This is a genomic window from Mesorhizobium sp. M0618 (assembly GCF_040320765.1).
Classification (GTDB): Bacteria; Pseudomonadota; Alphaproteobacteria; order Rhizobiales; family Rhizobiaceae; genus Mesorhizobium.
Genome location: NZ_JAMYQH010000006.1, coordinates 1 through 55,829, shown reverse-complemented (window position 1 = coordinate 55,829; position 55,829 = coordinate 1). Strand labels below are relative to the sequence as shown.

The 55,829-nt window shown below is 64.1% G+C and carries 53 protein-coding genes, 2 tRNA genes and 2 riboswitches (1 of these 57 running past the window's edge); of the genes, 33 read left to right on the top strand and 22 right to left on the bottom strand.

Annotated features, from left to right (window positions below; genetic code table 11):
• On the top strand, positions 1–36 hold the 3' end of the coding sequence (locus NKJ04_RS08820) for a hypothetical protein (protein ID WP_352674382.1). Its footprint begins 681 nt before the window's first position; 36 of the gene's 717 nt are visible here — the last part of the coding sequence; the start codon falls outside the window, past its left edge; it ends in the stop codon at positions 34–36.
• On the opposite strand, the gene NKJ04_RS08815 is transcribed toward NKJ04_RS08820, so the two are convergent.
• The 4 genes from NKJ04_RS08815 to NKJ04_RS08800 all read right to left on the bottom strand — a co-directional run bounded on the left by NKJ04_RS08815 (position 33) and on the right by NKJ04_RS08800 (position 3,630).
• Positions 33–275, bottom strand: coding sequence for a hypothetical protein (locus NKJ04_RS08815; protein WP_352674381.1), 243 nt, complete (start codon positions 273–275; stop codon positions 33–35). The genes NKJ04_RS08820 and NKJ04_RS08815 overlap by 4 nt on opposite strands.
• A 133-nt stretch (positions 276–408) precedes the next feature.
• Positions 409–1,626: an ABC transporter permease gene (locus tag NKJ04_RS08810; protein ID WP_352674379.1), complete on the bottom strand. Its 1,218-nt coding sequence runs from the start codon at positions 1,624–1,626 to the stop codon at positions 409–411.
• Entirely contained in the window at positions 1,623–2,333 is a 711-nt protein-coding gene (locus NKJ04_RS08805; RefSeq protein WP_352674377.1) for an ABC transporter ATP-binding protein, read from the bottom strand. The genes NKJ04_RS08810 and NKJ04_RS08805 overlap by 4 nt, the downstream gene beginning before the upstream one ends.
• Before the next feature lie 4 nt (positions 2,334–2,337).
• Entirely contained in the window at positions 2,338–3,630 is a 1,293-nt protein-coding gene (locus tag NKJ04_RS08800; RefSeq protein ID WP_352612404.1) for an efflux RND transporter periplasmic adaptor subunit, read from the bottom strand.
• A gap of 101 nt (positions 3,631–3,731) precedes the next feature.
• Between NKJ04_RS08800 and NKJ04_RS08795 the strand changes: the two genes are divergently transcribed.
• Positions 3,732–4,640, top strand: coding sequence for a PhzF family phenazine biosynthesis protein (locus NKJ04_RS08795; protein ID WP_128304436.1), 909 nt, complete (start codon positions 3,732–3,734; stop codon positions 4,638–4,640).
• Positions 4,641–4,746: 106 nt separating this feature from the next.
• A tRNA-Lys gene (locus NKJ04_RS08790) sits at positions 4,747–4,822 on the top strand.
• 253 nt (positions 4,823–5,075) lie between these two features.
• On the opposite strand, the gene cobT is transcribed toward NKJ04_RS08790, so the two are convergent.
• Genes cobT through cbiE form a run of 7 tightly spaced genes read right to left on the bottom strand, consistent with a single transcriptional unit; the run spans position 5,076 to position 11,414 of the window.
• Positions 5,076–6,086 carry a nicotinate-nucleotide--dimethylbenzimidazole phosphoribosyltransferase gene (gene cobT / locus NKJ04_RS08785; RefSeq protein ID WP_128304435.1) on the bottom strand — a complete coding sequence of 337 codons (1,011 nt, stop codon included), beginning with the start codon at positions 6,084–6,086 and terminating at the stop codon, positions 5,076–5,078.
• 49 nt (positions 6,087–6,135) lie between these two features.
• Complete coding sequence (locus NKJ04_RS08780; protein ID WP_128304434.1) at positions 6,136–6,912, bottom strand: adenosylcobinamide-GDP ribazoletransferase; 777 nt, start codon at positions 6,910–6,912, stop codon at positions 6,136–6,138.
• Positions 6,913–6,915: 3 nt separating this feature from the next.
• Positions 6,916–8,229: a cobyrinic acid a,c-diamide synthase CobB gene (locus NKJ04_RS08775; protein ID WP_128304433.1), complete on the bottom strand. Its 1,314-nt coding sequence runs from the start codon at positions 8,227–8,229 to the stop codon at positions 6,916–6,918.
• Positions 8,226–9,044 (bottom strand): uroporphyrinogen-III C-methyltransferase, encoded by an 819-nt coding sequence (cobA, locus tag NKJ04_RS08770; protein ID WP_128304432.1) that lies wholly within the window; start codon positions 9,042–9,044, stop codon positions 8,226–8,228. Before cobA ends, NKJ04_RS08775 begins: the two co-directional genes overlap by 4 nt.
• Entirely contained in the window at positions 9,041–9,805 is a 765-nt protein-coding gene (cobM, locus tag NKJ04_RS08765; RefSeq protein ID WP_128304431.1) for a precorrin-4 C(11)-methyltransferase, read from the bottom strand. The genes cobA and cobM overlap by 4 nt, the downstream gene beginning before the upstream one ends.
• On the bottom strand, positions 9,802–10,188 hold the full coding sequence (locus NKJ04_RS08760) for a cobalamin biosynthesis protein (RefSeq protein WP_128304430.1): 387 nt from the start codon (positions 10,186–10,188) through the stop codon (positions 9,802–9,804). Before NKJ04_RS08760 ends, cobM begins: the two co-directional genes overlap by 4 nt.
• The gene (cbiE, locus tag NKJ04_RS08755) at positions 10,185–11,414 is read right to left on the bottom strand and encodes a precorrin-6y C5,15-methyltransferase (decarboxylating) subunit CbiE (protein WP_128304429.1); all 1,230 of its coding nucleotides are present in this window, start codon (positions 11,412–11,414) and stop codon (positions 10,185–10,187) included. The genes NKJ04_RS08760 and cbiE overlap by 4 nt, the downstream gene beginning before the upstream one ends.
• 1 nt (position 11,415) lies before the next feature.
• Between cbiE and NKJ04_RS08750 the strand changes: the two genes are divergently transcribed.
• Complete coding sequence (locus NKJ04_RS08750; RefSeq protein WP_023812399.1) at positions 11,416–12,177, top strand: cobalt-precorrin-6A reductase; 762 nt, start codon at positions 11,416–11,418, stop codon at positions 12,175–12,177.
• On the opposite strand, the gene NKJ04_RS08745 is transcribed toward NKJ04_RS08750, so the two are convergent.
• The 8 genes from NKJ04_RS08745 to NKJ04_RS08710 form a co-directional block, all read right to left on the bottom strand.
• Positions 12,141–12,905 carry a precorrin-3B C(17)-methyltransferase gene (locus tag NKJ04_RS08745; protein WP_352674375.1) on the bottom strand — a complete coding sequence of 255 codons (765 nt, stop codon included), beginning with the start codon at positions 12,903–12,905 and terminating at the stop codon, positions 12,141–12,143. The two genes, NKJ04_RS08750 and NKJ04_RS08745, sit on opposite strands and share 37 nt — an antisense overlap.
• Positions 12,902–13,660 carry a precorrin-2 C(20)-methyltransferase gene (locus tag NKJ04_RS08740; RefSeq protein ID WP_352674373.1) on the bottom strand — a complete coding sequence of 253 codons (759 nt, stop codon included), beginning with the start codon at positions 13,658–13,660 and terminating at the stop codon, positions 12,902–12,904. The genes NKJ04_RS08745 and NKJ04_RS08740 overlap by 4 nt, the downstream gene beginning before the upstream one ends.
• Positions 13,657–14,289, bottom strand: coding sequence for a precorrin-8X methylmutase (locus NKJ04_RS08735; RefSeq protein WP_352674371.1), 633 nt, complete (start codon positions 14,287–14,289; stop codon positions 13,657–13,659). Before NKJ04_RS08735 ends, NKJ04_RS08740 begins: the two co-directional genes overlap by 4 nt.
• 2 nt (positions 14,290–14,291) lie before the next feature.
• A complete protein-coding gene (gene cobG / locus NKJ04_RS08730) occupies positions 14,292–15,806 on the bottom strand; it encodes a precorrin-3B synthase (RefSeq protein ID WP_352674370.1) in 1,515 nt (504 codons plus the stop codon).
• A complete protein-coding gene (locus NKJ04_RS08725; protein WP_352674368.1) occupies positions 15,803–19,525 on the bottom strand; it encodes a cobaltochelatase subunit CobN in 3,723 nt (1,240 codons plus the stop codon). The genes cobG and NKJ04_RS08725 overlap by 4 nt, the downstream gene beginning before the upstream one ends.
• An 18-nt stretch (positions 19,526–19,543) precedes the next feature.
• The gene (cobW, locus tag NKJ04_RS08720) at positions 19,544–20,581 is read right to left on the bottom strand and encodes a cobalamin biosynthesis protein CobW (RefSeq protein ID WP_352674366.1); all 1,038 of its coding nucleotides are present in this window, start codon (positions 20,579–20,581) and stop codon (positions 19,544–19,546) included.
• Between the two features lie 2 nt (positions 20,582–20,583).
• Entirely contained in the window at positions 20,584–21,012 is a 429-nt protein-coding gene (locus NKJ04_RS08715; protein WP_352674364.1) for a DUF1636 family protein, read from the bottom strand.
• A 38-nt stretch (positions 21,013–21,050) separates the two neighbouring features.
• Positions 21,051–21,254: riboswitch (cobalamin riboswitch) on the bottom strand.
• Between the two features lie 29 nt (positions 21,255–21,283).
• Entirely contained in the window at positions 21,284–22,483 is a 1,200-nt protein-coding gene (locus tag NKJ04_RS08710) for a winged helix-turn-helix domain-containing protein (protein WP_352674362.1), read from the bottom strand.
• A 332-nt stretch (positions 22,484–22,815) separates the two neighbouring features.
• Here NKJ04_RS08710 and NKJ04_RS08705 point away from each other — a divergent pair, with 332 nt between their 5' ends.
• The 23 genes from NKJ04_RS08705 (at position 22,816) to NKJ04_RS08595 (ending at position 47,950) form a co-directional block, all read left to right on the top strand.
• Positions 22,816–23,181: an NADH-quinone oxidoreductase subunit A gene (locus tag NKJ04_RS08705; RefSeq protein WP_010910112.1), complete on the top strand. Its 366-nt coding sequence runs from the start codon at positions 22,816–22,818 to the stop codon at positions 23,179–23,181.
• On the top strand, positions 23,172–23,753 hold the full coding sequence (locus NKJ04_RS08700; protein ID WP_013531090.1) for a NuoB/complex I 20 kDa subunit family protein: 582 nt from the start codon (positions 23,172–23,174) through the stop codon (positions 23,751–23,753). The genes NKJ04_RS08705 and NKJ04_RS08700 overlap by 10 nt, the downstream gene beginning before the upstream one ends.
• 4 nt (positions 23,754–23,757) lie before the next feature.
• Positions 23,758–24,360: an NADH-quinone oxidoreductase subunit C gene (locus NKJ04_RS08695; RefSeq protein ID WP_352674360.1), complete on the top strand. Its 603-nt coding sequence runs from the start codon at positions 23,758–23,760 to the stop codon at positions 24,358–24,360.
• A complete protein-coding gene (locus tag NKJ04_RS08690; protein WP_352674358.1) occupies positions 24,361–25,551 on the top strand; it encodes an NADH-quinone oxidoreductase subunit D in 1,191 nt (396 codons plus the stop codon).
• Positions 25,552–26,832 carry an NADH-quinone oxidoreductase subunit E gene (locus NKJ04_RS08685; protein ID WP_352674357.1) on the top strand — a complete coding sequence of 427 codons (1,281 nt, stop codon included), beginning with the start codon at positions 25,552–25,554 and terminating at the stop codon, positions 26,830–26,832. It begins immediately after the preceding gene.
• A gap of 10 nt (positions 26,833–26,842) precedes the next feature.
• Positions 26,843–28,147: an NADH-quinone oxidoreductase subunit NuoF gene (gene nuoF, locus NKJ04_RS08680; protein WP_023812385.1), complete on the top strand. Its 1,305-nt coding sequence runs from the start codon at positions 26,843–26,845 to the stop codon at positions 28,145–28,147.
• Between the two features lie 71 nt (positions 28,148–28,218).
• Positions 28,219–28,908 (top strand): helix-hairpin-helix domain-containing protein, encoded by a 690-nt coding sequence (locus tag NKJ04_RS08675; protein ID WP_352674356.1) that lies wholly within the window; start codon positions 28,219–28,221, stop codon positions 28,906–28,908.
• Between the two features lie 73 nt (positions 28,909–28,981).
• On the top strand, positions 28,982–31,063 hold the full coding sequence (gene nuoG / locus NKJ04_RS08670; protein WP_352674355.1) for an NADH-quinone oxidoreductase subunit NuoG: 2,082 nt from the start codon (positions 28,982–28,984) through the stop codon (positions 31,061–31,063).
• Positions 31,064–31,065: 2 nt separating this feature from the next.
• Complete coding sequence (nuoH, locus tag NKJ04_RS08665) at positions 31,066–32,109, top strand: NADH-quinone oxidoreductase subunit NuoH (RefSeq protein WP_352674353.1); 1,044 nt, start codon at positions 31,066–31,068, stop codon at positions 32,107–32,109.
• On the top strand, positions 32,109–32,600 hold the full coding sequence (gene nuoI / locus NKJ04_RS08660) for an NADH-quinone oxidoreductase subunit NuoI (RefSeq protein ID WP_023812382.1): 492 nt from the start codon (positions 32,109–32,111) through the stop codon (positions 32,598–32,600). The genes nuoH and nuoI overlap by 1 nt, the downstream gene beginning before the upstream one ends.
• A gap of 238 nt (positions 32,601–32,838) precedes the next feature.
• Positions 32,839–33,459, top strand: coding sequence for an NADH-quinone oxidoreductase subunit J (locus NKJ04_RS08655; RefSeq protein ID WP_352674351.1), 621 nt, complete (start codon positions 32,839–32,841; stop codon positions 33,457–33,459).
• Between the two features lies 1 nt (position 33,460).
• Entirely contained in the window at positions 33,461–33,769 is a 309-nt protein-coding gene (nuoK, locus tag NKJ04_RS08650) for an NADH-quinone oxidoreductase subunit NuoK (protein ID WP_010910101.1), read from the top strand.
• 10 nt (positions 33,770–33,779) lie between these two features.
• A complete protein-coding gene (gene nuoL / locus NKJ04_RS08645; RefSeq protein WP_352674349.1) occupies positions 33,780–35,753 on the top strand; it encodes an NADH-quinone oxidoreductase subunit L in 1,974 nt (657 codons plus the stop codon).
• Positions 35,753–37,258: an NADH-quinone oxidoreductase subunit M gene (locus NKJ04_RS08640; RefSeq protein WP_127331476.1), complete on the top strand. Its 1,506-nt coding sequence runs from the start codon at positions 35,753–35,755 to the stop codon at positions 37,256–37,258. Before nuoL ends, NKJ04_RS08640 begins: the two co-directional genes overlap by 1 nt.
• An 18-nt stretch (positions 37,259–37,276) precedes the next feature.
• Positions 37,277–38,713 (top strand): NADH-quinone oxidoreductase subunit NuoN, encoded by a 1,437-nt coding sequence (nuoN, locus tag NKJ04_RS08635; RefSeq protein ID WP_352612443.1) that lies wholly within the window; start codon positions 37,277–37,279, stop codon positions 38,711–38,713.
• A 5-nt stretch (positions 38,714–38,718) separates the two neighbouring features.
• On the top strand, positions 38,719–39,540 hold the full coding sequence (locus NKJ04_RS08630; RefSeq protein WP_023812378.1) for a biotin--[acetyl-CoA-carboxylase] ligase: 822 nt from the start codon (positions 38,719–38,721) through the stop codon (positions 39,538–39,540).
• Positions 39,541–39,658: 118 nt separating this feature from the next.
• On the top strand, positions 39,659–41,329 hold the full coding sequence (locus tag NKJ04_RS08625; RefSeq protein ID WP_352674346.1) for a ribonuclease J: 1,671 nt from the start codon (positions 39,659–39,661) through the stop codon (positions 41,327–41,329).
• A 141-nt stretch (positions 41,330–41,470) separates the two neighbouring features.
• Entirely contained in the window at positions 41,471–41,875 is a 405-nt protein-coding gene (mce, locus tag NKJ04_RS08620; RefSeq protein ID WP_352439833.1) for a methylmalonyl-CoA epimerase, read from the top strand.
• Positions 41,872–42,156: a DUF1467 family protein gene (locus NKJ04_RS08615; RefSeq protein ID WP_023812375.1), complete on the top strand. Its 285-nt coding sequence runs from the start codon at positions 41,872–41,874 to the stop codon at positions 42,154–42,156. The genes mce and NKJ04_RS08615 overlap by 4 nt, the downstream gene beginning before the upstream one ends.
• Before the next feature lie 654 nt (positions 42,157–42,810).
• On the top strand, positions 42,811–44,139 hold the full coding sequence (gene proS / locus NKJ04_RS08610; protein ID WP_127272306.1) for a proline--tRNA ligase: 1,329 nt from the start codon (positions 42,811–42,813) through the stop codon (positions 44,137–44,139).
• Complete coding sequence (locus NKJ04_RS08605; protein ID WP_127293254.1) at positions 44,136–45,422, top strand: lipoprotein-releasing ABC transporter permease subunit; 1,287 nt, start codon at positions 44,136–44,138, stop codon at positions 45,420–45,422. Before proS ends, NKJ04_RS08605 begins: the two co-directional genes overlap by 4 nt.
• Positions 45,374–46,102, top strand: a complete 729-nt coding sequence (locus tag NKJ04_RS08600; RefSeq protein ID WP_206535279.1) for an ABC transporter ATP-binding protein — start codon at positions 45,374–45,376, stop codon at positions 46,100–46,102. The genes NKJ04_RS08605 and NKJ04_RS08600 overlap by 49 nt, the downstream gene beginning before the upstream one ends.
• 597 nt (positions 46,103–46,699) lie before the next feature.
• Positions 46,700–47,950: a site-2 protease family protein gene (locus tag NKJ04_RS08595; RefSeq protein ID WP_352674344.1), complete on the top strand. Its 1,251-nt coding sequence runs from the start codon at positions 46,700–46,702 to the stop codon at positions 47,948–47,950.
• 72 nt (positions 47,951–48,022) lie between these two features.
• Here the strand turns inward: NKJ04_RS08595 and lipB are convergent, their stop codons facing one another.
• Positions 48,023–48,766: a lipoyl(octanoyl) transferase LipB gene (gene lipB, locus NKJ04_RS08590; RefSeq protein WP_352612449.1), complete on the bottom strand. Its 744-nt coding sequence runs from the start codon at positions 48,764–48,766 to the stop codon at positions 48,023–48,025.
• 235 nt (positions 48,767–49,001) lie between these two features.
• Here lipB and NKJ04_RS08585 point away from each other — a divergent pair.
• From NKJ04_RS08585 to NKJ04_RS08575, 3 genes are all read left to right on the top strand, one after another.
• A tRNA-Leu gene (locus tag NKJ04_RS08585) sits at positions 49,002–49,086 on the top strand.
• A 191-nt stretch (positions 49,087–49,277) separates the two neighbouring features.
• Positions 49,278–50,696 carry a magnesium transporter gene (mgtE, locus tag NKJ04_RS08580; protein WP_352439837.1) on the top strand — a complete coding sequence of 473 codons (1,419 nt, stop codon included), beginning with the start codon at positions 49,278–49,280 and terminating at the stop codon, positions 50,694–50,696.
• Between the two features lie 157 nt (positions 50,697–50,853).
• Positions 50,854–51,240 (top strand): MerR family transcriptional regulator, encoded by a 387-nt coding sequence (locus NKJ04_RS08575; protein ID WP_027034793.1) that lies wholly within the window; start codon positions 50,854–50,856, stop codon positions 51,238–51,240.
• Between the two features lie 252 nt (positions 51,241–51,492).
• Here the strand turns inward: NKJ04_RS08575 and NKJ04_RS08570 are convergent, their stop codons facing one another.
• Positions 51,493–51,969 (bottom strand): methyltransferase family protein, encoded by a 477-nt coding sequence (locus NKJ04_RS08570; protein ID WP_023812367.1) that lies wholly within the window; start codon positions 51,967–51,969, stop codon positions 51,493–51,495.
• Positions 51,966–52,964 carry a heparan-alpha-glucosaminide N-acetyltransferase gene (locus tag NKJ04_RS08565; protein WP_352439838.1) on the bottom strand — a complete coding sequence of 333 codons (999 nt, stop codon included), beginning with the start codon at positions 52,962–52,964 and terminating at the stop codon, positions 51,966–51,968. Before NKJ04_RS08565 ends, NKJ04_RS08570 begins: the two co-directional genes overlap by 4 nt.
• A gap of 223 nt (positions 52,965–53,187) precedes the next feature.
• Here NKJ04_RS08565 and NKJ04_RS08560 point away from each other — a divergent pair, with 223 nt between their 5' ends.
• The 3 genes from NKJ04_RS08560 (at position 53,188) to NKJ04_RS08550 (ending at position 55,676) form a co-directional block, all read left to right on the top strand.
• Positions 53,188–54,387: an MFS transporter gene (locus NKJ04_RS08560; RefSeq protein ID WP_352674343.1), complete on the top strand. Its 1,200-nt coding sequence runs from the start codon at positions 53,188–53,190 to the stop codon at positions 54,385–54,387.
• 56 nt (positions 54,388–54,443) lie between these two features.
• Positions 54,444–54,650, top strand: a riboswitch (cobalamin riboswitch).
• 36 nt (positions 54,651–54,686) lie between these two features.
• Positions 54,687–54,866, top strand: a complete 180-nt coding sequence (locus NKJ04_RS08555) for a CbtB domain-containing protein (RefSeq protein WP_013531117.1) — start codon at positions 54,687–54,689, stop codon at positions 54,864–54,866.
• A 15-nt stretch (positions 54,867–54,881) separates the two neighbouring features.
• On the top strand, positions 54,882–55,676 hold the full coding sequence (locus NKJ04_RS08550; protein WP_352674342.1) for a CbtA family protein: 795 nt from the start codon (positions 54,882–54,884) through the stop codon (positions 55,674–55,676).
• Positions 55,677–55,829: the final 153 nt, after the last annotated feature.

The following is a 55,829-nucleotide window of genomic DNA, read 5'->3' as shown; positions in this document are numbered from 1 at the left end:
CCGCTGATCGAGTGGCATTTCGGAAACATGGATTAAGGGCGCGTTTTGTCCTGTGCCGCCTTGCGATCGTTGTGGGCAGCGACGAGGAACAGGATGAAGCCGATGCCCAGCAAGCCGCCCATCGCCATTCCCATGGTCTGGCCGACGACTGCCTGGAAATCCGATGTGACGCGATCGGGATTGGCCATGCCGAAGCGGGCGAGATACCACCAGATGCCTGCAAGACCTGCCTCGATGACCACCATCGCCAGGACCAGTCGCGCCTTCTTGCTCATCCCGCTATTCCTCCACCCAAGGTCAATTGCCCTAGCATCGCGAACAGTGTGGGGACAGTGGCGGGCCGGGTGGAAACGTCGAAGACTGTGCAAAACCGGGTCGGAGCGCCGGCCGCGTTCTGGCCGGGTTGCCCTATTCGTGCCTTAGCGCATCGATCGGGTCGAGCCTGGCGCCGCGCAGCGCAGGGAAGAAGCCGAACACCATGCCGATGAGCGCGGAAAAGCCGACGGCGAGCAGGATGACCGCCGGGCTTGGCGCAAAGGGAATGGTCAGCGTCACCGCGGCGAGGCCGGCCAGTGCCAGGCCGAGCAGGATGCCGATGATGCCGCCGAGCAGCGACAGCACCGTCGCCTCGACCAGGAACTGGATGAGGATGTGCTTTTCATGCGCGCCGATGGCCAGCCTGATGCCGATCTCGCGTGTGCGTTCGGTGACCGACACCAGCATGATGTTCATGATGCCGATGCCGCCGACCAGCAGGCTGACGCCGGCGACGGCGCCCAGCATGCCGGTCATGGTGGTTGTGGCGCTGGCCATGGCGTCGGCGATCTGGGTCATGTCGCGGATGGCGAAATCGCTCTCGCGGTCGGGCGTGATGCGGCGCGCGTCTCGCAAAATGTCCTCGACGCGGGGCTGCAACTCGCTGGTCGGCGTGCGGTCGTCGGCGGCGATGTAGATGTTGTCGATGTCGCGGTTGCCGGCGATGCGGCGCTGGTAGGCATGCAGCGGCATCAGCACGACATTGTCCTGGTCCTGGCCGAAGCCGGTATAGCCCTTGGGCTCGAGCAGGCCGATGATCTTGCAGGAGGTGCGGTTGACGCGGATGATCTCGCCCTCGGGATCGCCGGCGCCGAAGAACTGCTGGCGCACGGTCTCGCCGATCAGGCACACGCCGGTGCCCGAGCGGGTTTCGGAATCGCTGAACGGGCGACCCGACACCAGCTTCCAGTCGCGCGCATCGAGATAGGCGCTGTCGGTGCCAGTGACGCCCGAGGTCAGGCTCTCGGTGCCGAAGATGACCCGAACCTGCTTTTGCGAGGCCGGTGAAATCGCGCGGGCGCCAGTCAGATGCGCCACCAGCGCCGTCAGATCCTTTTCGGCCAGCGGACGCACAACCTGGTCGAGCCCCCCAGGGCCACCTGGACCCGCGGGGCGGCCTGAGCGGACGACAAGCAGATTGCTGCCGAGCTTGGAGATATCGGCCTTGACCTTCTCGGTGGTGCCCGAGCCAATGGTGAGCATGGCAATGACGGCGGCAACGCCGATGACGATGCCGAGCAAGGTCAGGAACGAGCGCAGCACGTTGCGGCGGATCGAGCGGAGCGAGAGGCGGACGGTTTCCCAGATCATTGTGCCGTCTCCAGCTTCATTGTGTCGGAGGCGACATGACCGTCAAGGAAGCGGATGGTTCGTTCGGCATAGTCGGCGACGTCGGCCTCATGCGTGACCATGGCGACGGTCAGGCCGAGCTCGGTGTTGAGCCGGGTCAGCAGCTCCATGATCTCGTGCGTGCGTGCGGTGTCGAGATTGCCGGTCGGCTCGTCGGCGACGAGGAGTGTCGGGCGCGTGACGATGGCGCGCGCGATCGCCACGCGTTGCTGCTGGCCGCCGGACAGTTCGGCCGGCGTGTGGTGCTCGCGGCCGACAAGGCCGACCTGCGCCAAGGCCTGCATGGCCAGGTCTCGGCGCTCTCGCGCGGCAACACCGCGATAGATCAGCGGCAGTTCGACATTTTCGGCTGCCGTGGTGCGGGCCAGCAGATTGTAGCCCTGGAAGACGAAGCCGACATAAAGGTTGCGCAGCATGGCGCGGCGGTTGCGGTCGAGGCGGCCGGCGTCGATGCCCATGAAAGAATAGGTTCCGGCCGTCGGCGTGTCGAGGCAGCCGATGATGTTCATCGCCGTCGACTTGCCGGAGCCGGACGGACCCATGATGGCGACGAATTCGCCACGCCGGATGGCAAGATCGACGCCGGCCAGCGCATGCACCTTGGCCTCGCCCTGGCCGTAGCTCTTCCAGACCTTGTCGAAGGTGATGAGGGTCGCGCCCGCAGCCACGGCATCAGCTCCGCTGCTGCGACGCGGTGATGATTTGAGCGCCTTCATCCAGGCCAGAGATGATCTCGGTCAGTTCGCCGTCGGTGGAGCCGATCTTGACGTTGACTGGGTGCGGACGCCCATTCTCCAGCACGTAGAGCGTGCGCGAGCCGTCGGTGGGCACTGTGGCGGCCTGGCGCTGGCGGTTGCCGCCGGGGCGCCCCATGCGGCCGGTGAACAGGTCGCTCAGGCTCCAGCCGCGGGCGGCCTGCTGCGCCGGGCGATAGCGGAAGGCGGTGGCAGGTACGGTGAGCACGCCCTTGGCCTGCTTGGTGACGACCGAAACGGTGGCGGTCATGCCGGGCCGCAGCAACAACTCGTTGTTGTCGACCTCGAGCCGTGCATTGTAGGTGACGACGCCGTCGGTGGTGACGGAGGCATAGGAGATGTCGCGGATCTCGGCATCGAACGGCCGCTCGGGGAAGGCATCGACTGTGAAGCGGGCATGCTGTCCGCGCTTGACCGCGCCGATGTCGGCCTCGTCGACCGCCGCCACCAGTTCCATGTTCCTGAGATCGGCGGCGATGATGAACAGCACCGGCGCCTGGAGCGAAGAGGCAACCGTCTGGCCGGGATCGACCGAGCGCGTCAGTACGATGCCGTCGATCGGCGCATAGATGGTGCTCTTGGCAAGGTCGGTCTGCTGCGCCTTGAGGTCGGCCTGGGCGATGGCGAGGTTGGCTTGCGCACTGTCGAGCGCTGCCTTGGAACGGTCGCGCGTGGCGGTTGCTGCTTCAAGCGACTGGTCGGTCGCCATGCCGCGCCTGGTCAGTTCGGCGGCGCGCACCAGCGCCTTCTCGTTTTCGGTCAGCGTAACCGTGGCGTCCTCGACATTGGCGGCGGCGGCCTTGGCCGAAGCTTCGGCGCGCTCGATCTGGACCTCGAGTTTCACGGTGTCGAGTGTCGCCAGCACGTCACCCTTCTTGACCTGCTGGTTCTCCTCGGCCGAGACCGAGCGGATGATGCCGGACAGTTCGCTTGAAATGTCGACCTGGGTGAGCGGCTGCAGCGTGCCGGTTGCCGACACCGCGACGGTGAGATCAGCCTTGGCGGCAGGCACTGTGGTGTAGTCAATCCTGGCCGGCGAGCCGGCATACCACTGATAGGCACCAAGCCCGGCGACGAGCACGATCAGCGCCAGCAGCGCATAGAGCCAGCCGCGCCGGCGCGACTTGCGCCGCCCCCTCTGGTCGAGCCCAAGCGCTGTCTCGATGGCGGAATCCGATTCCGTGTTTGGCAGATTGACAATCTGGTCCACGCTGGACCCCTATAATGCGTAGTGTCCCTATCTGTGCACAGATCAGGCTTACTGGTTCAAATATCAAATTAAATTTCGCCCATGTTGGGATTGAGGCAGGAATGAAAACCCGGAATTACTTGCTTTACGATGTGTTTACGACCGAGCGACTGGCCGGCAATCCCTTGGCCGTCGTGCTGGACAGCAAGGGATTGGACACGGCCGCGATGCAGGCCATCGCGCGCGAATTCAACCTGTCGGAATCGGTTTTCGTGCTGCCGCCGGACAATCCCAAGCATAAAAATCGCATCCGCATCTTCACGCCCGACTATGAAATGCCGTTCGCCGGCCATCCGACGGTGGGTGCGGCGATCGCGCTGGCCGAACTGGCGGAAGAGGGCGGCGCCGGCATCTTCGTGCTGGAAGAAAACATCGGCCCGGTGCGGTGCGCCGTCAGCAAGCATGACGGCAACACCTTTGCCGAGTTCGACCTGGCGAAGCTGCCGGAGCCGCTGAAGCTCGAGGCCGATCCGGAGGCGATCTGTGCGGCGCTTGGGTTGACGCCGCACGAGATCGGCTTCGAGAATCACCGCGTCGCGTTCTGGTCGGCGGGCGTGCCCTACGTCACCATTCCGGTTGCCAATCTCGAAGCGGCGGGCCGGATCCGGCTGGACAACCAGGCCTGGTCGGAACTGGCGCCGCGCAAGAGCGAGTGGGCCTTCGCCAGTCCCTATGTCTACTGCCGCGAAACGGTGAACCACGAAAGCGCCTTCCATGTCCGCATGATCGTGCCCGGCACGCCTTCCTACGAGGATCCGGCGACCGGCTCGGCGGCTGCGGCCTTTGCCGGCGCCATCATGCATTTCGACGCGCCGACCGACGGCATTTCGCAGCTGTGGATCGAGCAGGGGCTGGAGATGGGCCGGCCATCGCGCATCCGCCTCGAACTGACCGTGCAAGGCGGAAAACTGGCCTCGGCGCGCATTGGCGGCAACGCGATCAAGGTGGCGGAGGGCAAGCTGTTCATCTGATTGAACGCATGCTCGGTCGATTTGTCGGGAAATGATTCCGGCAGGGCTGGACAGGACCGATGGTGGCGGCTATATGCCCGCCAACGCCGGTTTTTGCCGGCCGAGTGGGTGCGTAGCTCAGTTGGTAGAGCAGCTGACTCTTAATCAGCGGGTCCACAGTTCAATCCTGTGCGCACCCACCAAATTTCTAGAAGAGTTGGTGGAAAGACCCTGAAAACGAGACGCGTTTGACGCGTCTCGAGCATGCGTCTGGCCGTGATTCTTCAACCGCTATCCGGATCTCGTGGCGATTCAGCCGCGTTGAAAAATGCGGCTCAGAAACCGGCCGAATCGAAAAGCAATGCTCTTTTCCCCGGTTGAGAATCGCCGATGCCGGAAGATGCTTCCTTTGTCGTAACAACGGCTTCTTTGTCGGTCGATACGGGGGTTGGATACCTACTTCTCCGAAACACCCGCTTCTGCAAAACTTGCCATGCGGGCATGGCATTCCAGCGCCGAGCGGACGATGTTGACGGCGAGGCACGCGCCGGAGCCTTCGCCGAGCCGCATGCCGAGATCGAGCAGCGGCGGCAGGCCGAGGGCTTCGAGCAGGCCACGGTGGCCGGATTCTGCCGAAACGTGCGCGGCAATTGTGTGGGCGAGGCCGGTCGGGTGCAGTCTGGCCAGCGGGGCCGCGGCGGCGGTGCAGACGAAGCCGTCGAGCAGCACGGGTATGCCCACATGGCGGGCGGCCAGCGTGGCGCCGAAGATGGCGGCGAGTTCGCGGCCGCCGAGCGTGGCAGCGATAGCAAGCGGATCGGCAAGGGCGGCGGCGTGGCGCTCCAGGCCGGCTTCGATGGCGACCACCTTGCGCTTGAGGCCGGCGTCGTCGACACCGGTGCCGCGCCCGGTCCATTTTTCAGCACCGCCGCCGAACAAGGCGGCTGAAATGGCGGCTGCAGGCGTGGTGTTGCCGATGCCCATTTCGCCGAAGCAGACGAGGTCGAGGTCTTTTGTCACCGCGTCGTAGCCGGCCGACACGGCGGCGAGGAACGACTTCTCGTCCATCGCCGGCACTTGGGTGAAATCGCCGGTGGGATGGTCGAGATCGAGCGGAATGACGTCGAGTTCGGCGCCGGCCATGCGGGCAAGCTGGTTGATGGCGGCACCGCCGCCGGCGAAATTCGCCACCATCTGCACGGTGACCTCCGAAGGATAGGCCGAAACGCCTTGCGCGGTGACGCCATGGTTGCCGGCGAAGACGAAAACCTTGACGCGGTCGAGTTTTGGCATGTCGCGGCCCTGCCAGCGTGCCAACCACGCGGCGATCGTCTCCAGCCGGCCAAGGCTGCCTTGCGGCTTGGTCAGCGTGTCTTGGCGGCGGACGACCGCATTGGCCGCGGCATCGCTGCCGGCCGGCAGGTCGAGGCAGGCGGCGCGCAATTCACTAAGCGATTTGAAGGGCATGGGGGCAAAGTCTCCGAAAAGGAATCAGGCCAAGGGATCAGGCCAAGGATCAGGAAAGCGCTACGGAAGCGACGAGCAGCACCGCGATCTCGCTTGCCTGCTGCAAGGCTCCGATCGTGTCGCCGGTCTGGCCATCGATCTGGTTGAGGCAAAGGGCGCGGAAAGCGGCAAACAGCAGGCCAAGCAGGATCAGCGCGAAGACGGCGCCGCCCAATCCGAGCAGGAGCAGCGGGATCGCGCCGAGCACGGCGCCGGCCATGGCGGTTTCCTGCGAGACGGTGCCGGCATCGGCCGAGAGGCCGTCGACGCGCGCTGGAGGCAGCAGATGCATGAAAGCGCCAAGCAGGCCGCGCGAGGCCGCGTGCGCGGCCAGGAGGGCGAACAGGGCCTGTGTAGGGTCGACGAGTTCCGACAGCGCGCTCCAGCGGATCAGCAGCGACAGGCCCAGCGCCGCCGCACCATAGGCGCCGATGCGGCTGTCGCGCATGATCTCGAGTTTGCGGCCGCGTGATTTGCCGCCGCCAAAGCCGTCGGCGACGTCGGATAGCCCGTCCTCATGCAGGCAGCCGGTGGTGAGCACGGTTGCCACAAGCGCAAGTGCGGCCGCTGGCCCCATGGCCAGGCCAAACCGTTCCGCCGTGGCGAAGACGATGGCGCCGATCAGGCCGACGACAAGTCCGGCAATGGGGGCTGCCCAGATCGCGGCGGCAAGACTGCGGCCGCGAAAATCGAAGACGGGCAGCGGCAGACTGGTGAAGAAGACCAGGCAAAGCGCGATGTCGTCGACGACCTGCCGCGGTGAAAGAGCCAGATTCTTGAACTTCATGCTTTAGCCCCTCGCAATCGCATGGAAGAAGGTGCCGCTGACATGGCCGCGCCGGTAGCCCGAGGCGCCGATCGGGTTGCCCTGCCCGTCGGCGAGGTCGGCCAGCGGCTCGTCATTGCCGGTGGCCGTCATCTGCGCATAGTGGAATTCGTGGCCTCGGATCAGCGCGCCTTGTGAGCCCAGCGGGCAATCGGCGCGCAACCGAGCCTCGCGATAACCGAGATTCATCTTGCGTTTGGCGAAGCTGGTGGAATGGCCGAGCAGGCCGAGCATGGCATGCGTTTCGCCTGACGCGTCCTCCAGCGCTCCGCCCAGCACCATGAAGCCACCGCACTCGCCATGGATGGGCTTTGTCGCGGCGAAACGGGTCATCCCGGCGCGGAAAGTCGCGGCGGCGGCGAGGCGGCCGGCGTGAAGCTCGGGATAGCCGCCGGGCAGCCAGCAAACATCGCAGGTCTCGTCGGGCGCTTCGTTGGCGAGCGGCGAGAACGGGACGATTTCGGCACCCGCCTTGCGCCAGTAGGCGGCGACATGTGGATAGAGGAAGGTGAAGGCGGCATCCTCGGCCAGTGCGATGCGCTGGCCGGGCGGCGCCAGCGCGTCGTCGAAGCCGCCATGTGCCGGGGTGAGGGGTGTCGCCAGGGCCATGATCGCATCGAGGTCGAGCGACTTTTCCGCCATGTCGGCCAGCCGGTCGAGATGCGTCATCAGGTCGTCATACTCGCCGGCCTGGACGAGGCCGAGGTGGCGCTCGGGCAAATTGAGCGTGGGATCGCGCAGGATGGCGCCGACGACCGGCAGGCCGATCGCCTCGATGGCCTCGCTGCACAGCTTGCGGTGGCGCTCACTGCCCAGCCGGTTGAGCACGACGCCGGCCATGCGCACATCCGGATCATAGGTGGCAAAACCCTTGGCGACGGCTGCTGCGGTGGTCGACTGGCCGGAAACGTCGAGCACCAGCAGCACGGGCAGGCCGTAGAGCCGCGCCAGATCGGCCGCCGAACCGGTGCGGCCCGGCGAGGCCGGAATGCCGTCGAACAGCCCCATGGCGCTTTCGAGGATGACAAAATCGGTGTCGTCGGCGGCCTGCGCGGCGAGCGCGTTGAGCAGCGAGGGCGGCATTGCCCAACTGTCGAGGTTGACGCCAGACAGGCCCGTGGCGGCGGTGTGGAAGCCGGGGTCGATATAATCTGGGCCGGATTTGGCGCCCCGCACCTTCAGCCCTCGCCGGGTTAGCGCGCGCAGGATGCCGATGGTGACGCTGGTCTTGCCCGAGCCGGAGCGCGGCGCGCCGATGATGATGGCGCGGGCCGTCATGCTTGCCCTGCCAGTGCCGCGCGCATTGCAACGATGCCGCCGACGACGATCAGCGCCGGCGAGGCAAGACCGGCGGCGGCCGCTTGCTCGGCAATGGTGGCGAGCGTTGCGACGACGGTCCGCTCCTGCGGCGTCGTCGCGGCGACGATCACCGCCGCCGGCGTCGACGGCGCCAGCCCGCCATCGAGCAGTGCGGCTGATATCAGCGGCAGATTGGCCATGCCCATATAGACGACGACAGGCTGGCCGGTGCGGGCGATCGCCGCCCAGTCGATATCGTCATCGGTGCCGGCGGCATGGCCGGTGGCCAGGATCACCGCCTTGTTGATGCCGCGCATGGTGGCCGGGATGCCGGTGGTGGCCAGTGCGCTGAGGCCCGATGTCAGGCCGGGAAGGACGCGGAACGGAATGTTTTCGCGCACCAGCGCCAAAGCTTCTTCGCCGCCGCGGCCGAAAATATAGGGGTCGCCGCCCTTCAGCCTGACGACGCGGCGGCCGTCGCGCGCCAGCCGCACCAGCAAAGCGGTGATATCGTCCTGTTTCATCGACGGTTTTCCGCCGCGCTTGCCGGCAAAGAACAGCTCTGCGCTTTCGGCAACGGCGACGACATCGGGAGAGACCAGCGCGTCGTAGACCAAGGCGTCCGCCTCGGCCAACGCAGCCAGCACTTCCAGGGTCAGGCAGCCAGGGTCGCCGGGACCCGCGCCGGCCAGCCAGACATGGCCCGGTTCCAGCCGTCGCGGCTTGAAATTCAGCCGGGACAAGGCTTTTTCGAGCGTGGCGTTTTCGCCGGTTTTTTTGGTGCTGCCGCTCACAATCCGTCCCGTCCGCGAAAACGCCGCTGATAGTGGGCGTCGTACAATGAACTCTCGCCAAAACCTTCCGCCGCCAGCGAGCGGCCGACAAAGATGATCGCCGTGCGCTCCATCGGATCGGCGGCCAGCAACGCTTCGATGGTCGCCAGCGTGCCGGTCAGCACGCGTTCGTCCGGCCAGGAGGCGCGGAAGACGATCGCCACCGGGCAATCGCCGCCATAGTGTGGGGTCAACTCGGCGACGACGCGATCGATGGCGTGGATGGCAAGATGAATAGCGAGCGTGGCGCCGGTGCGGCCGAAGCCGGCGAGCGTTTCGCCGGGCGGCATTTTCGATGCGCGCCCGGAAATGCGGGTCAGCACCAGGCTTTGCGCGATCTCGGGAATGGTCAGTTCGCGGCGCAATGCGGCGGCAGCAGCGGCGAAGGAGGGGACGCCGGGCGTCAGCGTGTAGGGAATGCCATGCCTTTCCAACCGGCGGATCTGCTCGGCCACGGCGCTCCATACAGACAGGTCGCCGGAATGCAGGCGGGCGACATCGTGGCCAACCTTGTGCGCCGCGACATACTCGGCCTCGATCTCGTCGAGCGACATAGGTGCGGTGTCGATCAGTCTTGTTCCCGGCGCGCAGTGCTGCAACAATTCGGGCGCTACGATCGAGCCGGCATGGAGGCAGACCGGGCAGCTTGCCAGCAGCCTCGCGCCGCGTAACGTGATGAGGTCGGCGGCACCCGGGCCGGCGCCGATGAAATGGACGGTCATGGCGCATCTCCGCTGATGGCGATGGCGCAAGTGACCGGGCCGAGCACCGTACGGGGCCCGAGCAGTCTGGCGCCTTTGCCGGCGACGGCAAGGGCGGATGCCTCGGAAACCGATGGGGTGCCGGCGAGTTCTTGCGAGAGCTCGGAATGGCTGAGCGTGTCCGACGAGACGGCCTGAAGTGCTGCATCATCGACGACGATGACCGGAAGATTCAGCACGCGGCCAGCGGCAGAGATCGCTTCTTCATCCTTCTTGAACTCGGTCGTCGCCAGTGCCGAAAGCGCCGTCATCGCAAGCCCATGCGCTTCTACAGCGGTTTCGACCGCCGCAAGCACGTCCTCGACGCTCACCCCTTTTCGGCTGCCAATACCCGCGACCATCATGGCTTCACCCAGCTCCATTGCGTGACTGGCATGGCTGGCCGCCATGCCTGCATCGCGCCGACCGGCGACGCGCGAGAGATGGCGATGCGGGTGAGATCGCCGCCAAGCGAGACATGGCGGGCGAGAAGCAAGGCTTCCATCTCCAGCGTCACCGCATTGGCCACAAGACGGCCGCCAGTGCGCAGCGCTTTGATGGCAGCGTTCAAGACACCGGCATCGCTGCCGCCGCCGCCGATGAAGATCGCGTCCGGCGTATCCAGCCTGGCAAGCGCCTTGGGGGCGCTGCCTTCCACCACGACAAGGCCGGGAACGCCGCAGGCGGCCGCGTTGCGGCCAATGCGGGCGGCGCGGATCGGATCGGCCTCGATGGCTATGGTGCGCATCGAAGGATGGGCCAGCATCCATTCGATGCCGATAGAACCGGAGCCGGCGCCGATGTCCCACAGCAATTCGCCGCGCCGCGGCGCCAGCGCCGACAGGGTGACGGCGCGGATCTCGCGTTTGGTGATCTGGCCGTCATGGTCGAACAGATGATCGGCAAGGCCTGATGTGAGCGGCAGGACGCGCGCATCCGGACCCGAGTCAATTTCGACCGCCAACACGTTGAGCGGATGGATGTTTTCGAGATCGAAGGCATCGGCGCGGGTCGAGCGCTGGCTCTCGCTTGGCCCTCCCAACGCCTCCAGGATCGTCAGTCGTGAGGCGCCGAAGTCGAGTTCGGTGAGCAGGCGCGCTATTGCCGCCGGCGCATCGCTATCCGACGTCAGTGCCAAAATGCGCGCGCCTGGCTGCAGCAGCGGCCGGATCAGATCGAGCGGCCGGCCGTGCAGCGAGACGGTCTCGATGTCCTGCAGCGCCCAGCCAAGGCGCGCGGCCGCCAGCGAAACGGCCGACGGTGCGGGGATGACATGCATCTCCTGCGGCTTGACCTTGCGGGCGAGGGTGGCGCCGACGCCGTGGAAGAACGGATCGCCGGAAGCGAGCACGCAGACGTTCCTGCCTACAAGGGCGAGTACGTCTCGCATCTCAGCATCGAACGGAACCGGCCAGGTGCGAGCCTCACCCTTGGCGAAGGAGGCGACCAGCGCCAGGTGCCGCTTGCCGCCCAAGATGATCTCCGCCTGGGCAATCCGCTGCTTGGCCTCGTCGCCGAGACCCGCTAAACCGTCCTCGCCGATGCCGACGATTGTGAGCCAGGCGGCGCTCGATTGACCCCTAGCAGGCATGATGACCCACCGCATTCTGATCCTCGGCGGCACCACCGAAGCCCGGCAACTGGCCGGAAAACTGGCGGCGCGAGCCTCGGTCACGCTGTCGCTGGCTGGCCGCACTGAAAGCCCGGTCGCGCAAGGCGTGCCGGTGCGAAGCGGAGGCTTTGGCGGTGCCGATGGGCTGGCCGCCTATCTGCGGGAGACGGGCACCGACCTGCTGATCGACGCCACGCATCCCTATGCGGTGCAAATCTCCGCCAATGCCGCGCAAGCGGCGCGCATTGCCAGTTTGCCGATCCTTGCCCTGCGACGCCCCGGCTGGGAGCCTGTCGAAGGCGACCGCTGGACTGAGGTCAATACATCCGGCGATGCCGCGCGAGCGCTTGGACCGGCGCCGCGCCGTGTTTTCCTGGCGCTGGGCCGGCAAGAGGTCGCTGCTTTCGAAGCTGCGCCCCAGCATCATTATCTCGTCCGCAGCGTCGACGCGATCGAGCCCAAGCTTGCCGTGCCGGATGCGAGCTATCTTCTGGCCCGTGGCCCGTTTCGTGAGGCGGAGGAACGCGCGCTGCTCGAAAAGTATCGCATCGATGTCATCGTGTCCAAGAACAGCGGCGGCGCGGCGACTTATGGCAAGATCGTTGCGGCGCGGGCGCTTGGGATTGAGCTGGTCATGATCCGCAGGCCGGCTTTGCCGGATGTTGCTTCGGCTGAAACCGTCGAACAACTCGCCGCGATGATCGATCATTTTGTCCGTCCCGTGGACGAACGCGGCGTGTAAACCAGCGCCGGCTTCTCAGCGCGCTTGATGATGCGGGTTTCCGGCGAGCCGATGATGATGCAGGTCGCCATGTCGGCCTTTTGCGCGTCGACGTCTGCCAGCAGGTAGACCTCGATGCGCTCGTCCGGGCGGCCGGCGGCGCGGCCGAAAATCACTGGCGTGGTGCCTGGCAGGATCGCGGTGAGGCATTCGAAGGCGCGGCCGAGCTGCCAGGGGCGTGCCTTGCTGATCGGGTTGTAGAGCGCGATGACGAAGCCGGCGCCGGCCGCCGCCAGCAGACGCAATTCGATCAGCTCCCACGGCTTGAGATTGTCGGACAGCGAGATGGCGCAGAAATCATGGCCAAGCGGCGCGCCGATGCGGGCGGCGACCGCCAGCATGGCGGTGATGCCGGGCACCACAGCGACATCGACCGCGCGCCATTCGGCCGGTCCGGCCTCCATCGCCTCGCAGACGGCCGCCGCCATCGCGAACACGCCGGGATCGCCACCGGAAACCACCGCGACGTCGTGGCCCTCGGCGGCTTTGACCAGTGCGTCCTTGGAGCGGGCGAGTTCCTCGCGATTGTCGGAAGCGACGCGGGTCTGGTCCTGGCGCAGTTCCAGCCGGTCGAGATAGGGTTTGTAGCCGTAAAAGAATCTGGCCTCGGCGACGGCGCGGCTGGCTTCCGGAGTGACTTGATCGGCATTGCCGGGCCCAAGGCCGATGACAGTGAGACGGCCGCTCATACTTGCGCTCCCACGGCGCCGGGGCGGCCGGACCAGCCGGCGACCAGCACGATGGCGAAATAGGGCGCCTTGTCGTCCGGCTTGTCGGCCAGCTTCATCGACACGCTGCCGGCCATGGTGCCGCGCTCGACATAGACGGCGCGCGACAGCTTGGCCGTAGCCTCCAGCGCCCGCCTGATCTTGGGCAGGTTACGGCCGACCTTCATGATGACGGCGGCATCGGTGTCAGCCAGCCGGCGCGTCAGCTCGAACTCGCTCATCGTGCCGGGCAGCACCGTCAGCACATCGTCGCCTTGGACGATAGGAACACCAGTCTGCGACCAGCAGCCGGACATGGCGGTGATTCCGGGAATGACTTCGGTCGGGAAGCGATGGGCGAGCCGCACATGCAGATGCATGTAGGAGCCGTAGAAAAGCGGGTCGCCCTCGGACAGCACGGCAACCATCCTGCCGGCTTCGAGGTGCTCGGCGACCCTCTCGGCCGACTCCTCATAGAAAGCCGTGATCTGCGACCGGTAGTCGTCGTGATCCTTGTCGATTTCGGTGGTGACGGGATAGAGCAGCGGCAATTCCGTCATTTCGGGCCGGAACCGCGCTTCGACAATGGCGCGCGCGTTGCTGTTGTTGCCGCGCTTGGCGAAATAGGCCACGACATCGGCTTCCGCCAAGGCGCGCGCGGCTTTCAGGGTCAGCAGTTCGGGGTCGCCGGGACCGGTGCCGACGCCGACGAGACGGCCTTTGAGAAGGGCGCTCACAGGCCGGGCCTCGCCAGTGAATTGAGCGCTGCGGCGGTCATGGCGCTGCCGCCGAGCCGTCCGCGCACGATGGCGTAGGGAACGCCATAGGAATTCTCGGCCAGCGCGTCCTTCGATTCGGCAGCGCCGACGAAGCCGACCGGCATGCCGATGATGGCCGCAGGCTTCGGCGCGCCGTCGCGCAGTTTTTCCAATAGATAGAACAGCGCGGTCGGCGCATTGCCGATGGCGACCACCGACCCCGCCAAGCGTTCGCCCCAAAGGTCGATCGCGGCGGCCGAACGGGTGTTGCCGATTTGCCCAGCGATGTCGTGCGTGCGCGGATCGCGCAAGGTGCAGATCACCTCGTTGCCGGCCGGCAGCCTGGCGCGAGTGACGCCATGCGAGACCATTTCCGCGTCGCAGAAAATCGGCGCGCCCGCCGCCAAAGCGGTGCGGGCAGCGGCAACCAAATCCGTGGAGAACACAAAATGACTTGAAGCTTCGACCTGGCCGCAGGCATGGATCATGCGGATGGCGACATCGGCCTCGGCCTCGGAGAAGCGCGACAGATCGGCCTCGGCGCGGATAATGGCGAAGGAGCGCTCGTAGATCGCCGTGCCGTCATGGATATAGTCGTAGGCGGCCATGCTCATTTCCGTTTTTCAGTTTGGGCCTGTCGGTAAGCCTCGGCGACACCGGCCGGTCCGAGCCTTGCCAGGCAAGCGGCGGCGGTTTCGCCTTGATATCGTGTGCTGCGGATCATTGCCGCGACGTGGCTGATGCCGCGCGCGGCGTCATAGCCCGGCCTGTAGCCCGCAGGAAGGGCCTTTGCCGTCGCGTTCACGACAAGTCCGGCTCCGTTTTCGCCGCCGACTATCGTCAGGGCCGCCGGGCCGGGGTGGGCGCAGCCCTTGGCGCATCCGGAAATGTGCAGGGTGAGGTCTGGGATGTCGGCAGTTTCAGCGGCAATCGTCTCGGCAATGTCGCGCGTGGCGATGCGGCCGGAGGCGCAGGCTGGTGTGCCGGGGCAAGCGGCTATGCGCGTGCGCGGGTCGGTGGGGGCGGTGACGAAGCCGAGGGCGGTGGCGGTGTGTTGGAGCGATGAGTTGGCGGCCGGTGGCTGACCTAGGAAAAGCAAGACGCGGCCTGGGGCTAGGCGGATTTCTGACGTGCCGAGGGTGAGGGCGTGTTGAGCGAGGGCGATGAGTTTGTCGGCCGGCATGCTGCCGTAGGGGAGGGCGATGCCGAGGGCCATGGCGTGGCCGCTCAAAGGGAAAAGACCGATGGGTCGGCGATCCTGCACACCCCCCTCTGTCCTGCCGGACATCTCCCCCGCAAGGGGGGAGATCGGCAGTTCCAGCGCCGGCACTCGTCCTGCCACCTCGGCGGTGGGCGTGACGTCGGCAATTGGCGAAAGCGCCGATGACGGCTCAATCTCCCCCCTTGCGGGGGAGATGTCCGGCAGGACAGAGGGGGGTGTGACGGAGTGCCAACCTGCGAGAGAGACCAATTGGCGCTCCGTCAAATCCCTCGCATGGGCCTCCCGACTCTTCTCGGCAATCATCCTGAGCACCGCAACGGCAATATCGCGCGCTAGATCGTCATCGACCGTCGCAAGCGGCCTCGCGCTTTGGCCGTCACCTGAAACAGACACAGCCCACAGCACGCCAGCGCTGGCCCGCACCGCCTTCAGCCTCACATCGGCCGTGACCGCATCCAACCCAAGCTGCCCGCCACCATCGACAATCACCGAAACCTTCGGCCCGAGCCGTTGCGTCAGCCCAGCCTCTTCAATTGCCGCCCTGATCCGCTCCGCCAGCGGCCGGGGATCGGCAATCTCTTGCGGGTCGATGCCGGCCAGCGGCCCGGTCTCGACCGGCACGCCGGTGCGCACCGCGATATCAAGCGCATCGACCTCCGTCCCCAGCAGCGCCGCGCTTTCCCCCGTCAGCCCACGTATCTGTAAACTGCCGCGCGCGGTGACTTCCATGATGCCGTTACCGTGCCGCAAGGCGGATTCGGCTAACCCGATCAAAAGCTTCGGCGACAATCCTCCAGAAGATGGGCCTCCAGCGACCGGGTTGAGCCGCACCAAAAGCCCGTCGCCGGTTTGCATTGGCGCCGACAAAGCCGGGCAGGCGCCGCGGCGCGAGAAGGCGTTCATGCCGCCACCCCAAGCGCCTCGGCCTCGGCAATCATGGCCGTCAAGTCGTCGTCGATGGAATTGCGCAGGGGATGCCAGAGGCCACGCCGTCGCGCCGACAGGAAGCGCTCGGCGATGACTTTGGCAGCGGCGGGGTTCTCGCGCAGGATGAAGGCGCGGACCAGTGGATCGCCGAGATAGGCGTCATGAACCGCCTCGATCAGCGTGCCCGATATGGCATGCGTGGTTTCGGCGAAGCCGACCAGCCGGTCGACGGTTTCGGCAAATTCGGAGGCGCCACGCGGGCCGTGGCGCATTTGTCCCGTTATGAAGCGAGGATTGACGGCGCGGGCGCGCACCACCCGCGATACGGCTTCGCTGACCGAGCGCGGCTTCGGCTTTTGCGGGTCCGTGGTGTCGAGCACGATGACGTCGGCATTCCTGCCGAGCGTTGCCAAGGCGGCCGAAAAGCCGCCGATGAAGGCGACGTCGGCGGAGCCCTCGAGGATGTCGCGGGCGGGGTCGTCGCCGGTGTGGACGAGAAGATCGGCTTCGGCGATGCGGCCTTCGAAGGCGCCGGGCGCCGAGATGCCTTCTCCTTCTGCGCCGCCATAGGCGTGCGAGGTGGCGTCGAGATAGGCGCGGCCGATTTCTTCGCGCGCGGCCCAGTTGCCGGAGGACAAGATATCCTCGACGCCGGCGCCATAGGTGCCGGGCGAGGTGCCGAAGATGCGCGGGCTGAGCTTGCCATCGGCACGGGTTTTGGCCGCGAGCGGGTTTTCCGTATCGTCCTCGTCGCGGGCGGCTACCGCGTTGGCGGCGGCATCGATCAGCGCGATCTGGGTCGGGAACATGTCGCGAAAAAGGCCGGATATGCGCCAGGTGACATCGACGCGCGGGCGGCCGAGCGCGGCCGGCGGTAGCACCTCGATGCCGGTGATGCGGCCGGTCGCCGAATCCCATTGCGGTCGGCAGCCCATCAGCGCCAGGCCTTGCGCGATCTCCTCGCCGCCGGTGCGCAGCGATGCCGAGCCCCAGAGATCGATGACCAGCGAGCGCGGCCAGTCGCCATGCGACTGCATGTAGCCGCGCACGACTTCCTCCGCCGCTGCCTTGCCCAGATCGTAGGCGGTCGGCGTCGGTATGGTGCGCGGGTCCGAGGTGAACAGGTTGCGGCCGGTGGGCAGAACGTCCGAGCGACCCCGCGCGGGCGCGCCGGCCGGGCCGGCCTTGACGTGGCGGCCATCGAGCGCCGCGAGCAGCGCCGCTTTCTCGGCTTCAGCACTTTGTCGCCGCATGGCGTCGGGCTCATCCTCCGGAGCGCGGCCGTAGATATGCAGCCCGTCCTTGATGGCAAAATCCTTGAGGTCACAGAGCCAGGCGTCGATGCGGCGCAACGCTTCGTCGGGTGCGTCGGTCGTGGCGACGCCGGCTTCGGAGGCGAGACCGGTCTTTTGCGCGGTGTCGACGATCAGCTCTGCCAACCGGTCGCGGCGGCGACGGTCGAGTCCGTCGGCCTGGGCATATTCATCGACCAGCCGCTCGAGCTTGTGTTGGTTTTCGTCGAGCCCGGCGCCGGTCAGCGGCGGCGGCAGATGGCCAAGGGTGACGGCGGCGATGCGGCGCTTGGCCTGCGCCGCTTCGCCTGGGTTGGAGACGATGAAGGGATAGATGACGGGCAAGGCGCCGGTGACGATCTCGGGAAAGCAGTTCTCCGAAAGCGCAACGGTCTTGCCCGGCAGCCACTCCAGCGTGCCATGCGCGCCGACATGGACAAGCGCGTGGACGCCGAGCGACTTGCGCAGCCACAGGCCGAAGGCGATCAGCGCATGGCGCGGCGGCAGCGTCGGGTCGTGGTAGTCGGCGCGGCGGTCGACGGAGCGGCCGCGGTCTGGGGCGAGGGCTACGGTGATGTTGCCGAAGGTGGCGGCGCGGAAGGGGAAGTGGGCGGCGGTTGGCGCTTGAGCACCCCCCTCTGTCCTGCCGGACATCTCCCCCGCAAGGGGGGAGATTGAGCTCTCATTGCCGCTTTCGCCAGCTACGAACGTCGCAGAATGAGCGCCGATGGCGGAACTGCCGATCTCCCTCCTTGCGGGGGAGATGTCCGGCAGGACAGAGGGGGGTGCCTCGCACAAACCTATCTCATATTCAGCCTTCCAAGCTGCATCTACGGCAGCAATTGCTGCAGACGGCAGTGCCTTCGAGAACTCCACATAATCCCTCAAGGCCAAGCCATGCCCGCCCTGGCCCAGTCGCGCCAGCAACTCACGCGGCGTTTGCGGAATCCCCTCAACGACATAGCCCTGTTCGCTGAGGTCCTGCAGCATGGCCAGCACGCTGGACGGGACATCCAAACCCACGGCGTAGCCGGTGCGGCCGGGCGCGCTCGGATAATCCGGGATCAGGATGGCTAGCTTGCGCTCGGCGCGGGGCGTCTCTTGCAACTTGATAAAGGCCGCGACGCGGTCAGCCACTTGCGCCACACGATCCGGTTCCGGCCGGTTGGCAAAGGCGCGGTGGCCAAGTGCTGGATCGGTCTCGCTCTCACCCTTAAAGGAAATGGCGCCGGCCAGGATGCGGCCGTCGAGTTCGGGCAGCACGACATGCATGGCAAGGTCGGCGGGCGCCAGGCCGCGCTGGTTGGTCTCCCAGACATCGTGGCGGGTGGTGGCGACGATGACCTGGAAGACCGGCATGCCGGCGCGGTCGAACAGGGTCTCATTGCCGGGTTCGGCGCCGGACGCGAAAGCGGTCGCGGTGATGATGGCGGCGGGTTTCAGCGAGGCGAGTGCTGTTTCCACGAAGGCCAGGGATGCGGGGTCCTTGAGGCTGGAGACGAAGATGGGAACCGGCTTGATGCCGCGCTGGCGGAGCGCTTCGAAAAGCGCATCGATGGGCGCGACATCGGCGGCCAATAGCATCGAGCGATAGAACAGGATGGGGATGATAGGAGCGTTGACGTTGTCAGCGTCGAGTTCCTTCACACCCCCCTCTGTCCTGCCGGACATCTCCCCCGCAAGGGGGGAGATTGCGCTGTCATTGGAGATTTCGCCAATTGTCGAGGTTGCGGACGCGTCAGCTTCTAATGAAACGGGAAAAGAGCCGGCTTTGATGAAGTCCGATCTCCCCCCTTGCGGGGGAGATGTCCGGCAGGACAGAGGGGGGTGTGAAGGATCACCAACGACCCCAAGTCCTGGCTCATAAAACCCGGCTTTCGGCACTGGAACCGGCTCTGCTACGTCCGCATCCGATCCAGCCAGTCGCGCCAGCCTCCGCACCAGCGCGCTCATATTCGCCGGGCCGCCCTCGCGGAAATAGTCGAGCAGGCCATCGAGCTCCTGGCGCGGCAGCGTCGAGGCTTCGATCAGGCGCAGATCCTCGTCGCGGCATTCGCCGGGCAGCAGCGCCAGCTTTATGCCGTGTGCGCGAGCGGTCGAGGCAAGCTGGTCGCAGCCGTAGCGCCACCAGTCGTAGCCGCCGAGGAGGCGCACGAGGATGACCTTGGCGTGGCGGGTGACGCTGTCGACCCAGAGGTCGACGGACATGGGATGGCGCAGGTCACGCAGGGCAGCCAGCCGCATCGAGGGCAGGCGGCCGGCATCGGCCTTCCAGGCTGCCGCCAGTCCGGCGAGGTCGCTGTCGGTGAAGGACAGGGCCACGATATCCGCCGGCGTCTGCCGCAGATCGACCGGCTCGGCGAGGTCGTCGAGCGAGGCGGATGTCGTGGTGAGGATGTGCATCGCAACCCGTGTCCGAGATCAGCCGGCGAGTATACGCTCGATCGCCGGGCGGTTCAGCCCCTTCAGGCCGATGACGACGAGACGCGAGCGGCGGTCGTCCTGCGCGGTCCAGGCGCGGTCATAGTAATGATTGACGCGCGGCCCGACGGCCTGCAGCAAGAGCCGCATGGGCTTGCCGCCGACCTCGACGAAGCCTTTTACGCGCAGCACGTTCTCTTCTTCGGCGACGGTGGCGACGCGCTTTGCCAACTCGTCCGGATTGGCGATCGAGGCAATGTCGACGATGAAGGTGTCGAAGTCGTCATGCTCATGGTCGAATGCGCCGTCATGGTGGGACTTGCGGTTTTCGATGTCGTCCTCGACGGCGAGACCGAGCCCGAGTAGCACGGAGGGATCGACCTTGCCATGCGACGTCGGCACGATCTTCACCGCGCGGGCGGAATGTTCGTTGATGATGGCGTTGGCGCGGGCGGTGCCGGCGGCGTCCATCAGGTCGCTCTTCGACAGGATGATCAGGTCGGCGCAGGCGATCTGATCCTCGAACACTTCTTCCACCGGATCGTCATGGTCGAGCGTCTCGTCCCCGGCGCGCTGCGCCTGCAAGGCGTCCATGTCGTTGGCGACGCGGCCTTCGGCCAGCGCCGGGCCGTCGACCACGGCGATGACGCCATCGACTGTGACGCGGCTCTTCACGCTCGGCCACTGGAAGGCCTGGACCAGCGGCTTGGGCAGCGCCAGGCCCGAGGTTTCGATCAGGATGTGGTCGACCCTCGGCGTCAGCGCGAGGATCTTGTCGAGCGCCGGCACGAAATCGTCGGCGACGGTGCAGCAGATGCAGCCATTGGCCAGTTCGACGATGTTTTCCTCCGGGCAGGTGTCGATGCCGCAGCCCTTCAAAATCTCGCCGTCGATGCCGATGTCGCCGAATTCGTTGACGATGATGGCAATGCGTTTGCCGCCGGCGTTTTCCAGGAGATGGCGGACCAGCGTCGTCTTGCCGGCGCCGAGGAAGCCGGTGACGACGGTGCAGGGAACGCGCGAGACGGAAGCAGTCATGATCAGTCCTTCAACAGGTCGAGGGGAGGGATGCGGGCAACGAGGCCACGCTTCAGGCTATCGGGGCGGCCGCGCCATGGAATCAGGCCGTCCTTCGAGGTGGCGAAGAGCTTGGCGCCTGTCACGAGGTCGGCGCCGCCGGTCGTGGTCAGGTCGCCGAAGACATAGCTCCAGCAGCCGTCGCGCAGGATGGCGGCGCTGAGGCGCCGCTTGCAATTGCCGAGGCATTCGACGCTGCGGATGCGGATGTCGTCGCCAGATGCGGCGCGGCGCGTGTCGTCCGCCAGCAATTCGCCGGCGCGGGGATGAGCGTCGGCGCCGGTCTCATCGCGGCAGGAGGCGCAGACGATGATGGTGACGCCGGCCAAGGCATCATCATGGCCGGACGAGATATCCGCTGTGCCAGCCGAAAAACTGCTGTCGTGGTCCAAGATCGGGCTCCTTGCCCGGAAACCCGCCGGGCGATCGGATTCTAAAGTCGCAGACGGCAGGTCTCCTGGCTCGCGGGTCATCGCCTTGGTAGCCGCCTTCCCGGGAACTCCCCAGTGGCTTTCGGCCTTGGCTCTTCGCTTACAGTTGCGGGGACAGCCGCGGATTTGGGATTTTGCCCCGCACCGCATTCCCTCTTAGCTCTTGCCGTTGCGGGCAAGAGACCATCTGAACCGGATTTAGGCTTTTGCGGGCGGCGGTGTCAACGCGAGCTTACGACATGGCGATGTCGGCCAGCGCCGGACCCAAATCGCCGGCCGGGGTCACTTCCATGCGTTCGAGACCGAGCCAGCCCTGCATCTGCTTCAATTCCTCGAACAGCTCTGCAGCGGTTTCAGGCGGCGCGCCAGCCTCCGCATAGGCCGCATGGACGCGCAGTATGCTGGCCGGGCGATCGGCCTTGAGGTCGACGCGTGCCACGATCCTGTCGCCGAGCAGGAACGGCAGGACATAATAGCCGTATTGCCGCTTGTCGGCCGGCGTGTAGATCTCGATGCGGTAATGGAAATCGAACAGCCGCTCCGTGCGCGAGCGCTCGAAGACGACCGGATCGAACGGCGCCAGCAGGGCGCGGGCCTTGATCTTTCGGGGCAGACGGGCGTCTTTGTGAAGATAGGCGGGCTTGTCCCAGCCTTCGACACGCACCGGCAGCAACTCGCCCGTTTCAACCAGTTCCTCCAATCGGCCTTTCATATCGGCCGGCGACAGGCGGAAATAATCGCGCAAATCGCCTGAAGTGCCCACGCCGTGGGCGCGGGCGGAAATGCGCAGCAATTCGCGGTGCGCGTCCTCGGGCGTGGGCACCGGCAGGTCGAGGACCGCCTGCGGCAGCACGCGCTCGGGCAGGTCATAAAAACGCTCGAACCCGCGACGGTGCGCCGTGGTGATGCGGCCGGCCCAGAACAGCCATTCGAAGGCGTGCTTGGCATGGCTCCAGCCCCACCAGCCGCCCGAGCCTTTCTGGCCCTCCAGCGCGGAAGCGGCGATCGGGCCGCGCTCGGCGACCTGACGGTAGATCTCTTCGATATAGGCAGCGTGTTCGCGGCCCCATTTGGCGAGCCCCAGATACATTTCCTCGCCGCGCTCGGCGCGCTGCATGCGCCAGCGCATCAGCGGGTATGTCTCGACCGGCAGGAAGGAGGCCTCGTGCGCCCAGTATTCGAAAACCGTGCGCTTGCGCGTCACGGCCGCGTTGTCGAGCAGCGAGAACGGGTAGGGGCCAAGGCGCGAATAGAGCGGCATATAATGAGCGCGCACCACCGCGCTGACGGAATCGATCTGCAACAGACCGGTGCGGGAGAGGGTGCGAGCAAAATGCCGGCGGTCGGGCGTACCGGTCGGGCGGGGATCGAGAAACCCCTGGGCGGCAAGCGCGATGCGACGGGCCGTGGGGAGCGAGATCTTTTCCTTCATGCAGGCATCACTTTGAAGTGTTTTGACCGAGGGTCGAATGGCTGATTCCAACCCATGCTAGCAGGGTTTTGGCGGCATCCATGTCAGGAGAGAAAAGTGGAGTGAAAAGCGAAGGAAATCAAACAGGAGCGGATCGGACCAGTTTGCCGCGATATGCCGTCCAGGTCGGTGTTTTGAACAAGGTTTGACTTGCTTCGCTGGAAGTGCTGCGCTAACCCTCGCCGCGTTGCAGCATAGGCCCTTAAAACGGTTCAGCGGTTAAACTGTCACGCTTCCGCATTAGGGTCCGGTGCTGTAAATCAAAGTGGATTGGCACCAACGGAAAGCCGAGCATGAACGCACTCTTGAGCTCATACCTGCCCATCGTCCTGTTCATAGGCGTGGCGCTGGTTGTCGGCCTGGCGCTGCTGGCCGCACCCTTCCTGGTGGCCTACCGCAATCCCGATCCCGAAAAGCTTTCCGCCTACGAGTGCGGTTTCAACTCGTTCGACGACGCGCGCATGAAGTTCGATATCCGCTTCTACCTGGTGTCGATCCTGTTCATCATCTTCGACCTGGAAGTGGCCTTCCTGTTTCCGTGGGCGGTGTCGTTTTCGAAGATCGGCATGCTCGGTTTCTGGTCGATGATGGTGTTTTTGGCGGTGCTGACCATCGGCTTTGCCTATGAATGGAAAAAAGGAGCGCTGGAATGGGATTGAACGACAGTTCAGGCACCCTCGTCGCGCCGAAGCCCAAGGGTATTATCGATCCCAACACCGGCAGGCCGGTGGGGGAGGACGATCCCTTCTTCCTCGAGATCAACAATGAGTTGGCCGACAAGGGCTTTTTGGTCACTTCGACCGAGGCGCTCATCACCTGGGCGCGCAGCGGGTCGCTGATGTTCATGACGTTCGGCCTCGCTTGCTGCGCGGTCGAGATGATCCACACCTCGATGCCACGCTATGATTCGGAGCGGTTCGGCGTCGCGCCGCGTGCGTCCCCGCGCCAGTCCGACATCATGATCGTCGCCGGCACGCTGACCAACAAGATGGCGCCGGCGCTGCGCAAGGTCTACGACCAGATGCCGGAACCGCGCTACGTCATCTCGATGGGCTCCTGCGCCAATGGCGGCGGCTACTACCATTATTCCTATTCGGTGGTGCGCGGCTGCGACCGCATCGTGCCGGTCGACATCTATGTGCCCGGCTGCCCGCCGAGCGCCGAAGCGTTGCTTTACGGCATTCTTCTGCTGCAGAAGAAGATCCGCCGCACCGGCACGATCGAACGGTAAATCCATGACCGCATCCCTGAGCGAACTGTCGACATATCTCGGCGAGAAGCTGATCGGCCGCGTGAACGACGCGGCGATTGCCTATGGCGAACTCACCGTTCAAGTCGAGCCACGCGATGTGGTCGAGGTGATGACCTTCCTGCGCGACGATGCGCGCTGCCAGTTCATCTCGATCGTCGACGTCTGCGGCGCCGACTATCCGTCGCGGGCCAAGCGCTTCGACGTCGTCTACCACCTGTTGTCGCCGAAGCAGAATGTGCGCATCCGCGTCAAGGTGCAGGCCGACGAGGAAACCATGGTGCCGTCGATCACCGGCGTGTTCCCCGGCGCCGACTGGTTCGAGCGCGAGACCTACGATCTCTACGGCGTGCTGTTTTCGGGCCATCCCGATCTGCGTCGCCTGCTGACCGACTACGGTTTCGAAGGCCATCCGCTGCGCAAGGATTTCCCGCTGACCGGATTCGTCGAGGTGCGTTACGACGACGAGGCCAAGCGCGTCATCTATGAGCCGGTCGAGCTCAAGCAGGAATTCCGCAATTTCGATTTTTTGTCCCCGTGGGAAGGTACGGATTACGTGCTGCCGGGTGACGAGAAGGCAAAGCAGTAAATGGCTGAAACTTCGGTCCGCAACTTCAACATCAATTTCGGCCCGCAACACCCTGCGGCGCACGGCGTTTTGCGCCTTGTGCTGGAACTGGACGGCGAAGTCGTCGATCGCGTCGATCCGCATATCGGGCTCTTGCATCGCGGTACCGAAAAGCTGATCGAAGCCAAAACCTATTTGCAGGCGATCCCTTATCTCGACCGGCTCGACTATTGCGCGCCGATGAACCAGGAGCACGCCTTCGCATTGGCCGCCGAGCGCCTGCTCGGCATCGAAGTGCCGAAACGCGGGCAGCTGATCCGCGTGCTCTATTGCGAAATCGGCCGCATCATGTCGCACATCCTCAATGTGACGACGCAGGCTATGGACGTCGGCGCGCTGACGCCGCCGCTGTGGGGCTTCGTCGAGCGCGAAAAGCTGATGGTGTTCTATGAGCGCGCCTCCGGTTCGCGCATGCATGCCGCCTATTTCCGTCCCGGCGGCGTCCATCAGGACCTGCCGCAGAAGCTGGTCGAGGACATCGGCAAGTGGATCGACCCGTTCCTGAAGTCGATCGACGACCTCGATCAGCTGCTGACCGGCAACCGCATCTTCAAGCAGCGCAATGTCGATATCGGCATCGTCTCGCTGGCCGATGCCTGGGCCTGGGGTTTTTCGGGTGTGATGGTGCGCGGCTCGGGTGCACCCTGGGACCTGCGCAAGTCGCAACCCTATGAATGCTATTCGGAAATGGATTTCGACATTCCGATCGGCAAGAACGGCGACTGTTTCGACCGCTACCTCGTGCGCATGGAAGAAATGCGCCAGTCGGCGAAGATCATGCGCCAGTGCGTCGATCTCCTGCTCGGCAAGGAAAGCGCCGGCCCGGTGTCGAACCTCGACGGCAAGGTGGTGCCGCCCAAGCGCCAGGCGATGAAGCGCTCGATGGAAGCGCTGATCCATCACTTCAAGCTCTACACCGAGGGTTATCGTGTACCCGCCGGCGAGGTCTATGCCGCCGTCGAAGCGCCGAAGGGCGAATTCGGCGTCTATCTGGTTTCCGACGGCTCCAACAAGCCCTACCGCTGCAAGCTGCGCGCGCCGGGTTTCGCGCATCTGCAGGCGATGGATTTCCTCTGCCGCGGCCACATGCTGGCCGACGTCACCGCCGTTCTCGGCTCCCTCGACATCGTGTTTGGTGAGGTCGATCGCTAAATGTCAGTCCGCCGTCTCGCAGAAGCCAGCGCCCAGCCAGCATCCTTCGCCTTCAACCGGGCGAATGCCGCGGCTGCGAAGCAATGGATCAAGAAATATCCGAAGGGCCGTGAGCAGTCGGCCATCATCCCGCTGCTGATGATCGCACAGGAGCAGGAAGGCTGGGTGACGAAGGCGGCGATCGAGACGATCTCCGACATGCTCGGCATGCCGCGTATCCGCGGGCTCGAGGTCGCGACCTTCTACACGCAGTACCAGCTGAATCCGGTCGGCACGCGTGCGCATATCCAGGTCTGCGGCACCACGCCCTGCATGCTGCGCGGTTCGGAAGCGCTGATGGATGTCTGCCGCTCCAGGATCCATCACGACCAGTTCCACGCCAACGACAAAGGCACCTTGTCCTGGGAAGAGGTCGAATGCCTTGGCGCCTGCGTCAACGCGCCGATGGTCATGATCTTCAAAGACACGTTCGAGGATCTGACGCCGGAACGCCTGGCTGAAATCATCGATCTCTATGACGCCGGCAAGGGTGCTTCGGTGGAACCGGGGCCGCAGAACGGCCGTACCGGCTCGGAGCCGGCCTCCGGCCTCACCACGCTGAAGAGCGAAAAGGCGATCCTCAAGTCGACCCGCGAAAGGGAAGCCAGGGAGGCAGCCAAGGCCGCCAGGGCGGCGCCCGACGCGATCATCGCAGCGCCCGTGCCGGCACCGGCTGCGGCCCCTGTCGCACCATCCAACACCAGCAAGCCGAAGACCGACGCCCCTGAAACCAGCCCGGCATTGAAGACGCCTTCGAAAACCAAGGTCGCGCCGGCGGTCGAAAAGGCGGCGAGCGTTGCCGCCCCACTGCATTCGGCCGCCAATGCCAACAAGGCAGACTCCAAGGTCGAGCAGGTTTCCAAGCAGCGCAACGGTCCAATAACCAAGGCCGAGCCGGCATCCGCCTTCAAGGCGCCGGAGGTCAAGGTACCGGCAGCCAAGCCGGCCAAACCGTCGCTCGAGGACAAGAACCGTCCGGCCGGCATCGATAAACCGGTACAGGTCGATGACCTAAAGCTGATCTCCGGCGTCGGCCCCAAGATCGAGGGCATCCTGCATACGCTGGGCATTTTTACCTTCGCGCAGGTCGCGTCGTGGAAGAAGGCCGAAAGCGAGTGGGTGGATGGCTATCTCTCTTTCCAGGGCCGCATCGATCGCGACGACTGGGTCAAGCAGGCCAAGGCGCTCGCCAAGGGTGGCGTGGCCGAATACATCCGCGTCTTCGGCAAGAAGCCGGTCTGAGGGACGAAAAATGCTCGGGGATAAAGACCGCATCTTCACCAATATCTACGGCCTGTTCGACAAGTCGCTGGCCGGCGCGATGGCGCGCGGCGCCTGGGACAACACGCCCGGCATCGTTGCCAAGGGGCGCGAGTGGATCGTCAACGAGATGAAGGCGTCGGGCCTGCGCGGTCGCGGCGGCGCAGGCTTCCCGACAGGGCTCAAATGGTCGTTCATGCCCAAGCAGAGCGACGGCCGGCCGAGCTATCTCGTCATCAACGCCGACGAATCCGAGCCCGGCACTTGCAAGGACCGCGACATCCTGCGCAACGACCCGCACACGCTGGTCGAGGGCGCGCTGCTTGCCGGTTTCGCCATGGGCGCGATTGCCGCCTACATCTATGTGCGCGGTGAGTTCATCCGCGAGCGCGAGGCGCTGCAGCGCGCGATCGAGGAAGCCTATGAGGCCAAGCTGATCGGCAAGAACAACACCTCCGGCTATGATTTCGACATCTACATGCACCACGGCGCCGGTGCCTATATCTGCGGCGAGGAGACAGCGCTCCTCGAAAGCCTCGAAGGCAAGAAGGGCCAGCCCAGGCTGAAGCCGCCATTCCCTGCCAATGTCGGCCTCTATGGCTGCCCGACCACGGTCAACAATGTCGAATCGATCGCGGTTGCGCCGACCATCCTGCGCCGCGGTGCGGCCTGGTTCTCGTCCTTCGGCCGGCCAAATAATGTCGGCACCAAGCTGTTTTGCATCTCCGGCCACGTCAACAATCCGTGCACGGTCGAGGAGGCGATGTCGATCCCGTTCCGCGAGCTCATCGAGACGCATTGCGGCGGCATTCGCGGCGGCTGGGACAATCTTTTGGCGGTCATACCGGGCGGCGCCTCGGTGCCGCTGGTGCCGGCCGAGCAGATCATCGACGCGCCAATGGATTTCGACGCCTTGCGCGACCTCAAATCCGGCCTTGGAACCGCGGCTGTCATCGTCATGGACAAGTCGACCGATGTCGTGAAGGCGATTGCGCGGCTTTCCTACTTCTACAAGCACGAGAGCTGCGGGCAGTGCACGCCATGCCGCGAAGGCACCGGCTGGATGTGGCGGGTGATGGAACGGCTGGTGCGCGGCGAGGCGCAGAAGCGCGAGATCGATATGCTGCTCGACGTCACCAAGCAGATCGAGGGCCACACGATCTGCGCGCTGGGCGACGCGGCGGCATGGCCGATCCAGGGTCTGATGCGGCATTTCCGCGGCGAAGTGGAGCGGCGCATCGACGAGTTTTCGCGCAATGCGCACCGGGCCGAGCCTGTGATGGTGGCGGCGGAATAGAATAACGTTTTATGCGGATGAAAGTCCGCAGCGAAGGGCGGGGCGAACGAAGAAACGACCAGGAGAACTCTATGGCGCCGTATTCGAACCCGCTGATGCCCAATTTGGACCAGATCGAGAAGATGAACCAGGACTTGACCAGGATGATGCCGAAGGAGATGGCCAGCGCCGTCAACCTTTTCGTGCATCCCGTGGCGGGTGCGGCGGCGATGTCGGCGCTTGGCCTCGGGCTCGCCAACCACGCTTTCGGCGTCTGGCTGGGCGCGCTTTCGGGAGCGACTGAGGCCTCGCAACGGCTGCTGCAGCCGATCGTCGATGATTTCGAGGCGCGCGTCGCGCAGTTCGACGATCCGAACTCTTCCTCCACCAAGGCGCGGGCGACGGCGAAAACCATGATCGCCGAGGCGCAGTCCTTCGCCCGGGAGGTCACCGATATTGCCGCCAAGGAAGCCGCCACTGCCGTGCCGGCCGCAAATGCGGCTCCGGCTACGGGCGGCGCCGGCGATGCGCTGATGCCCGAGGATTTCAGGCAGCCCAACGCCATGGAGAAGCCGGCCAAACCGGCGGATCTCAAGGCCATCTCGGGCATCGGGCCGAAGCTGGAAAAGGTTCTCAACGGCCTCGGCATCTGGACGTATGCCCAGATCGCGGCATGGACGCCGCAAGAGGTTGCCTGGGTCGAGGACTATCTGTCGCTCGGCGGCCGCATCGGCCGCGACGATTGGACAGCCCAAGCGGCGGCGCTCGCCGTCAAGAAGTGAATGAAGTGCCCGACGTGGTCTCGACCGCGTCCGGAAAAAGAGATTGCGGGAACTCCGCAGGGGTTTGAGGCGAATGGCAAAGCTCAAGGTCGACGGGAAAGAGATCACTGTACCCGACCACTACACGCTGCTGCAGGCGGCTGAAGACGCTGGCGCGGAAGTGCCGCGCTTCTGCTTCCATGAGCGGCTGTCGATCGCCGGCAATTGCCGCATGTGCCTGATCGAGGTGAAGGGCGGGCCGCCCAAGCCGCAGGCCTCCTGCGCCATGAATGTGCGCGACCTGCGTCCCGGCCCGAATGGCGAGGCGCCGGAAATCTTCACCAACACGCCGATGGTCAAGAAGGCCCGGGAAGGCGTGATGGAGTTCCTGCTGATCAACCATCCGCTGGATTGCCCGATCTGCGACCAGGGCGGCGAATGCGACCTGCAGGACCAGGCGATGGCGTTCGGCGTCGATTCCTCGCGCTATCACGAGAACAAGCGCGCGGTCGAAGACAAATACATCGGACCGCTGGTCAAGACGGTGATGAATCGCTGCATCCACTGCACGCGCTGCGTCCGCTTCACCACCGAAGTCGCCGGCATTTCCGAACTGGGCCTGATCGGCCGTGGCGAGGATGCAGAGATCACCACCTATCTCGAACAGGCGATGACCTCGGAGCTGCAGGGCAATGTCATCGACCTTTGCCCGGTCGGCGCGCTGACCTCGAAGCCATTCGCCTTCCAGGCGCGACCGTGGGAGCTGACCAAGACCGAATCCATCGACGTGATGGATGCGGTCGGCTCGGCGATTCGCGTCGATAGCCGGGGCCGCGAAGTGATGCGGATCCTGCCGCGCGTCAACGAACAGGTGAACGAGGAGTGGATCTCCGACAAGACCCGCTTCATCTGGGACGGTCTGCGCACACAGCGTCTCGATCGCCCTTATGTGCGCAAGGACGGCAAGCTCGCGCCGGCAAGCTGGGCCGAGGCCTTTGCCGCGATCAAGGACGCGGTATCGAAGGCGGCACCCGAGAAGATCGGCGCCATATCGGGCGATCTTGCCGCGGTTGAGGAAATCTACGCGCTCAAGCTGCTGATGGCTTCGCTTGGCTCGAAGAATACCGATTGCCGCCAGGATGGTGCCGCACTCGATCCGGCGCTGGGCCGGGCGAGCTACATCTTCAACCCGACCATCGAAGGCATCGAGCAGGCCGACGCGGTGCTGATCATCGGCGCCAACCCGCGCTATGAAGCTTCGGTGCTCAACGCCCGCATCCGCAAGCGTTGGCGGATCGGCAATCTGCCGGTCGGCGTCATCGGCGATGTCGGCGACACGCGCTACGACTACGAACAGCTGGGCGCCGGACCGGATTCGCTGAAGGATTTGGCGGATGGCAATGGCAAGTTCTTCCAGGTGCTGAAGAAGGCGACGCATCCGCTGATCATCGTCGGCCAGGGTGCGCTGGCGCGTGCCGATGGCGCGGCCGTGCTCGGCCAGGCGGCCAAGCTCGCCGCCGCCGTCAACGCTGCCCGCGCCGACTGGAACGGCTTTGCCGTGCTGCACAATGCGGCCGGACGTGTCGGCGGCCTCGATCTCGGCTTCGTGCCGGGCGAGGGCGGCAAGACCGTCGCCGGCATGCTGGGCGAAATGGAGCTGCTGTTCCTGCTCGGCGCCGACGAGATCGACATGGCCAAGACCGGCGGCGCCTTCATCGTCTATATCGGCACGCATGGCGACCAGGGCGCGCATCGCGCCAATGTCATCCTGCCGGCGGCCGCCTACACGGAAAAGTCGGCCACCTATGTCAACACCGAAGGCCGCGTGCAGCAGACCAACCGCGCCGGCTTCGCGCCGGGCGAGGCGCGCGAGGACTGGGCGATCCTGCGGGCACTGTCGGATGTGCTGGGCAAGAAACTGCCGTTCGATTCGCTGCCGCAACTGCGCGCCAAGCTCTATGGCGAATACCCGCATCTGGCCCGTATCGACCAGGTCGCGGCCGGCAATGCCGAGGACATCGCTGGGGTGGCGAAGCTCGGCGGGCGGCTGAACAAGGGCACCTTTACGTCGCCGGTGACGGATTTCTACCTGACCAACCCGATCGCGCGGGCATCGGCCGTGATGGCGGAATGCTCGGCACTGGCCAAGAGCGGCTTCAAGCAGGCGGCGGAATAAGCATGGACACTTTCTTCTCCTTCTACGTGCTGCCGGCGCTGCTGATCCTGTTGAAGTCGGTCGTGCTGATCGTCGTGCTTTTGATCTTCGTCGCCTACATCCTCTACGCCGACCGCAAGATCTGGGCGGCGGTGCAACTACGCCGTGGCCCGAACGTCGTCGGCCCTTGGGGCACGCTGCAAGCCTTCGCCGATCTGCTGAAATTCGTCTTCAAGGAACCGATCATTCCATCGGGCGCCAACAAGGGCGTGTTCCTGCTGGCGCCGCTGGTGTCGGCGGTGCTGGCGATCTCGGCCTGGGCGGTCATCCCGGTCAATCAGGGCTGGGCGATCGCCAACGTCAATGTCGGCATCCTCTATGTCTTCGCCATCTCCTCGCTCGAGGTCTACGGCGTGATCATGGGCGGCTGGGCCTCCAACTCGAAATATCCGTTCCTCGGCGCGCTGCGTTCGGCGGCTCAGATGGTGTCCTACGAAGTCTCGATCGGCTTCGTCATCGTCACCGTGCTGCTCACCGCGGGCTCGCTCAACCTCACCGATATCGTGCTGTCGCAGCATGATGGTATCGGTACGCGGCTTGGCCTGCCCAATACGTTCCTCGACTGGAACTGGCTGGCTCTGTTTCCGATGTTCATCATCTTCTTCATCTCGGCGCTGGCCGAGACGAACCGGCCGCCTTTCGATCTGGTGGAAGCCGAATCGGAACTGGTCGCCGGCCACATGGTCGAGTACTCGTCGACGCCGTTCCTGCTGTTCTTCCTCGGCGAGTATGTCGCCATCGTGCTGATGTGCGCGCTGGCCACCATCCTGTTCCTCGGTGGCTGGCTGCCGCCCTTCGACTTCGCGCCGTTCACCTGGGTGCCGGGCGTCATCTGGTTCGTGCTGAAAGTCTGCTTCGTGTTCTTCGGCATCTCCATGGTGAAGGCGTTCGTGCCGCGCTACCGCTACGACCAATTGATGCGGCTTGGCTGGAAAGTGTTCCTGCCGATCTCGCTGTTCATGGTGGTCGCCACCGCGGCCTTCCTCAAGATCACGGGGTTTGCGTGATGTCCGCTCTTTCCCAAGCCGCCAAATCGCTGCTGCTGCAGGATTTCGTCAGCGCTTTCTTCCTGTCGATGCGCCAGTTCTTCGCGCCGAAAGAGACGATCAATTATCCGCACGAGAAGGGGCCGACCAGTCCGCGCTTCCGCGGCGAGCATGCGTTGCGCCGCTATCCCAATGGCGAGGAACGCTGCATCGCCTGCAAATTGTGCGAGGCGATCTGCCCGGCGCAGGCCATCACCATCGAGGCCGGTCCGCGGCGCAATGACGGCACGCGCCGCACGGTTCGCTACGACATCGACATGGTGAAGTGCATCTATTGCGGCTTCTGCCAGGAAGCCTGCCCGGTCGACGCCATCGTCGAGGGGCCGAATTTCGAATTCGCGACGGAGACACGCGAGGAACTCTACTACGACAAGGACAAGCTGTTGGCGAATGGCGACCGGTGGGAGCGCGAACTGGCGCGCAACATCTCGCTGGACTCGCCCTACCGCTGATATTTGACGCATGGGCGGGGCAGGGGCCTCGTCCAGAGGATGATCCCGAAAAGTTGCGGACTTTTCGGACCAGATCATGCTCCGGATACAGAGTGGCCCATGTTTCTTTCGATCGGGCCTTTCAACCCGATCGGAACATGGGCTAGGACAACGCGGCTTTGGAACCGGAGGCGGAACCAGGCCAGAGACAACAAACAGGACGAGCGTCCTGTTCGTACAGGAACCCGGGGGATCCCCAATGTTGAGTGGACTAGAGGCGGCCTTTTTCTACCTCTTCGCCTTTGTCGCGGTGGCGTCGGCGTTCATGGTCATTTCGTCGCGCAACCCCGTGCATTCGGTGCTGTTCCTGATCCTGACCTTTTTCAACGCCGCCGGCCTGTTCATGCTGACCGGGGCCGAGTTCCTGGCGATGATCCTGCTCGTCGTCTATGTCGGCGCGGTGATGGTGCTGTTCCTGTTCGTCGTCATGATGCTCGACGTCGATTTCGCCGAGATGAAGGAAGGCTCCCTGCAATATGCGCCGATCGGCGCGCTGGTCGGGCTGATCCTGGCGGCGGAGCTGATCGTCGTTCTCGGCGGCTATACGTTCGCGCCGCAGCTCGCTTCGACGGTCTCCAAGCCCATTCCGGATCTCGCCACGCGGACCAACACCGCCGCGCTCGGCGACATCCTCTATACCGACTACCTCTACTACTTCCAGATTTCGGGCCTCATCCTGTTGGTCGCCATGATTGGCGCCATCGTGCTGACGCTGCGCCATAAGCCGGGCGTCAAGCGGCAGTCGATCGCGGCCCAGGTCGGCCGCACGCCGGCGACCGGCATGGAAATCCGCAAGGTCAAGACAGGCGAGGGACTCTGAGATGGTTGTCGGCATCGCACATTATCTGACCGTATCGGCTGTTCTGTTCACGCTCGGCGTGTTCGGCATCTTCCTGAACCGCAAGAACGTCATCGTCATCCTGATGTCGGTCGAACTGATCCTGCTGGCGGTCAACATCAATTTCGTCGCCTTTTCGGCGGCACTCGGCGATCTGGTCGGTCAGGTGTTCGCGCTGTTCGTGCTGACGGTCGCGGCGGCCGAGGCCGCCATCGGACTTGCCATTCTCGTCGTCTTCTTCCGCAACCGCGGCTCGATCGCGGTCGAAGACGTGAACATGATGAAGGGTTGACGGAACCACCATGTATCAGGCCATCGTCTTCCTTCCCCTGCTCGGCTTCCTGATCGTCGGCCTGTTCGGCACGTCGCTCGGCGCCAAGGCGTCCGAATACATCACCTCCGGTTTCCTGGTGATCGCGGCCGTGCTGTCGTGGGTCGCGTTCTTCACCATCGGTTTCGGCCATGGCGAGGTGTTCACCGTGCCGGTGCTGCGCTGGATACAGTCGGGTGGGCTGGAAGCGTCCTGGGCGCTCCGGATCGACACGCTGACGGTGGTCATGCTGGTGGTGGTCAACACCGTCTCGGCGCTGGTCCACATCTATTCGATCGGCTACATGCACCACGATCCGAACCGGCCGCGCTTCTTCGCCTATCTGTCGCTGTTCACCTTCGCCATGCTGATGCTGGTGACGGCGGACAACCTCGTGCAGATGTTCTTTGGCTGGGAAGGCGTGGGGCTGGCGTCCTACCTGCTGATCGGCTTCTGGTACAAGAAGCCGTCGGCCAATGCCGCGGCAATCAAGGCCTTTGTCGTCAACCGCGTCGGCGATTTCGGCTTCGCACTCGGCATCTTCGGCGTGTTCGTGCTGTTCGGCTCGGTCAATCTGGGCACCATCTTCGCCAATGCGGCAACGTTCATTCCGGCCGAAGGCGCCCCGCACGGCGCCGCGGTGCTGACCTTCCTCGGCTATGCGCTGGACAAGCAGGCGGCCATGACGATCGTCTGCCTGCTGCTGTTCATGGGCGCCATGGGCAAGTCGGCGCAAGTGCCGCTGCACACCTGGCTGCCGGATGCCATGGAAGGCCCGACGCCGGTTTCCGCGCTGATCCATGCCGCCACCATGGTGACGGCCGGCGTGTTCATGCTGGCCCGGTTGTCGCCGCTGTTCGAATTGTCGCATTCGGCGCTGACTGTCGTGACCTTCATCGGTGCCTTCACCGCCTTCTTCGCGGCGACGGTCGGTCTCGTCCAGAACGACATCAAGCGCGTCATCGCCTACTCGACCTGCTCGCAGCTCGGCTACATGTTCGTCGCACTCGGCGTCGGCGCCTATGGCGCGGCGATCTTCCACCTGTTCACGCATGCCTTCTTCAAGGCGCTGCTGTTCCTCGGCTCGGGCTCGGTCATCCATGCCGTGTCCGACGAGCAGGACATGCGCAAGATGGGCGGCCTCAGGAAACTGATCCCGACCACCTACTGGATGATGGTGATCGGCACGCTGGCGCTGACCGGCGTCGGCATTCCGGTGACGGTCATCGGCACCGCCGGCTTCTTCTCCAAGGACGCCATCATCGAGAGCGCCTTTGCCGGCCACAATTCGGTTGCCGGCATGGCCTTCGTGGCTCTGGTCGTCGCCGCTTGCTTCACCTCCTTCTACTCCTGGCGGCTGATCTTCATGACCTTCCACGGCAAGCCGCGGGCGAGCCATGAAGTGATGCACCACGTCCATGAATCGCCGCCTGTGATGCTGGTGCCGCTGTTCATCCTGGCCGCTGGCGCACTGTTTGCCGGCGTCATCTTCCACGGCGCCGTCATCGGCGAGGGCTATGCCGAGTTCTGGAAGGCATCGCTGTTCACGCTGCCTGACAACCACATCCTGCACGACATCCACGAATTGCCGCTGTGGGTCGAACTGTCGCCCTTCATCGCCATGCTGATCGGCTTCGCGCTGGCCTGGAAATTCTACATCCGCTCGCCGGAAATGCCGGTCAACCTCGCCGCGCAGCATCGCGGGCTGTACGCCTTCCTGCTCAACAAGTGGTATTTCGACGAGCTCTACGACTTCCTGTTCGTGCGGCCCGCCAAGCGCCTCGGCCATTTCCTGTGGAAGACCGGCGACGGCACCATCATCGACGGCCTCGGCCCGGATGGCATTTCGGCGCGCGTCGTCGATGTCACCGACCGCGTCGTCAAGCTGCAGACCGGCTATCTCTACCACTATGCCTTCGCCATGCTGATCGGCGTTGCCGCACTCGTCACCTGGATGATGCTCTGATGACCGCCTGGCCAATCCTCTCGCTGGTCACCTTCCTGCCGCTGGTTGGTGTGCTGCTTATCCTGTTCATCAATGACGACAGCGAAAATGCACGCCGCAACATCCGCGCCATCGCGCTGTTGACGACGACGTTCACGTTCATCATCTCGCTGTTCATCTGGACCGGATTCGACAATTCGCAGTCCGGCTTCCAGTTCGTCGAGAAGGTCGCCTGGCTCGACTCCGGCATTTCCTACCATATGGGCGTCGACGGCATCTCGATGCTGTTCGTCATCCTGACGACGTTCCTGATGCCGCTGTGCATCCTGGCGTCGTGGGAATCGATCGAGAAGCGGGTCAAGGCCTACATGATTGCCTTCCTGCTGCTCGAAACGCTGATGATCGGCGTGTTCTGCGCGCTGGACATCGTGCTGTTCTACGTCTTCTTCGAAGCCGGCCTGATCCCGATGTTCATCATCATCGGCGTCTGGGGCGGCAAGCGGCGCGTCTACGCCTCGTTCAAGTTCTTCCTCTACACGCTCGCCGGCTCGGTGCTGATGCTGCTCGCCATCATGGCGATGTTCTTCCAGTCCGGCACAACCGACATCCCGACGCTGCTGACCCACAACTTCCCGGCCAACATGCAGACCTGGCTATGGCTTGCCTTCTTCGCCTCCTTCGCGGTGAAGATGCCAATGTGGCCGGTGCACACCTGGCTGCCCGACGCGCACGTCGAGGCGCCGACGGCGGGCTCCGTCATCCTGGCCGGCATCCTGTTGAAGATGGGCGGGTACGGCTTCCTGCGCTTCTCCTTGCCGATGTTCCCGCTGGCGTCGGAAATGTTCGCGCCGCTGGTCTTTGCGCTGTCCGTCGTCGCCATCATCTACACCTCGCTGGTGGCGCTGATGCAGGAAGACATGAAGAAGCTGATCGCCTATTCGTCGGTTGCTCATATGGGCTTCGTCACCATGGGCATCTTCGCCATGAACCAGGAAGGCGTGCAGGGCGCGATCTTCCAGATGCTCAGCCACGGCCTCGTCTCCGGCGCGCTGTTCCTGTGCGTCGGCGTCATCTACGACCGCATGCACACACGTGAGATCGCCGCCTATGGCGGCCTGGTCAACAACATGCCGAAATACGCCACGGTGTTCCTGATCTTCACCATGGCCAATGTCGGCCTGCCCGGTACCAGCGGCTTCGTCGGCGAGTTCCTGACCATGCTGGGCGTGTTCCGGGTCAACACCTGGGTGGCGTTCTTCGCCGCCACCGGCGTCATCCTGTCGGCCGCCTACGCGCTCTGGCTCTACCGCCGGGTGATCTTCGGTGCGCTGACCAAGGACAGCCTGAAGGGCCTGCTCGATCTGTCGCTGCGCGAGAAGGTGATCATCTACCCGCTGGTCGTTCTGGTCATCTTCTTCGGCGTCTATCCCGCCCCGGTCTTCGACGCGACGGCCGAATCGGTCAAGTCGCTCGTCACCAATGTCACTGCATCCATCGGCGCCGCGCAGACCGCGGCGGCGAACTGACCAGAGGTTTTGCGAACCATGACGCCGGACCTTCTCTCCAGCCTGTCGCTCTCGACGCCAGAGCTGATCCTTGCCGTCGGCGCGCTGGCGCTGCTGATGGTCGGAGCCTATTCGCGCGCCAACACGGCCAACACGGTAACCGGCCTTGCGGTTGCCGTGCTGGCGATCGCGGGCGCCTGGCTGATCTTCCGAACCGGGCAGGGCAGCGCTTACGGCAATGCCTTCATCCAGGATTCCTTCGCCCGCTTCATGAAGGTGCTGGCGCTGGTCGGCTCGGCGGTGACGCTGGTGATGTCGATGCGCTTTGCCAAAGCTGAACGCTTCGACAAGTTCGAATATCCGGTGCTGATCCTGCTCTGCACGCTCGGCATGATGCTGATGATCTCGGCCAACAGCATGATCGGCCTCTATCTCGGGCTCGAGCTGCAGTCGCTGGCGATCTATGTGCTGTGCGCGATCAATCGCGACAATCTGCGCTCGACCGAAGCAGGCCTCAAATATTTCGTCCTCGGCGCGCTGTCGTCGGGCATGCTGCTCTATGGCATCAGCCTGGTCTACGGCTACACCGGCAACACCGGCTTCCAGGAGATCGCTTCTGCGCTCGGCAGCGGCGAGCGCCAGCTCGGTCTCGTTTTCGGCCTCGTCTTCGTGCTGGCGGGCCTTGCCTTCAAGATCTCGGCGGTGCCGTTCCACATGTGGACGCCAGATGTCTATGAGGGCGCGCCGACACCGGTGACGGCCTTTTTGGCGGCAGCACCGAAGATGGCGGCGATGGCGCTGATGGTGCGCGTCACCATGGGTGCGTTCAAGCCGATCGCCTCCGACTGGCAGCAGATCATCGTCTTCATCTCGATCGCCTCGATGGCGCTTGGTGCTTTCGCCGCCATCGGCCAGACCAACATCAAGCGGCTGATGGCCTATTCCTCGATCGGCCATATGGGCTATGCGCTGGTCGGCCTTGCCGCCAACAGCCAGGCCGGCGTGCGCGGCGTTGCCATCTACATGCTGATCTATCTGGTGATGACGCTCGGCACCTTCGCCTTCATCCTCGCCATGCGGCGCAAGGAAGGCAATGTCGAGCAGATCAGCGAGCTGGCCGGCCTGTCGTCGACCAATCCGATCATGGCGACGATCCTGACCATCCTGATGTTCTCGCTGGCCGGCATCCCGCCGCTCGCCGGCTTCTGGGGGAAATGGTACGTCTTCCTCGCCGCCATCAACGCCAATCTCTATGCGCTGGCGATCATCGGCGTGCTGGCCTCGGTGGTGGGCGCCTATTACTATTTGCGCATCATCAAGATCATGTGGTTCGACGAACCGGTCGGCGGTTTCGTGCCGATGGCGACGGAATTGCGTGTCGTGCTCGGCGTCTCCGGCGCCTTCGTGCTGTTCTACGTGCTGATCGGCGGGCCGATCGGCACCTATGCCGAAGCCGCCGCCAAGACGTTTTTCTAATCGGCATGGCATTTCGGCTGGCTCCAACCTCGGCGTCGGATGGGTTCCGGCTCGAGGCGCATGAGAGCGTCGGCTCCACCAATGCGCTGGCACTGGACCACGCAAGGGCAGGCGACCCCGGCAAATTGTGGGTCGTTTCCAAGAAACAGGAAAGCGGGCGTGGCCGGCGCGGCCGCGTCTGGGCAACCCCCGAAGGCAACCTCGCGGCGACGCTGCTGGTCATCACCAAGGCAGAGCTTCGCCTTGCCGCGACGCTGGGCTTCGTCGCCGGGCTGGCGCTGGCCGATGCACTCGATGCCGTGGTGCCGAAGGGCCGGATCGCCATCGGCCTCGACGGTGGCAGCGAAGGGAAAAACCGTTTCGAGCTGAAATGGCCGAACGACGTGCTTGCCTCCGGCGCCAAGCTGGCCGGCATCCTGCTGGAATCGGCAATTCTGGAAGGCGGCCGTTTCGCGGTGGCGGTCGGCATAGGCGTCAATGTGGTGGCATACCCCGAGGATTTGCCCTATCCCGCAACATCACTCAGCGCGCTGGGTGCGGCATGCGATGCGGAAACACTTTTCCTGGCGCTGTCGGATGCCTGGAGCGAGAATGCCCGGTTGTGGGACGAGGGGCGCGGACTTGCCGCCGTCAGGCGTCGGTGGCTTGATCGTGCTGCGGGGCTCGGCGGCGAGGTTGCTGTCAGAATTGACGGTAATGTGGTGCGTGGGGTGTTCGAGACCATTGACGAGGACTGCCGTTTCGTGATCCGCGACGATGAAGGTTCGGTTCGGACGATCGCCGCCGGCGATGTGCATTTCGGCGCGGTCGCTTCGGCCAGGGCATAGGGCCGTTCATGAACGGTTCTAACTGTTTGTTTTTGCGCAACTCCGGTGGGAAAACCGTTACACACTTTTCCCGGAATTGCTTTTTGGGCTTGGCCTGAGGGCCAGGAAGGGAAAAATCATGGCGAAAGCGGAAACCGCCGAACTCGTCTTCGTGCCGCTCGGCGGCGTCGGCGAGATCGGCATGAACTTCGCTCTTTACGGCTACGGGCCGCCCAATGCGCGCGAATGGATCGTCATCGATGTCGGAGTGACCTTCCCGGATGCCAGCCTGCCGGGCGTCGACCTGGTGCTGCCCGACACGCGCTTCATCGAGGAGAACCTCGCCAATCTGCGCGGCATCATCATCACGCATGCGCATGAAGACCATTACGGCGCTCTGCTCGACACATGGCCGAAGCTGAAGGCGCCGGTCTGGATGACGCCGTTCAGCGCCGGCCTGCTGGAAGCCAAGCGGCAAGGCGAGCAGGGCGCGCCGAAAATACCGGTCACGATCTACCGGGCGGGCGAAAAATTCACCGTCGGCCCGTTCGAGATCGAAGCCATTCCGGTCGCGCACTCGATTCCCGAGCCGATGTCGCTGGCGATCACCTCGCCGGCAGGCACCGTCATCCATACCGGTGACTGGAAGATCGATCCGGAGCCGACGATCGGGCCGAAGACCGACGAGGCGCGTTTCCGCGCCTATGGCGACAAGGGCGTTCTGGCGCTGATCTGCGATTCGACCAATGCGTTGCGCGAAGGCGATTCGCCTTCGGAAGTGGCTGTGGGCGAGGGCCTCAAGGGCGTCATCCAGGCTGCCAAGGGCCGTGTCGCCGTCACCACATTCTCCTCCAATGTCGGACGCATCGTCTCGATCGCCAAAGCGGCGCGCGATGCCGGACGCCAGTGCCTGGTGCTTGGCCGTTCGCTGAAGCGGGTCATCGATGTGGCCGGCGAACTCGGCTACATGGACGGTCTGCCGGAGTTCATCGCCGAGGAGGATTTCGGTTTCATCCCCCGCGAAAACCTGGTCATCATCTGCACCGGCAGCCAGGGCGAGCCGTTGGCCGCACTGGCCAAGCTGTCGCGCGAAGAGATGAAGTCGGTGTCACTGACGGCAGGCGACACGGTGGTGTTTTCCTCGCGTACCATTCCCGGCAACGAGAAGGCGATCCTCGAGATCAAGAACCGTCTCATCGACCTCGGCGTAAAGATCATAGAGGACGGCGATGCACTGGTGCATGTCTCCGGCCATCCGCGGCGCAGCGAATTGCGCAAGATGTATGAATGGGTGCGCCCGCAGATCGGCGTTCCCGTGCATGGCGAGGCGGCACATCTGGTGGCGCAGGGCTCGCTGATGTCGACATCGGGCATCGGCCAGGTGGCGCAGGTGCGCGACGGCGACATGCTCAGGCTTGCTCCCGGCCCAGCCACCATCATGGATCAGGTGCCGTTCGGTCGTATCTACAAGGATGGCAGACTGATCGGCACCGATCAGGCGATGGGCATCCGTGACCGGCGCAAGCTGTCCTTTGCCGGCCACGTGGCGGTCAATGTCGTGTTGGACGACAAATATGAGCTTGCCGGCGACCCCGACCTGGTCGCCATCGGCGTCGCCGAGGCCGATGGCCGTGGCGAGTCGCTGGAAGACTTGATGATCGATGCGGCAATCGGCGCGGTGGACTCGATCCCCCGTCAGCGCCGAAAAGACCTCGACCTGGTACAAGAAGCAGTGCGGCGCGCCGTGCGCGGCGCCGCCAACGAAGCCTGGGGCAAGAAGCCGCTGGTGACTGTATTCGTCACAAGGTGACGAAAGGGAGTAGGGGAATAGGGGAATAGGGGAATAGGGGAATAGGGGAATAGGGGAATAGGGGAGTAGGAAGAGCAAGCAGCTGATATATCTGTCTTCCCCTACTCCCTTATTCCCCTACTCCCTTACCTGGGAGTGCCAATGCTCGGACGTCTCAACCATGTCGCGCTTGCCGTGCCGGATCTGGCGGCCGCCGTCGCCGCTTATCGCAACACGCTGGGTGCCGAAGTGACCGCGCCGCAGGCGCTGCCGGAGCATGGGGTGACGGTGGTGTTCGTCAATGTCGGCAACACCAAGATCGAACTTCTGGAGCCTTTGGGCGAGGGGTCGCCGATCGCCGCCTTCCTGGAGAAGAACCCCTCCGGCGGCATGCATCACCTTTGCTATGAGGTCGACGACATCCTGGCCGCGCGCGATCAGCTCAAGGCCGCCGGCGCCCGCGTGCTGGGCGACGGCAATTCGAAGATCGGCGCGCACGGCAAGCCGGTGCTGTTCCTGCATCCGAAGGATTTCTTCGGAACGCTGATCGAACTGGAGCAATCATGAGCTGGGTTTCGTTCACCGCCCTGTTTTTCGCGACCTGGTGGGTGGTGCTGTTCGCCGTGCTGCCGTTCAGCGTGAGGACGCAGGACGACGATCGTGACGTGACGCTCGGCACGGTTCCGAGCGCGCCGCGCGGACCTCACATGCTGCGCGCCGTGATCCGCACCACCATCGCCACCGCGATCCTGATGGGCATTTTCTATGGCCTGACGCATGGGCTGGGATACAGCCTCAACGACATCCCGCACATCGTGCCGGAATTCAGCCAAACCCCAGCCAAATAGCCGGTCAAGGCCCAAGAAGATTTGTTCGGCAAAGACGTTTTCATCCGTCGGAACAGCTTGGTTCTAGACAGGAATGCTGTGCCGTTTTGCGGCCGGACGAGCGCTGACGCTAGGTAAGGTGGTTTGGCAACGCATTGCGCTAAGCAGATGATTGCACAAAAAAAATGCAAGGCACGAGGCCTTGCAATTTAAACGCGTCCGATCTGTTTCCGGTTTCCGGCGGCAGCGAGTAACCGCGCCTAGATCGCATCCTCCCAAGACTTTGACCGCGTAGGAGAGCAGATTTTTTTCTACCCTCTCGGTTATCGAGGTACATTAGCCTAAGGCGAATGACAATGTCACGAAGAATTTTGCCTTGAAACGGGCATTCTCGTGCTGCACTGCACAATAGTGTGGCAGGCGTTGCTTGGCGAACGATCATCAAGACGCGCGCGGTGACCGGGAGGCCTTGCGGCGCCGTGGGTCTTCTGGGCGGGCGAAGGACGGTGCGACGCTTCTGATCCCGGCTATCCCGTGCTTTTTGAAAATCGATTGCCGCTTTTCGGGCCGAAGCGTCCGGGTTCCCATTCCGCCTTGAAATGGCTATGAAGCCGGGTCAAGCAAGCCAAAGTCGCGCCGATTCTGACGCGGCCATCCTCACTCACGGACCAGTCCATGCGTTTGTCGCGCTATTTCCTGCCTATCCTCAAAGAAAATCCGCGCGAGGCCGAGATCGTCTCGCACCGGCTGATGCTGCGCGCCGGCATGATCCGCCAGCAGGGGCAGGGCAGTTTCTCGTGGCTGCCACTCGGCAAGCGAGTGCTGGACAAGGTCTGCCGCATTATTCGCGAGGAGCAGAATCGCGCCGGTGCGCTGGAAATCCTGATGCCGACCATCCAGTCGGCCGATCTGTGGCGCGAAAGCGGCCGCTATGACGACTACGGCAAGGAGATGCTGCGCATCAAGGACCGGCAGGACCGCGACATGCTCTACGGCCCGACCAATGAGGAAGTGGTCACCGAGATCGTCCGCGCCTATGTGAAGTCCTACAAGGACCTGCCGCTCAATCTCTACCACATCCAGTGGAAGTTCCGCGACGAAGTGCGGCCGCGCTTCGGCGTCATGCGTTCGCGCGAGTTCCTGATGAAGGACGCCTATTCTTTCGACCTCGACTTCGAGGGCGCCAGGGCGGCCTACAACAGGATGTTCGTGTCCTATCTCCGGACTTTTACGCGCATGGGGCTGCAGGCAATACCGATGCGGGCCGACACCGGGCCGATCGGCGGCGATCTCAGCCATGAATTCATCATCCTGGCCGACACCGGCGAGAGCCAGGTCTATTGCCACCGCGACTATCTTTCGCTCGATGTGCCCGGAGAGAAGACCGACTTCGCCAATGCCGCCGAGATCGGCGATATCGTCAAGACTTGGACGACACCCTACGCGGCCACCGACGAGATGCATGACGAGGCGGCGTGGGAGAAGATCGGCGAGAGCGACAAGGTTTCGGCGCGCGGCATCGAGGTCGGCCACATCTTCCATTTCGGCGATAAATATTCGAAACCCATGGGCGCCAAGGTGACCGGGCCAGACGGCAAGGATCATTTCGTCTCCGGAGGCTCCTATGGCATCGGTCCGTCGCGGCTGGTCGCTGCGATCATCGAAGCCAGCCATGACGACAACGGCATCATCTGGCCGGAGGCGGTGGCGCCGTTCGACATCGGGCTGATCAACATGAAAGCGGGCGACGCCGAGTGCGACCGCGTCTGCGACGAGCTGCATGCCGCTTTCGTCGCCGCCGGCAAGGACGTGCTCTATGACGACACCGACCAGAGGCCCGGCGGCAAGTTCGCCACCGCCGACCTGATCGGCCTGCCCTGGCAAGTGATCGTCGGCCCGCGCGGTGTCGCCGCCGGCGAGATCGAGATCAAGAATCGCAAGACCGGCGAGCGCGAGACGCTGCCGATCGCAGACGTGAAAAAGCGCTTCGGTGTCGCCGCATGAGCGAGGCGGTGGCGGCAAGACCGGTCGGCGCCGGACCCTTTTCCATCTTCGAGCGCATGGTTGCCTGGCGCTATCTGCGTTCGCGGCGCAAGGAGACGGTGATCTCGGTGATCGCCTCGATCTCTTTCCTCGGCATCATGCTGGGCGTCGCCACGCTGATCGTGGTCATGGCGGTGATGAACGGTTTCAGGGCGGAGCTTTTGACGCGCATCCTCGGCGTCAACGGTCACCTGATCGTGCAGCCGCTCGATTCGCCGCTGGAGGACTATGCGCAGGTCGCCAGCCGCATCAACGGTGTAGCAGGCGTCAAATATGCCATCCCGCTGATCGATGGCCAGGTGCTTGCGCAAGGCAATGTCGGCGGCGGAACCGGAGCGCTGGTGCGCGGCATACGCGGCGAGGATCTGAGCAAGATCGCCATCGTTGCCAGCAACATCAAGCAGGGTTCGATCGCCGATTTCGACTCTGGCGAGGGGGTTGCCATCGGCAAGCGCATGGCCGAGAATCTCGGCCTGACGCTTGGCGATACCATCACCTTGATTTCGCCCGACGGCGACGTGACGCCGATCGGCACCACGCCGCGCATGAAGGGCTACAAGATCGCGGCGATCTTCGAAGTCGGCATGTCCGAATATGACACCTCCATCGTCTACATGCCGTTTTCCGAAGCGCAGCTCTATTTCAACATGGATGGGCGGGCGCAGACGATCGAGATCTATGTCGACAATCCAGACGATGTCGATGCGCTGAAACCGAAGGTGGAGGCGGCGGCGCAGCGGCCGATCGACATGGTCGACTGGCGCCAGCGCAACGAGACCTTCTTCTCCGCCCTGCAGGTCGAGCGCAACGTCATGTTCATGATCCTGACGCTGATCGTGCTGGTGGCGGCGCTGAACATCATCTCCGGCCTGATCATGCTGGTGAAGGACAAGGGCCACGACATCGCCATCCTGCGCACCATGGGGGCTTCGCGCGGCGCCATCCTGCGCATCTTCCTGATGACGGGTGCGGCGATCGGCGTGACCGGCACGCTTGCCGGTGTGCTGCTCGGCGTGCTGATCTGCACCAACATCGAATCCATCCGCCAGTTCTTCTCATGGATGACCGGCAAGGTGCTGTTCAATCCTGAACTCTATTTCCTCAGCCAGTTGCCGGCGAAGATGGATCCACGCGAGACCACCTATGTCGTCCTGATGGCGCTCGGCCTGTCCTTCCTGGCAACGGTGTTTCCGGCATGGCGCGCCGCGCGTCTCGATCCGGTCGAAGCCTTGAGGTACGAGTAGTGGCCGAGGTCATTATCGAGCTGAAGAGCGTCGAGCGGCACTATGTCCAGGGGCCGCGCAAGCTCACCATCCTGAACGGCGCCGATTTCTCGCTGAAGCGCGGTGAGATGGTGGCGCTGGTGGCGCCGTCGGGCACCGGCAAGTCGACGCTGCTGCACACTGCCGGCCTGCTGGAGCGTCCCGACGCCGGTGACGTCATCCTGGCCGGCCGTGCCTGCGGGCGGCTTTCCGACGACGAGCGCACGGCGATCCGCCGCAACGATGTCGGCTTCGTCTACCAGTTCCATCACCTGCTGCCGGAATTCTCGGCGCTGGAAAACATCATGATGCCGCAGCTCATCAAAGGGCTGAGCCGCAAGGACGCGGCCGAGCGCGCGGCGCAGCTGCTCGATTACATGCAGATCGGCAAGCGCGCGTCGCACCGGCCGTCCGAACTCTCCGGCGGCGAGCAGCAGCGCGTCGCCATTGCCCGCGCGGTTGCCAATGCGCCGCTGGTGCTGCTGGCGGACGAGCCGACCGGCAATCTCGACCCGGTCACCGCGTCTTATGTGTTCGAGGCACTGGCGGCGCTGGTCAAGCAGTCGGGCCTTGCGGCGCTGATCGCCACCCACAATCACGAACTGGCATCTCGCATGGACCGGCGCGTTACGCTAGCCGACGGCAAAGTGGTGCCGCTTTAGTCTCCGATGTCGTCATCCTAGGGCGGAGCTCCGCGGAGCGGAGCGTAGACCCTAGGATCCATGCCGTTACTTTCGAGACAAATGCAGGGGTCGAGGATATGCGACCTTTATCAGAGCGATAATTCTGCACCGTAGCATCGCCCCTAGGTCACGGCATGGATCCTAGGGTCTGTGCGCGTCGCTCCGCCCCTTGCTCCGCCCTAGGATGACGAAGCAATGGGTGTATTGCCTAATCGCAAAGGCTGCGATCTCCCCACGTGGCACCGTCCGACGCCCATCAACCCTTTCTTAACCCTGCCGATTTGATCGCCCGGAAATTCCGAATGCGGGCGGATCGTGCCGTTGACTTTGAAACAAAATTAGAACAAAATGCGAACATATCAACAACAGGAGAGAGTTATGACCGATCTGGTTCAGGATGTCATCTCACTGGTTTGCATGAGCACCTTTCTCGTTTCCATGGCGATCTGGATCGGAGCCATGTGATTTGGCGGCGTTCGCCGTCGCTGTTCCTGCACGGTCGAAGGCCGTTCCGCCGTTAAGCTTTTCTTGCCGCCGCGACGTTAGGGTGCCTGAAAGACAGGGAGCAACGTCCAAGTGTCGCCCATCGTCACGGCCATTCTCGTGGCCAGCAATCTCGGGCTGATCTTTCTCTTGATGACCGTGCCGCTGGGTCTGCGCACGGTCCGGCTGACCCGTCTGGTGGCAATGGATCGTCAGCGCCTCTGGCAGGCGCTGTGGCCGCTCGGCAGCGATGCCGGCTGGTCCGGTGAGATCCTTTCCGCCGAGGCGCCGGACGGCGAGGGCGTGGCCCGCATCACGCTGTCGTGGGAAGGTCGCGACGGCAAGCCGATCGAACGCAAGTCGCGGTTTGAGGACGTCGTCGAAGGTATCAGCTTCTCGATGCGTGTCATTGAGGACACCGCGCTCGATGCTTCGTTCTGGAAGGACTTTTCCGAAACCGCCGAACTCGTTTCCGAAGGCACCAGCACGCGGGTGACGCTCAGCCAGACCGATCGCTATCGCGGCGTCGCCTTCCTGGTGTTCCGCTATTTCGCCCTGTGCCGCGAACTCTCCAAGCTGCAGCGCTGGGCGCGGACCGGGGAGTATCGCAAGGGCGGTTGGTTCGAGCATCCGTTGAGCCAGGTCGGTTTCGCCGGGCTTTCGGCGCTGATCCTGTGGCCATTCTTCGGCCTTCACTTCGGCGGCCTGGCACTGGCCGCGATCCTCACATCGGTGGTCGCCCTGCATGAGCTTGGCCATATGGCGGCGTTTCGGCTTATGGGCCACAACCGGGCACGGATGATCTTCATTCCGCTGCTCGGCGGCATCGCCATTGGCGGGCGGCCCTATGACAGCCGTTTCGAAGTCGCCTTCGTGGCGCTGATGGGCGCCGGCTTCTCCGCATTCCTGGTGCCGATCGCTATCGCCGCCAGCACCTTTGCCGGCGCTGAAGGACATCGGCTGGCGGCGGCGCTGCTGGCGACCCTGGCCGGCTTTGCCGCACTGTTCAACATCGCCAATCTGGTGCCGGTGTGGAAATTCGACGGCGGTCAGGTGCTGCGCCAGATCTGTCCGGGGCCGGTCGCGCTGGCGCTGGCTTCCTTCTTCCTGCTCTCGGCTTTCCTGGCCGTGGGTTGGCAGGCCGGCTTTTCCTCCAACTTCCTGCTCGCGACGGGAGCGGTGTTTTCGATCCTCAGCCTGCTGACGATGAGCAGCGGAATAAAGCCGCGTCACGAGCTGAAGCCGATCCGCACCATCGACCGCCTCGCCATGGCCGCGGCGTTGCTGGCGGTGTTCGCCATCCATGGCTATGGCGTCCTGTGGGCCTCCGCCCAGCTCATCTGAGGTGTGTTGATATTCAGATGGATGCCGGCCTGTGAATCACACATAGCTTGAGCCGTACCGGATCAGGAAGAATCAGCCGGCCTTGCGCTCGGCTTCGACAGGCAAAGCCGTGGCGGGACCGAACACATCCTCGAAGGCGGATTTCAGCGCCAGGTCAAGATCGGCCATGGTCAGGGGAAGGCCGAGGTCGACGAGGCTGGTGACGCCGTGGTCCTGCACGCCGCAAGGCACGATGCCGCTGAAATGGTCGAGATCGGGCTCGACATTGATGGCGATGCCGTGGAAGCTCACCCAACGCCGCAGCCGAATGCCTATGGCCGCGATCTTGTCCTCCGCCGGCGAGCCGTCCGGCAGGGCAGGGCGATTCGGCCGCACGACCCAGACGCCGACCCGGTCCTCGCGGCGTTCGCCATGCACATTGAAGGCGGCGAGCGTGCCGATGATCCACTGTTCGAGCGCCGCGACGAAGGCGCGGACGTCCTCGCGCCGCCGCTTCAGATCAAGCATGACATAGGCGACCCGCTGGCCCGGCCCATGATAGGTGTATTCGCCGCCGCGTCCCGCCGAAAACACCGGGAAGCGGTCGGCGTCGATCAGATCCTCGCCGCGGGCGCTGGTGCCGGCCGTGTAGAGCGGCGGGTGTTCGACCAGCCAGACCATCTCGCCGGCGGCCCCGCTGCGGATCGCCTCGGCGCGCGCCTTCATGAAGGCAAGTGCTTCGGGATAGGCGGTAAGGCCGGGCTCGATCAGCCATTCGACCGGTGCTGAACCGGGGAGCGGCAGGAACGACGTGGCGATCTGGCTGCGTTCGGGCATGGCGTATCGTCTTTTCGCTTATGCATGTCGCGTCCCAAAACCGCGCCGCACCTTTGGGTGACATCAACCTGCCTTCCATATGGCGACATTAGGCGCAAACGTCCAGTTCCGGGGCTGCATTCGAGCCCTGTGGAGCATTATGCCAATCGCCTGACATTATTGCTTGCCGTGCACTTGTTTCGCCGGAAACGATTTGCTACACGCCGCGAGCCGGTCGGTTCCGGCTCTACCACGTGCGGTCGTGGCGGAATTGGTAGACGCGCAGCGTTGAGGTCGCTGTGGGGCAACCCGTGGAAGTTCGAGTCTTCTCGACCGCACCATTCTCTTCCCAGAGTCCGATTTGTACCGGTCTCGCCCGCTGCGGGCCGGGCGCATTTCGTTTGATATTCCCGCACTTTACGCCACTTTCTTTCTGAGCATCGGATTCTCCCAAAACCGGTTTCCCCTTTTGGGTCCGATGCTCTAGACCTGATTTGCACCTTTTCCGGGATTCTTGTGGCGGGAGGCGCTGGTGGAAGGCGAGCACGAACGGACGACCGGCGCCAGGGCCGCCGAGGACAACCACGCCGATATCTATGGCGAGGACGGCGCCGTGCTTTCGTCCTTCCTGGCGCGGATTGGCGCGGCGATCGCAGACCGCGACACGCTGACCCTCAAGCATGAAGTCGACGACCTGCACCAGTCGGAACTCGGCGACCTGCTCGAGGCGCTGCATCCCGAACAGCGCCGCGCGCTGGTCGAACTCCTGGGCGCCGATTTCGACTTCTCCTCGCTGACGGAGGTCGACGAGGCGATCCGTATGGAGATCGTCGACAATCTGCCCAATGCGCAGATCGCGCAGGCGGTGCAGGAGCTCGATTCCGACGACGCCGTCTACATTCTCGAGGATCTCGACCAGGAAGACCAGGACGAGATCCTGTCGCAACTGCCGTTCACCGAGCGGATCAGGCTGCGCCGCTCGCTTGATTATCCCGAAGAGACGGCCGGCCGCCGCATGCAGACCGAGTTCGTCGCGGTTCCGCCGTTCTGGACGATCGGCCAGACCATCGACTACATGCGCGAGGACAACAACCTTCCCGAGCGCTTCAGCCAGATCTTCGTCATCGATCCGACCTTCAAGCTGCTCGGCGCCATCGACCTCGACCAGATCCTGAGGACCAAGCGTTCGGTCAAGGTCGAGGAAGTGATGCACGAGACGCGGCACGCCATTCCGGCCACCATGGACCAGGAAGAGGCTGCGCGGGAATTCGAGCAGTACGATCTTTTGTCGGCCGCAGTCGTCGACGAGAACGAACGGCTGGTTGGCGTTCTGACCATCGACGATGTCGTCGACGTCATCCAGCAGGAGGCCGAGGAAGATTTGATGCGCATGGGCGGCGTCGGCGACGAAGAGCTTTCCGACAGCATCTTTTCGACCTCGCGATCACGCGTTCCGTGGTTGCTTATCAACCTTCTGACCGCGTTCCTGGCGGCGTCGGTGATCAGCCTGTTCGACCGCACGATCGAACATATCGTCGCACTGGCGGTGCTGATGCCGATCGTCGCAGGCATGGGCGGCAATGCCGGCTCGCAAACCATGACCGTCACCGTGCGGGCGTTGGCGACCAGGGATCTCGACATCTACAATGCCGGCCGCATCATTCGCCGCGAGATGGGTGTCGGCTTCATCAACGGCATCGTCTTCGCCATCCTGATCGGCATCGTTGCGGCAGCCTGGTTCCGTGACCCCAATCTGGGCGGCATCATCGCGGCGGCGATGATCATCAACATGTTCGTGGCCGCCCTGGCCGGCATCCTGATTCCGCTGCTGCTCGATCGTTTCAAGATCGATCCGGCGGTCGCTTCGGCGGTCTTCGTCACCACGGTTACCGACGTCGTCGGTTTCTTTGCATTTCTCGGCATCGCCACGTGGTGGTTCGGTGTGCCCTGAAGGCACGCCTTTTGGCTTAATTGACTTTTACGTAAATGCCGTGCGAGGCTTGCGCGGGGCGCCATGTCGATTCCGGCATGGCATGGGTTTTGGTTCGGGACATAAGGGTGACGCCGGCATGGCGATCGCCCCTTGGTTTCGGCGTGCGGGAGTGGCAATGCGAGAATATTATTCGATCACCGAGTTGACCCGTGAGTTCGATGTGTCGACGCGGACGCTGCGCTTTTACGAGGACGAAGGGCTGGTGCAGCCGGTGCGGCGTGGCCGCACGCGGCTGTTTCGCCCCTCCGACCGCCACCTCATCCGTCAGATCATGCGCGGCAAGAGGCTTGGTTTCTCGATCAACGAAATCCGCGAAATCATCCAGATGTACAGGGAGCCGCCCGGCGAAGTCGGCCAGCTCAACCTGATGATCAAGCGCATCGAGGAAAAGCGCGAGGATCTCCGGCAGAAGCGCCGCGACCTCGAGGAGACGCTGGCTGAACTCGACCAGGCCGAGGAGTCTTGTGTGGAGCGGCTGGTCGAGCTTGGCGTGAATACCTGAGCGGACTGGATTCTATCGCGCGTTAGCGTTCGGAATGAGCGGAAACGTCTATTCCTTCTGCAATGCACCGCGACGGCGCAGAACTTTGCTCCGCTGCACTCCTAGACCGAGGTCACGGCATGGATCCTAGGGTCTCCGCGACGGAGCTGCGCTCCTGCTTCGCCCTAGGATGACGAAGTTCGCAAGACTTAGGCTAATCGCCGAAGTGTGCACCTGTCAAAACCTCTCCGCGATGGAAACCGGAGCGCCAGCTCAAATCCAGCGGCGCACGCGTTTCGCGTAGTCGCGGTATTTCTTGCCGAATTTTGCCGCCAGCATCTTTTCCTCGCCTTCGATCGCCATTTTTTGCGTGGCATAGGCGGCGATGAAGGCGAGCGGCAGGAACCACACGATGCCCGAGACAAAGGCGACGCCGATCAACAGCAGGGTGTTGGCCAGATACATCGGATTGCGGGTGATGCCGAAGGGACCCGTGGTGACCAGGTGATCGGGCACAGCGTTCGGGTTCAGCGTGGTCTTGGCGCGGACCATGGTGCGGATCGCGGTGACCCAGAGCGCTGCAACGGCAAGCAGCACCACCCAGCCGGCGGCGAAAAGAATGTCGCCCAGGAGGTCACCGATCCAGGGCAGGGGATAGAGCAGGCCCAGCGCGATGCTGATGGCGATGGCGGCGGTGTAGATCAGCGGCGGCCACGGTATGAGCCCCGGCTTCGGCTGGTTCTCGGTCATTTGACCCCTTCCTCCATCAACTTGCTGTCCGTCTTGGCGGTACACATGCCGGCGAGATCGGACAGATGCGTCTTCCATTCCGCAGTCTGGTCGTTGTTGTAGAGCCGATCAAGCGTCGCCTCGCCCTCGAGCGTATCGAGCATGCAGACACAGTAGCTCGTACAGAACTCGGTGTCGCGCGACTGCTCGCAGGACAGCTGGCAGGTTTTGAGGAAATTCACCTGCGGGGTTTCGACCTGCGCCGGCATGATCTGCGAGAACAGCCAGACGCAGCCGATCAGCAATGGCTGGTGGATCAGGTAGAACGCCAGGCTGTGCCGGCCGATAAAGACCAGCGGGTTGGCCCAGCGACCGGGCGCCAATTCGGCAAGCCGGGTAAGCACGCCTGAACCGGCGGCGAGTTTCGTCACCGCGATGCCCGCAAGCACGGCGCCGAACCATGGAAACAACGGAACGTAGTCGTTGGAGCGTGGATTGTTCGCCGACAGGCCTACCCACCACAGCCATGGGTGATCGAACGCCTCGAGGCGCAGATAGACAGGCGCCGCAATGACGAGCGCGGCGACGACAAGCGTCAGCAGTGCCGGCAGCCGCAGAAAGGCGAGGCCGAGCAGGCTGGCCAGCGCGATCTCGTGCAAAATGCCGAAGAAGATGAATCCATCCGGCGTGGCGATACGGGTGACGACCGATATCGCGATCGCGGCTCCGGCGACCATGGCGAACCGCTTCCAGAAGCCGTTCCAGCGGATTTGTCGGCCATGGGCGAGATACAGGCTGACGCCGACCAGGAACAGGAAGGTCGAAGCGATGCCGCGCGCGTAGATCTTCCACCAGCCGAAGGCGGTCAGGCCGGGATCGGTGTAGCCGAAGAACTCCAGGTCCCAGGTGAAATGGTAGCTTGCCATGGCGATCAGCGCGATGCCGCGCACGATGTCGATGGCGACGATGCGCTTTGGTCGATCCTGAACGGGTGCGGTCGGCGTTTGGATGCTCATGGTCTCGCATTCTGATTCAGCCCCGCTGGAGGACTATCACGGTTGCCCCGCACAAAAGAAGACCGGCAATCCTGCCGATAACGCCGGATCGGCCGCGGCATTGGGCCAGTGCCGGGAAGCCTTTGGCCGGCTTCGCTTTTGCCGGATGCACGTCGGTTTCCTCTTATTGGCACTGGGGTCGCCACGTCAGATTTCACCCGGTGAATCTGCTTCGGGGAAAGCAATGTCCACCCATATGCGCCATCCGATCTGGCTGCCGGCTCTCAAGGCCGCGGACGCGCGCACCTTCGCGTCGCTCTATGCGGTTGAATCCTTCGCCCGCGCCACGGTGTCGAGCGTCATCCCGATCCAGGCCTACGAGATACTGCACAACGAGCAGATCGTGTCGATGCTCTACACAGTCGTGGCGATGCTCGGCCTGTCGGTGACATTGTTCATGCCAATGCTGATCCGCCGCTTTGCCCGCCGCTGGGTCTACACATCAGGCGCCTGCCTGCTGGCCGTCGGCTCGCTGTTCTTCGTCACCGACACGCTTGCCGGGCAACTGGCCGGCATGCTGTGCCGGGTGATGGGCGCCAGCGCGCTGTCGATCACGCTCAACCTCTACATCATGGACCACATCCGCAAGACCGACTTCATGCAGGCCGAATCGCTGCGCATGGCGTGGTCGATGCTGGCCTGGACCGGTGGGCCGACGCTCGGCATCTTCCTCTACACGCGCTTCGGCATCTATGCCGCGCATGGTGCGGTCGCGGTGTTCGCGTTTGCCCTGCTGGCGCTGTTCTGGACCTACCGCCTCGGCGACAACCAGTCCATCCGTCCGGGCAAGACGCGCCCTGTCAATCCGCTCGCCAATATCGGCCGTTTCGTCGCGCAGCCCAGGCTCAGACTGGCCTGGCTGATTGCCTTCGGCCGCTCCTGCTTCTGGACGACGTTCTTCGTCTATGGGCCGCTGTTCATGGTCATCACGGGCGAGGGCAAGCTGGCCGGTGGCCTGCTGGTTTCGGCCGGCAACGCGCTGTTGTTCATGGCGATTTTCTGGGGCAAGGCAGGAAAGCGCTTTGGTGGCCGCGGAACCATGACATTTGCCTATTTCGCCATGTCAGCCGCGCTGCTGGCGGCGGGCTTCGTCGGCGAAACCGTGCCGTTGCTTACCGGCGCCTTCCTGCTCTGTGGTGCCTTCTTCACCATTGCGCTCGACGCCCTCGGCTCGACCGCCTTCATGCGCTCGGTGCGCTCCTATGAAAGATCTCAGATGGCAGCGGTCTACCGCACCTATCTCGACTTTTCCGAGTTGACGCCGCCGCTGGTCTATTCGGTGGCGCTGGCCTTCTTCGGCCTGGGCTCGGTGTTCGTCACGCTCGGCCTGCTGGCGGCGGTCTGCGGCTTTGTGACGTGGCGCTATCTGCCGAAATCACTTTGACCTTCATGGCGCATTCGCAATGGTCACCGGCGGAATTTGGTTTGCCGGAGGCGAGGATTCTGCCTATAGTCGCCGGTGTCGTCGGTTCCATTTTGGAGCCAAGAGGGAATGCGGTGAGGGCGAGTTTTTGCCCAATGCCGTGGCTGCCCCCGCAACTGTGTGCGGTAGTCCTCTCCATATGCCACTGAAGATTTTTTCTTCGGGAAGGTGGGGAAGGACGCTGATCCGCGAGCCAGGAGACCTGCCGGCGACAGGAAACTGACTTCGATGCCCTCGGGTGGAGGGCGAAAGGACAAGACATGACTACCGCTTCCGTCTCCCTCGGCGCCTCCGTCTCCTCGCAGTCGCGCTTCATGCAGCTCGCGCTTGCCGCGCTGCTCGGCATTTTCGTGATGGGCTTTGTCGGCTTCTCGCATATCGATGCGGTCCACAATGCGGCTCACGACTATCGCCATTCGATGGCGTTTCCCTGCCACTGACGAGGATTTGACATCATGAATCTGTTTCGCAACGTCGTGTTCATCGCGGCGATCGCAGGGCTCGTGGCCGGCGTCGTCCTCGCCTGCCTGCAGGCCTATGCCACCGTGCCGCTGATCCTGAAGGCGGAAGTTTACGAACAGGCGGGCGGCGGGCATCACCATGACCATGGCGCTCCGGCCGCAACGGATAGCAATGCCATGAGCACAACTGCTCCGGCGGGAGATGCGATGAGCTCTGCTGCCCCGGCTGCGGCGGAAGCCGCTCCGGCAGACGAAGGTTGGGCGCCGGCAGACGGTTTCGAGCGTTTCGCCTTCAGCGTGCTTGCCAACATCGTCACCGGCATCGGCTTCGCGTTGATCCTGGTCGCGGTTTCCGAATTCGCTGGCGGCATCGGTGGTTGGCGCCAGGGCGTATTCTGGGGCCTTGCCGGCTTTGCCGTGTTCACGCTGGCGCCGGGCCTCGGCCTGCCGCCGGAACTGCCGGCCATGCCGGCCGCCGATCTCACCCAGCGCCAGATCTGGTGGTGGGCGACGGTGGCGGCAACCGCTGCCGGTCTCGGCCTGATCGCCTTTCGCAAGTCGCTGCCGCTGGCGATCCTTGCCGTCCTTTTGATCGTCGCACCCCATGTTGTCGGTGCACCGCAGCCGGACAGTTACGAGACGGCGATTCCGGAAGGGCTGCATCACCAGTTCGTGGTGGCGGTGACCGTGACCAATCTGGTGTTCTGGCTGGTGCTCGGCGCGGTCGTCGGCGTGATGCGCGGCCGCTTCACCGGTACCGCGACCAGTCTGCGCGACAGCTTTGCCTGATCGCAAGCTGACCTTTCTCATCGGCGGTGGGCGCACCCGGCAGAGCCCGCCCCCCCCCAACAAGGCGGCCCCCGAGACCCCGCCCCGGGACCATATAGCCCCCGCGCCAGCCGGGGGTGACGAACTTCGTGGGCGCCACGCCCGGCACCCGGG

Bases quoted from the DNA above. Each gene is read 5' to 3' on its own strand.
- NKJ04_RS08725 (WP_352674368.1), bottom strand. From the start codon at position 19,525: ATGCACATCCTCACCACGACATCCGCCTCGCTCGACGACCTCGCCGAG.
- NKJ04_RS08750 (WP_023812399.1), top strand. From the start codon at position 11,416: ATGACCCACCGCATTCTGATCCTCGGCGGCACCACCGAAGCCCGGCAA.
- NKJ04_RS08630 (WP_023812378.1), top strand. From the start codon at position 38,719: ATGGCATTTCGGCTGGCTCCAACCTCGGCGTCGGATGGGTTCCGGCTC.
- cbiE (WP_128304429.1), bottom strand. From the start codon at position 11,414: ATGCCTGCTAGGGGTCAATCGAGCGCCGCCTGGCTCACAATCGTCGGC.
- NKJ04_RS08575 (WP_027034793.1), top strand. From the start codon at position 50,854: ATGCGAGAATATTATTCGATCACCGAGTTGACCCGTGAGTTCGATGTG.
- NKJ04_RS08775 (WP_128304433.1), bottom strand. From the start codon at position 8,229: ATGACGGCCCGCGCCATCATCATCGGCGCGCCGCGCTCCGGCTCGGGC.
- NKJ04_RS08745 (WP_352674375.1), bottom strand. From the start codon at position 12,905: ATGAGCGGCCGTCTCACTGTCATCGGCCTTGGGCCCGGCAATGCCGAT.
- nuoH (WP_352674353.1), top strand. From the start codon at position 31,066: ATGGACACTTTCTTCTCCTTCTACGTGCTGCCGGCGCTGCTGATCCTG.
- cobW (WP_352674366.1), bottom strand. From the start codon at position 20,581: ATGACTGCTTCCGTCTCGCGCGTTCCCTGCACCGTCGTCACCGGCTTC.
- NKJ04_RS08640 (WP_127331476.1), top strand. From the start codon at position 35,753: ATGACCGCCTGGCCAATCCTCTCGCTGGTCACCTTCCTGCCGCTGGTT.
- NKJ04_RS08815 (WP_352674381.1), bottom strand. From the start codon at position 275: ATGAGCAAGAAGGCGCGACTGGTCCTGGCGATGGTGGTCATCGAGGCA.
- nuoK (WP_010910101.1), top strand. From the start codon at position 33,461: ATGGTTGTCGGCATCGCACATTATCTGACCGTATCGGCTGTTCTGTTC.
- NKJ04_RS08605 (WP_127293254.1), top strand. From the start codon at position 44,136: ATGAGCGAGGCGGTGGCGGCAAGACCGGTCGGCGCCGGACCCTTTTCC.
- NKJ04_RS08760 (WP_128304430.1), bottom strand. From the start codon at position 10,188: ATGATGGTCGCGGGTATTGGCAGCCGAAAAGGGGTGAGCGTCGAGGAC.
- lipB (WP_352612449.1), bottom strand. From the start codon at position 48,766: ATGCCCGAACGCAGCCAGATCGCCACGTCGTTCCTGCCGCTCCCCGGT.
- NKJ04_RS08795 (WP_128304436.1), top strand. From the start codon at position 3,732: ATGAAAACCCGGAATTACTTGCTTTACGATGTGTTTACGACCGAGCGA.
- NKJ04_RS08710 (WP_352674362.1), bottom strand. From the start codon at position 22,483: ATGAAGGAAAAGATCTCGCTCCCCACGGCCCGTCGCATCGCGCTTGCC.
- cobM (WP_128304431.1), bottom strand. From the start codon at position 9,805: ATGACCGTCCATTTCATCGGCGCCGGCCCGGGTGCCGCCGACCTCATC.
- NKJ04_RS08560 (WP_352674343.1), top strand. From the start codon at position 53,188: ATGTCCACCCATATGCGCCATCCGATCTGGCTGCCGGCTCTCAAGGCC.
- NKJ04_RS08625 (WP_352674346.1), top strand. From the start codon at position 39,659: ATGGCGAAAGCGGAAACCGCCGAACTCGTCTTCGTGCCGCTCGGCGGC.
- cobT (WP_128304435.1), bottom strand. From the start codon at position 6,086: ATGCCCTTCAAATCGCTTAGTGAATTGCGCGCCGCCTGCCTCGACCTG.
- nuoN (WP_352612443.1), top strand. From the start codon at position 37,277: ATGACGCCGGACCTTCTCTCCAGCCTGTCGCTCTCGACGCCAGAGCTG.
- proS (WP_127272306.1), top strand. From the start codon at position 42,811: ATGCGTTTGTCGCGCTATTTCCTGCCTATCCTCAAAGAAAATCCGCGC.
- NKJ04_RS08705 (WP_010910112.1), top strand. From the start codon at position 22,816: ATGAACGCACTCTTGAGCTCATACCTGCCCATCGTCCTGTTCATAGGC.
- nuoI (WP_023812382.1), top strand. From the start codon at position 32,109: ATGTCCGCTCTTTCCCAAGCCGCCAAATCGCTGCTGCTGCAGGATTTC.
- NKJ04_RS08700 (WP_013531090.1), top strand. From the start codon at position 23,172: ATGGGATTGAACGACAGTTCAGGCACCCTCGTCGCGCCGAAGCCCAAG.
- NKJ04_RS08735 (WP_352674371.1), bottom strand. From the start codon at position 14,289: ATGGCCGCCTACGACTATATCCATGACGGCACGGCGATCTACGAGCGC.
- NKJ04_RS08695 (WP_352674360.1), top strand. From the start codon at position 23,758: ATGACCGCATCCCTGAGCGAACTGTCGACATATCTCGGCGAGAAGCTG.
- NKJ04_RS08685 (WP_352674357.1), top strand. From the start codon at position 25,552: ATGTCAGTCCGCCGTCTCGCAGAAGCCAGCGCCCAGCCAGCATCCTTC.
- NKJ04_RS08570 (WP_023812367.1), bottom strand. From the start codon at position 51,969: ATGACCGAGAACCAGCCGAAGCCGGGGCTCATACCGTGGCCGCCGCTG.
- NKJ04_RS08780 (WP_128304434.1), bottom strand. From the start codon at position 6,912: ATGAAGTTCAAGAATCTGGCTCTTTCACCGCGGCAGGTCGTCGACGAC.
- NKJ04_RS08810 (WP_352674379.1), bottom strand. From the start codon at position 1,626: ATGATCTGGGAAACCGTCCGCCTCTCGCTCCGCTCGATCCGCCGCAAC.
- NKJ04_RS08550 (WP_352674342.1), top strand. From the start codon at position 54,882: ATGAATCTGTTTCGCAACGTCGTGTTCATCGCGGCGATCGCAGGGCTC.
- nuoL (WP_352674349.1), top strand. From the start codon at position 33,780: ATGTATCAGGCCATCGTCTTCCTTCCCCTGCTCGGCTTCCTGATCGTC.
- NKJ04_RS08565 (WP_352439838.1), bottom strand. From the start codon at position 52,964: ATGAGCATCCAAACGCCGACCGCACCCGTTCAGGATCGACCAAAGCGC.
- NKJ04_RS08675 (WP_352674356.1), top strand. From the start codon at position 28,219: ATGGCGCCGTATTCGAACCCGCTGATGCCCAATTTGGACCAGATCGAG.
- mce (WP_352439833.1), top strand. From the start codon at position 41,471: ATGCTCGGACGTCTCAACCATGTCGCGCTTGCCGTGCCGGATCTGGCG.
- NKJ04_RS08615 (WP_023812375.1), top strand. From the start codon at position 41,872: ATGAGCTGGGTTTCGTTCACCGCCCTGTTTTTCGCGACCTGGTGGGTG.
- NKJ04_RS08655 (WP_352674351.1), top strand. From the start codon at position 32,839: ATGTTGAGTGGACTAGAGGCGGCCTTTTTCTACCTCTTCGCCTTTGTC.
- NKJ04_RS08600 (WP_206535279.1), top strand. From the start codon at position 45,374: ATGGCGCGCCGCGCGTCTCGATCCGGTCGAAGCCTTGAGGTACGAGTA.
- nuoF (WP_023812385.1), top strand. From the start codon at position 26,843: ATGCTCGGGGATAAAGACCGCATCTTCACCAATATCTACGGCCTGTTC.
- cobG (WP_352674370.1), bottom strand. From the start codon at position 15,806: ATGAACGCCTTCTCGCGCCGCGGCGCCTGCCCGGCTTTGTCGGCGCCA.
- nuoG (WP_352674355.1), top strand. From the start codon at position 28,982: ATGGCAAAGCTCAAGGTCGACGGGAAAGAGATCACTGTACCCGACCAC.
- NKJ04_RS08555 (WP_013531117.1), top strand. From the start codon at position 54,687: ATGACTACCGCTTCCGTCTCCCTCGGCGCCTCCGTCTCCTCGCAGTCG.
- NKJ04_RS08690 (WP_352674358.1), top strand. From the start codon at position 24,361: ATGGCTGAAACTTCGGTCCGCAACTTCAACATCAATTTCGGCCCGCAA.